Source organism: Agrobacterium sp. DKPNP3 (genome assembly GCF_052686535.1).
The window spans coordinates 1-55,138 of record NZ_JBQYSN010000020.1; the positions used below are offsets into that span (position 1 = coordinate 1).

The following is a 55,138-nucleotide window of genomic DNA, read 5'->3' on the forward strand; positions in this document are numbered from 1 at the left end:
CCCCGGTCGCGGGCAGCGCACCTTCTGCTGCTGCGCCGCTGACCTCGAGCGTCCAGGTCACCGCCGTCGAATTCGAAGGATCGAAGATTTTCGTGGCCGGCTCCGCGCCCGCCGGTTCGACGGTTCGCGCGCTCGTCGATGAGACGGAAATCGGCAAGACCGCGACAGAAACGTCGGGGCATTTCGTCATCGAAGGCAATGTGGAGCTGGCTGTCGGCAGCCATATCGTCACCGTCGAAGAGCTGAATGCGGATGGCACCGCCAAGGTGCGTGTGCGCGTTCCCTTCGAGCGGCCGCAGACCGACCAGGCGACCGTTGCGATGCAGGCTCCCTCCGCCTCGCCAGCGGCCACGACATCAGCGGCACCATCGGAAAACCAGAGCACGGCGAGCGACCGCGCCGCTTTCGAAAAGCTGCGCGACGATGTTGCCAAGGCTTTTAGCATTCTCTCCAATCTATACCGGGATCAGGCGACGCCCGCGCTTGATCAGGCGATCGCAGGCCGCTCGGCAGTCGTGATCGCGCTGAAATCGCTCTCCGAGTTCCGCACGGCGGCTGCAACCGAGCCTGCCTTCACGGCCTTTGTTGGCGATATCGCGGCCAAGGCGCGTCAGGTGCAAGCGACGGTCGAGGCATGGCCGAACGATGTCGCAGCCATCGGCAAGGGCATCGCCGCGCTCGCAAGCCGCCTTGCCGAACTGCACATTACCGCGCCCGCCGCTCCTGCTCCGCAGGCACCTGCCGGCCCGCAGACCTTCGAACAGGCACCGCTCGCCGAAAGCCAGAACAGTGTCATCATCCGCCGGGGCGACACGCTATGGCAGATTTCCCGTCGCGTTTACGGACAGGGCGTGCGTTACACGACGATCTACCTCGCTAACGAGGACCAGATCAAAAACCCTGACCTGATCGAGCCCGGCCAGATTTTCGGCGTGCCGAAAGAGGCGCTGCCGAATGCGGAAGAACTCCACCGCAAGCGGCTGAAGAGCGGCTCCTGACCATTGACGCGTTGCAGTAAGCCCGCAACGACCCTATCTGTGACACGCGCGGCGGCTTGAGCAAAGCCGCCGTCCTGCTGTCGGCTTCCGGCAGTGACCGGAGAGAATGATGGCCAAGACCAAAAAAACGATTTCAGCGGATTCCAGCAATCCGACCCAGACCCTTATCAATCTCTGGCCCTATATGTGGCCCGAGGGTCGGTGGGACCTGAAGATGCGGGTCATCTGGGCAACGATATTTCTGGTCGTTGCCAAGCTGGTGCTGATCGCCGTTCCCTATTTTTTCAAATGGGCGACCGATGCACTGAATGGCAAGCTCGATATGGCGGGACTGGTTCCGGCCTTCCTGCTCGGCGCTGTGGCGCTCGTCATTGCCTATAATCTGACGCGGCTGATCCAGATTGGCCTGAACCAGCTGCGCGATTCGCTTTTTGCCAGCGTCGGCCAGCATGCCGTGCGTCAACTCGCCTACAGAACATTCGTTCACATGCACCGGCTTTCGCTGCGTTTCCATCTGGAACGCAAGACCGGCGGGCTGTCGCGGATTATCGAGCGTGGCACCAAGGGCATCGAGACCATCGTCCGTTTCACCATCCTCAACACCGCGCCGACCTTCATCGAATTCCTGCTGACGGCCATCATTTTCTGGGCCTCCTACGGCTTCTCCTATGTGCTCGTCACCGTCGTCACGGTGTGGGCCTATATCTGGTTCACCGTGCGGGCCAGCAACTGGCGTATCGGCATCCGCCGCGCCATGAACGACAGCGATACCGACGCCAACACCAAGGCGATCGACTCGCTTCTGAATTTCGAAACGGTCAAATATTTCGGCAATGAGGAGATGGAGGCGCGACGTTTCGATGTCGCCATGGAGCGATACGAAAAATCGGCGATCTCCATCTGGACGTCGCTCGGCTGGCTGAACTTCGGCCAGGGCGTGATCTTCGGCATCGGCTCCACGATCATGATGGTCATGTCGGCGCTGGCCGTCCAGCGGGGCGAACAGACCATCGGCGATTTCGTCTTTGTCAATGCATTGCTTCTGCAGCTTTCGGTGCCGCTCAATTTCATCGGTTTCGTCTACCGCGAAATCCGCCAGGGGCTGACGGATATCGAGCAGATGTTCGATCTCCTGGAGGTGGAAGCTGAAGTGACAGACAGTCCGGATGCAAAACCGCTTGCGGCTGGCCCGGGCGCCATCTCCTTCCGTGACGTGCATTTCGCCTATGACCCGGAGCGTCCGATCCTGAAGGGCATCTCTTTCGATGTGCCAGCGGGCAAGACGGTGGCGATCGTCGGTCCTTCGGGTGCGGGAAAATCCACGATCTCGCGGCTGCTCTATCGCTTCTACGACATTCAGGAAGGCTCCATTACCGTCGACGGGCAGGACATTCGCGACGTGACGCAAAAGAGCCTTCGCTCGGTTATCGGCATGGTGCCGCAGGACACGGTGCTGTTCAACGACACGCTGGCCTACAATATCCGCTATGGCCGCCCCTCCGCCACCGACGAAGATCTGAAAGCGGCAGCGGATGCGGCGCAGATCAGCGCCTTCATCGGCAAGCTGCCGGAGGGTTACGCGACGATGGTCGGCGAACGCGGCCTGAAGCTATCCGGCGGCGAAAAGCAGCGGGTGGCAATTGCACGAACGATCCTCAAAGCGCCGCCGATCCTCATTCTCGATGAGGCGACGTCGGCCCTCGATACGCATACCGAGCAGGAAATCCAGAGCGCCCTCGACATCGTCTCGAAGAACCGGACGACGCTCGTCATCGCCCACCGCCTTTCCACGGTCATCCACGCAGACGAAATCATCGTGCTGAAGGACGGTCTGATCGCCGAACGGGGCACACACGCCTCACTGATGGCTCAGAACGGTCTCTATGCCTCGATGTGGAGCCGCCAGCGCGAGGCAATCCGGGCGGAGGAGATGCTGCGCCATGTGCGCGAAACCGACGATCTCGGCGTCATCGATCGTGGCGAGCCCGCGCATTGAGGCGCATAACCCCTGGTAACCGGGGCTCATGGCCCCCGGCCCATTGCCGGGCGGCCCTTTTGGCTGTAACCAGCTAGGCAAAATTTGTCGCAATGCCGTGTGGATCGTGTCGTATCACGATCACATATAAAGGCGACAGAGGAAAACCGGAGCAAGGAATCTCATGAATCTGTTCGACACCATTCGCAACACCATCGTACCGATCCACAAGGAAGGTTATGTCTTCGTGGCGGCCTTCTTCGTCGCTTCGCTGGTGCTCGGCTGGATCGCCGAACCGCTTTTCTGGGTCGGCCTCGTTCTGACGGCCTGGTGTGCGTACTTCTTCCGTGACCCCGAGCGCGTGACGCCGCAGGATGACGATCTCATCATCAGCCCTGCCGATGGCCGGGTATCTGCCGTGCAGAGCGTTGTTCCGCCGCTGGAACTGGAACTCGGCAAGGAACCGCTGGTGCGCATCTCGGTGTTCATGAACGTGTTCAACTGCCATGTGAACCGTTCGCCTGTGCGCGGTCGCATCGTCAATATTGCTTACCGTCCCGGCCTCTTCCTCAACGCTGAAGTCGACAAGGCGTCCGAGGACAATGAGCGCAACGGTCTGGTCATCGAGACCTCGCATGGCAAGGTCGGCGTGGTGCAGATTGCCGGCATGGTCGCCCGCCGTATCGTGTGCTGGGTGAAGCCGAATGAACCAGTTGATGCCGGAGAGCGTTTCGGCCTTATCCGCTTCGGTTCGCGCCTCGACATCTTCCTTCCCGCTGGTTTCGAGCCGCGCGTATCGGTCGGCCAGACGGCAATTGCCGGTGAAACCGTGCTTGCCGAATTCGGCTCGGCCAAGGGTCCGGTCCTCAGCCGCCGCGGCTGAGGGTAAACAGGAAGGGCATGCGCATGGAAACGTCGATTTCGGAGACGCAGCAGAACGGAAAAGCCGATGGCCGCAGCGACAGCGGCCGTGGCCCGCGACTGCGCGAAATTCCCTTTCGTCTTCTGGTTCCCAATCTCATCACCGTTCTGGCGATCTGTGCGGGCCTGAGCGGCGTGCGCCTTGCTTTCGAGGGGCGTTTCGAACTCGCCGTCGGCATGGTGCTGCTCGCGGCTTTCCTCGATGGCGTCGACGGCCGTGTCGCCCGCATGATGAAGGCGACATCCAAATTCGGCGAGCAGATGGATTCGCTTGCCGATATCGTGAATTTCGGCGTCGCCCCTGCCCTCGTCGTCTACGCTTATCTGCTTGATCAGGCGCGTTCCATCGGCTGGATCGCCGCGCTCATCTATGTCATTGCCGCCGGCCTGCGTCTGGCACGTTTCAACGTCATGATCGAGCGCCCGGTGAAAGCCCCCTGGCAAAATGAGTTCTTTGTCGGCGTGCCGGCGCCTATGGGCGCAATGCTGGTGCTTCTCCCGGTCTATCTTGGCTTTCTCGGCGTCGAGCCGGACAAGCCTTTCGCTTACGTCGCCGCCGCCTATACGGTGCTGATCGGTTACCTTCTCATCAGCCGACTTCCGGTCTGGTCTGGCAAATCCGGCACCAGCCGCATCCGTCGCGACCTGGTGCTGCCGATGATCCTCGTCGTCGTTCTTTATGTCGCGATGCTCATGAGCTTCACATGGGAAGTTCTGGTGCTGACGGTTGCTGCCTACCTGGTCTTCATCCCCATCAGTGCCCGCCTCTGGCACCGCCGCTACGGCACTCTGACGATCGAGGAAGACGGCCATGATGATTCCAACGGTGGTAACGGTCTCGACCGCAGCATTTAAAACCGAAGGTTGATTTCTCTCCAGCCAAGCCGGCGGAGGGTGTGACGCAAAATGTCGCAGCCGGGAAAGCCGGCTTCGTTTTTCTTCGCCTCGAATCCGTCAAGATTAGCCGCGAAAGAAATGGCTCACACGCATCGCAGAGGCGTTTGGCGTGAACCGTGGAGAGAGACATGACGAACGAGACGAAGGCACAGCCGCAGGTGAAGCCGGACCTCAAAAGCCACTACCGCCCGCTCGGGCTGAAGGCCGTTGCGGCCGCCGCCCTGATGCTGAAGCGCAAGCCTGCCGCTAAAACCGCCTGAAAAAACCTGCTTTTTTTGAAGCCGGCAGGCATCGGGATTTTTCAGCGGAGAATGGATCCTGACGTACAATCAGCAGTGACGCGGCGCCTTTAGGGCGCCGTTTTATTTTTCGCGCTCCAAAGTAGTGAAGATAACCGCCATTCATAGAATTGGCCAGATTTTGTAACGAAGACGCAAGGAAAATGCAGTACAAAACCCGCCTTCGACAAGAAGGCTATACGCGCACAGGCGTGTAGATTAGGGATACAAAAACTTTTCCATTCCGAATTTTCCCAAATAAACATAAGTCGAGCCCCGAATTCGCGGAGACGCGGATGACGGAAATTCGGCGATGGGAAAGCCGGGGGACAGGCCAGGGGGGGCTTGGGGACGGCCATGCAGGACAAAATCCTTCTGATTGAAGATTCCGTTGCTCTTTCCATGCTGCTGAAGACGCGGCTTTCGGAGGAAACGGAAGCCGCGATTTTCCATTGCGACAGCATGGCGGCGGCCGATGCGCTGATGCAGGCCCATGATTTCACGCTGGCGCTGACGGGCCTCAATCTGCCCGACGCGCCCAAGGGGGAAATTCTGGCCCTTCTATCCGAGCGCAAGGTGCCGGCGATCGTTTTCACCGCCACCGTGGACGACGAGGCGCGCAAGCGCTACGCCGAAAAGAAAATCATCGATTATATTGTCAAGGACGGTCATCGCACCGTCGATGCTGTCGTGCGAACCGTCCAGCGTATTTTGAACAACAAGCTCTTTTCGGTTCTTGTCGTCGATGATGTGCGTGCGGCACGCTCCGGTCTCGTCGAAATTCTCGAGCGACAGAATTTCAGGGTTAGCGAGGCCCATTCGGGCAAGCAGGCGCTGGAAATCCTGGCGCAGGATCCGACGATCCAGCTCGTCATCACCGATTATCATATGCCCGACATGGACGGCTACGAACTGACGCGCCGCATCTGCGACAGCCGCTCGTCCGAGGATTTGCGGGTGATCGGTATCTCTTCCTCCACGGACCGGCTGCTTTCGGCGAGCTTCCTCAAGGCAGGCGCATCTGATTTCGTCTACCGCCCCTTCGTGCCCGAAGAACTGCAATGTCGCATCGATAACAATATCGAGACCTTGAAGCAGCTGAAGCGGCTGCGCGAGCTGGCAGAACGCGACCACCTCACCGGGCTGCCAAACCGTCGCTCCTTCTTTGAGCGGACGCGGGCGCTGATGGAGGTCATCAATGAAACTCACGAATGTGGCGCCGTCGCCATTCTCGATATCGACCACTTCAAGAAGATCAACGACACGCTGGGACACGATGCCGGCGACAGGGCGCTGAAAAAGCTGGCCGAACTTCTGCATACCATGTGCGACGAGCAACAGCACATCGCCGCCCGGCTTGGCGGCGAGGAATTTGCCGTGTTCCTGCGCGGGCTGGATGCGCATGCCGCCTATCAGTTCTGCGAGGAGCTGCGGGAACAGGTGGAAAAGAACGGCCGGCAACTGAGCGGCAGCAGCCTGGCGCTGACCATCTCCCTCGGCGTGGTGGAGATCGAAAAGGGCGAACCCTTCGACAACCAGCTCAACGCCGCCGACCAGTTGCTCTACCTCGCCAAGGCAAATGGCCGTAACCGCGTCTATTCCGACATGATGATCACCGAGGGACTGCAGAAGATCGGGCGGAACGGCTGATTGTCTCTGAAGTCTTCTATGGGACCGAGCAAGTGCCACTTGTTTCTTCTCCCCGCCGGGAGAAGTCCGCGGCAGCGGGATGAGGGGGCAAGCTCTCCGCATATCTCTACCGTAGCCCCCTCATCTGACCCTTCGGGCCATCTTCTCCCCGATGGGGAGAAGAAAGAGGCGGCTCGCTCAGCCCTCGTCATTGGCCTCGCGAAACACCTCAAAACAACGACATCTGGCCCTCGTCCTTTGCCGGTTTGATCTTTGGCAGCGGCACGCTTTCCGGCACTGGCAGCAGGAGGTCCGCCCCGATATTTGCGACCTTGTTGACCTTGTCCGACACGGGAATCATCTCGAAAAAATCCTCCTGCACCGGCCGCATCAGGTCCGCGACGTCACGTGGCTCCTGGGTCTTGCAGTCCAGCCAGCGGCTGAAATCCTCGGGCGCTATGACCACGGGCATCCGATCGTGAATACGGCCGATCGTCGCATTGGCGGCGGTGGTTAGGATGGCGCCTGTATCGACCTCCGAACCATCGGCGGAGGACCAGGTTTCCATGAGGCCGGCGAAGGCGACGATGCCGCCTTTCTTCGGGCGGATGAAATAGGGCTGCGGTTTGCCGCCCTCCTCCTTCGGCGGACGTCGCCATTCGTAAAAGCCTGTTGCCGGCACGAGCACGCGGCGATGGCGCATGGCGGCACGAAAAGACGCCTTGCCGATCGCCGTTTCCGAACGGGCGTTGATCAGCAGCGGAAAATCCTTGGGGTCCTTGATCCAGCCCGGCAGAAAGCCCCAGCGCACCAGCACGGCGCGGCGGTTGGGCAGGTTGCTGCCGCGCTCCTGCCGCTCGCCCTCCATGACGATCAGGATAGGCTGCGTCGGCGCGATGTTGTAACGGGCGGGAAATTCTTCGACGCTGATGAGATCGAGAAAGTCGGCGATCTCCTCAGGCGTTGCTTCCAGTACAAAACGTCCGCACATGGTTTTGTCCTCAGCCTCTTGGTCCAAACAGGATGATGGCGGTGCCAGCAAGGCAGACAGCCCCGCCGGCAATATCCCACCTGTCCGGCGCATGCCCTTCCACGCCCCACAGCCAGAACAGCGAGGCAGCAATGTAGATTCCGCCATAGGCGGCATAGGCCCGGCCGGCCGCCTCGGTCGGCACCAGCGTCAGAAGCCAAGCGAAAGCGGCCAGCGCCACCATGCCGGGCAACACTATCCAACCGGTTTTGCCGAGTTTCAGCCATGCCCAGAAGGAAAAGCAGCCGGCGATTTCGGCAAGAGCCGCCAGAACGTAGATAAAATAGACCTTCATTCCACCGTCTTTTGCATGCACAAGACTATAACGATTGGCGCTAATACCGGAATCGATTTTTCGAGCCATGATACCACTATAGACAGGCCGGAAACGGCCAAAACAAGCGAAACCATTCATGACCTTTCGTATCAAGCCCCGCGCCGCCTCCTCCGCCATTGTCAGGGATGGAGACCGGCTGCTTCTGGTGCGGCGCATCAACCCGCCCTCGAAAGACATGTTCGCCTTTCCAGGTGGGCGGGCCGAAGAGGGGGAAACCCCGGCCGAGACGGCCCTGCGCGAACTGCACGAGGAGACCGGCATCGTGGCGCGCCGGCCGCAGCTTTTCGCGACCTATGACCTCCCGTCGCGTGATGGTGAAGGCAGGCTGACGAGCCATTTTTTTCTGTCCGTCTTTACCGTGGAAACGGATGCCGATCCGCTGGTCACGGTCGGCGATGACGCGGCTGATGCCGGATGGTATACGCTCGCCGAAATCCGCCTTCTGCCGGCGCCGGAAAGCGTCGTCGAATGTGCGGAGCGGCTGCTTGCGTGATTGCCAGCCAACCAGAATCGCGATTATCTAGGCGTATAGGCACGCCGGATGGTCGCGAGCCAACAGTTCACGAGTATGTGTGGGGCAGAATAGAATTTTGATGCGGTCAACCATTTTCCTGTCCCTTTTCTTGACCATGCTTGTTATCGGGCAAGGAAAGGTTGCGCAGGCGCAGCCCTCCAAGGCCGTTTCTCCGCCACCCGCGGTGGAGGCAGCGCCGCCCAAGCCTGCGCCCTATGACGACAAGCTGGCACGGCTGTCTGAAATATTGGGGGCGGTGCAATATTTGCGAACCCTGTGCCCTTCCTCAGGACCGGAGGACTGGCGCAAGTCGATGAGCGACCTGCTGGCTGCGGACACGGCCAGCGAACCCGAACGACGCCAGCGCATGACGGCCGCATTCAACCGTGGATATCGCTCTTTTGCGGCCATCCACACCAGTTGCACCCGCGCCGCCATCATGGCAGAAGAGAGCTACCGTAACGAAGGGGCAACACTCGCGCAGGAAATCGCGTCCAGGTTCGGAAATTAAAGGTTTATTAACCTCTTTTCGCCGCAGCCCGTGCCGTTTTGATAAAAGGCTGCTAGTGTTGTTAACAGGGTGGTAAGGACTTGCCCGCCCTGTCGAGGATGAAAAATGCAGACAAGCCGTAACGAAATCGACGATATGATCGTGCATGAAAAAATGCAGGTCGCTCTGGAACACCAGAACGAGGCATGGGCCGACGGCATGGCTGACGGCATCGAGCCGGAGATTATCGCCGATGCCGCGATTGCTCTGGCCATGCGTGAAACCATCCGGATTCACGGTGAGGCGGGCGCTGAGGCAATGCTGGAATCGCTGCGCCAGCGCATGCTCCAGGGCGAATTTTCGCCGCAGCGGATCATACAGTAAAGCCGGGGTCTATCATGTCTTGCCTGAGCAGGAGCCTGTTGCGCTCTTCCGCCCTGCTGTCCATCGTGCTTGCCCTGACCGCCGGGCCACTTGGCCTGCCGCGCAGTGCCTACGCCCTCTCGGAGCTGAAACCGGCGCAGAAGAACGAAAGCGAACCTCAAAAGCAGGGGGGTGAACAGTCGCAGCAGGCACAGCCTGCCGAACCTGACGAAGTTGAGGGCGATTCGGACGGCATTCCCCTGCCCGACCCGTTGGTCGACCGTTCCGCCGGGCAAACAAACCCGCAAACCTCCAAGCCCGCCGATAACGGCCCTGAAATGTCCGTTGTGATCGAGCACGACATTTCCAAGGCGCCCGAGGCGGTTCGCAAGCTGCGCCAGCAGATTATCGATGCGGCGTCTTCGGGCGACATCGAAAAGCTTCGGCCCTTTATCGCCGCCGGGCAGAAGGAATTCCGCATCGACGGCAATGACGCTGAAGACCCGATTGCGGCGTTGAAGAGCTATTCCGGCGATCCCGATGGCCTGGAGGTGCTGGCGATCATCATCGACCTGTTGTCGACCGGTTATGCGCATGTGGATGCGGGTACGCCCGACGAAGCCTATGTTTTCCCTTATTTTGCCGGGAAGGCGCTGAATACGCTGACGGCGCCTGAGAAAGTCGAGCTTCTGCGCATCATCACGGCTGGCGATCTCGCTGACATGCAGGAATATGGCAATTACAGCTTCTATCGCATCGGCATTTCGCCTGACGGCAAGTGGAAGTTTTTCACCGCGGGTGATTGATCGCATCGCAGTGCTTGCCGTTATCGGCCAAAAATCCTAACTGTGCGGAATGAGCGTCCGGCATCGGCATCTGTGCTCTTGGGCACATTTGCTCTTGCAAAGGACGCATTGTCTCGACGAACCAGGGTGACGCCATGCCTTCCGCCTTTCTTGCCGACCGCCGCCTGATCCGGGTTTCCGGCACTGGCTCCGAGGAATTTTTGAACAACCTCATCACGGCCGACGTCGAATCGCTGCCAAAAGGCGAGGCCCGTGCAGCAGCGCTTCTGACACCGCAGGGCAAGATCCTGTTCGATTTCCTGATCTGGCGCGACGGACCCGATTTTCTGCTCGAAACGGAATCTGCCCAGCAGGACGCATTGCTGCGCCGCCTCACCATGTACAAGTTGCGCGCAGCGGTCGATCTGAAGGCCGAGACAACCGAAGGCGTGAGCGTTTTCTGGGGTGATCCCACCCCGGAGGCCGGTGTCGCGGATGGTCGTTTTGCCAAGGCGGGCATCAATCTTCACCGCGTGCCGGGTGCATCGGCATCCGGCGACGTTGCGGCTTACGATGCACTGCGCGTTGACCACGGCATCGCCGAATCCGGTGCTGACTACAGCCTGCAGGATGCTTTCCCTCATGATGTGCTGATGGATGTAAACGACGGCGTTTCCTTCAAGAAGGGCTGCTTTGTCGGCCAGGAAGTCGTCTCCCGCATGAAGCACCGGGGCACGGCACGACGCCGCGTCGTCACCGTTTCCGCCGCCGACGCGCTTCCCGCCACAGGAACGGAAATCATCGCGGACGGAAAGCCGGTCGGCGCGCTTGGGACCGTCTGTGGCAACAAGGCGCTGGCCATCGTGCGGATTGACCGCGTGGCCGATGCGCAAGCATCCGGAACCCCGCTTTTGGCAGAGACAACGCCGGTCAAGGTGGCGCTGCCGGCGTGGAGCGGCCTCTCCTTTCCAGCGGTTGATCCGGCGGCGCGGGCGGAGGACTGAGCGTGCCGCCCGTCAAAAGCCCACGCGCCTGGCAGCGGATGCTGTCCGGTCGCCGGCTCGATCTGCTCGATCCCTCGCCGCTCGATGTCGAAATCACGGATATCGCCCATGGCCTGGCGCGCGTTGCCCGCTGGAACGGCCAGACGCGTGGTGACCATGCATTTTCCGTCGCCCAGCATTGCCTTATCGTCGAGACGATTTTCTGCAAGATGTGCATCGGCGCGACACCCGATGAGATGCAGATGGCCCTCCTCCATGACGCGCCGGAATACGTCATCGGTGATATGATCTCGCCGTTCAAATCCGTGGTCGGCGGCGGATACAAGACTGTGGAAAAACGGCTGGAAGCGGCGGTGCATCTGCGTTTCGGCCTGCCGCCGCATGCTCCGCGCGAACTGAAGGACCGCATCAAGAAGGCCGATACAGTCGCAGCTTTCTTCGAGGCGACCGAGCTTGCCGGTTTTTCCGTCGCCGAGGCGCAAAAATTCTTCGGCCTGCCGCGCGGCATCACCCGCGATATGTTCGACATCACGCCACTTCCCTCGACCGAAGCGCAAAGGCTGTTCGTCGAACGGTTCGAAGCGATCGAGGCGCTGCGATCGGCAAAGACAAACGGTTCCAAATGACAGCCATAATCGTATCCCCACTCGGACGTATTGCCGAAATGGCGGTCAGGCATAGAGCGCGCGAAATGGTGACGCTGATTGCCAAGGAGCAAAGCTTTCACCGGCCGGCCGTCATTGCGGCAGAACGGCACCTGACACTTGCCATGAACGACATCGCCTTCAAGGGTACTGCTGATCTGATCGCGCCTGATGACGCTCATGTCCTGCAACTGATCGATTTTGCCCGTCAATGGGACCAGTCGGCACCGCTGCTTATTCATTGCTGGATGGGCGTTTCGCGCTCGCCCGCCGCTGCCGTTGTCGCCGCCCTCAGTCTTTACCCCGATCAGGACGACACGGACCTTGCGCTACGTTTGCGCGCCGTCTCGCCTTATGCGACGCCGAACGCCCGCATCATCGCCATCGGCGACCGGCTGCTTCAGCGAGAAGGTCGGCTGGTTGCGGCCATCAAGAAAATCGGCCGTGGCGCCGACGCCGATGGTAACGTGCCCTTCGTGCTGCCGCTCCGCTAGAGTTTTCTGGCAATCAAGAGGCCACGCTTCTGCGGGATCCAGACATTTATGGCGGAACCCACCCGCCAGCCAGTCGTTACCAAACATGAACAGCGGAAAATAACGGGATAATTTATGGAACAACAGGCAACGGATATTTTCGTCGCGTCGCAGGCGGCCGTCCGACAGGCGAGCGCACTCGCGGTGCAATATTCCTTCTCGGTCATCGGCGCCTTGCTGCTTTTGATCATCGGTTGGCTGGCCGCCACCTTTCTTCAGCGCTGGGCTTTTCAGGGTCTGTCGCGCATTCGCGGTTTCGATGCCACGCTTGCCGGCTTTTTTGCGGGTGCCATTCGTTACGTCGTGCTCATTCTGGTCATCGTCATGGTGCTCGGCCAATTTGGCGTGCAGACGGCGTCCATCCTCGCCGCTCTTGGTGCTGCCGGTCTGGCGATCGGTCTGGCGCTTCAGGGCACGCTGCAAAACATCGCGGCTGGCATCATGCTGCTCGTGCTACGCCCCTTTCGGGTGGGCGAATATATCGAGACCAGCACCGTAACGGGCACAATCATTGAAATCGGACTGTTTGCGACAGAGCTCAAGACAAGCGACGGGCTCTATCGCCTCGCGCCGAACTCCACGCTCTGGAACGTGCCGATCACCAATTACAGCCGCTTCCCCTCGCGCCGACACGAACTGAGCCTGACGGTCAAGAACGATCAGGATCTGGCGGAAGCACAGGATATGCTTATGAATGTCGTGCGGTCGGAAAGCCGTGTCCTGCTGGACCCCGCTCCCGTCACCTTCGTTGATTCGGTAAGCGCCGACAGCGCCACCGTGAAATTGCGCTACTGGGTTCGCAGTGACAGCTACTTCGCAACGACGCGCGATGTGACGAAGGCGATGAAGCTGGCATTTGACGAACGCAAGGCCGAGGTGAGCGCCCAGCCCGCCTAGAGCGCCTCCGGTAAAAGCCGGGTTGACACAGCACCTTCGACATCAAAAAGCGCGGTAGCCGAAATTGGCCACCGCGCTTTTTCATGCCCGTCATCACGAACTCGGGCTTGCATCCCTTCCGCGCCGCCTTTATAGACCGTCATGTAATGTTATTACGTAACTTTCATGACCGATAGAGAGGGCCGCAAACAATGCAGAAAACACTCACCCGCGTCAGCGCCGCCGCACTGGCTTCCATGTTGATGGCAGCAACCACGATGGCCGCCGGTGGCGACAAATCCGCAGCCCACAACCATGGACACGACCATGGGCACCAGATGACAGAAGCGGAAAAAAAGATTTACCAGGGCTATTTCGAGGATGCACAGGTCAAGCCCCGTCCGCTGACGGACTGGGAAGGTGACTGGCAGTCGGTTTATCCTTATCTGCTCAACGGCTCGCTGGACGGCGTCATGGCCGAAAAGGCTGCTCACGGCGACAAGACCGCCGCAGAATACCGCGCCTATTACGAAATCGGCTACAAGACCGATGTGAACCGAATCGTCATCACGCCCGATAGCGTTACTTTCTATAAGGAAGGAAAACCGACCAAGGGCACGTATGTCAGCGATGGCCAGGAGATTTTGACCTACAAGAAGGGCAATCGCGGTGTTCGTTATATTTTCAAGAAAACCGCCGGCGATGAGGCCGCGCCGCAGTTTATTCAGTTTAGCGACCACACGATCGAACCGAAGAAGGCCGGCCATTACCATCTCTATTGGGGCAACGACCGCAAGGCGCTTCTGGACGAAGTCACCAATTGGCCAACTTACTACCCGTTCATGATGGATGGTGCGGATATCGTGAAAGAAATGGCGGCGCATTAAGCGTCGCGAAATTCCGTTTCCGCAGCGCGGTGGATGGCGCAAACGGTTATGGCTTGTCGCCTTCTCCCGACGGGGAGAAGGTCGCGGCAGCGGGCTGAAGGGTGCGAGCTCTCGCCCTGTCGTGGGCTTTAACCCCATTTAGTCCTTCGGGGCCTCTGCTCCCGGGCGGAGAAAAGAAGGGCTCACTGCCCCATGGTCGAGCGATGGGCCCAGCCGGTCATGCGCTTCTCCAGCCAGGCCATGACCGCATACATGGCGATGCCTTCGACCGCGAGCATAAGCAGGCCGGCGAAGACGAGCGGCACGTTGAACTGGCTTTGCGCCGAACTCATCATGTTGCCGAGGCCGTAATTCGAAGCGACGGTTTCCGACACCACCGACCCAACGAAGGCAAGCGTGATCGCGATTTTCAGCGAGCCGAAAAAGTAAGGCATCGACCGGGGAATGCCGACCTTCAGCATGATGTCCATCTTCTTTGCGCCAAGCGCGCGCAGCACGTCTTCCGTTTCGGGTTCGATGGTGGCAAGGCCGGTCGCGACGTTGACGACGATCGGGAAGAAGGAGATCAGGAAAGCGGTCAGAACCGCTGGCACCGTGCCGATGCCGAACCAGATGACGAGGATGGGAACCAGTGCCACCTTGGGGATGGCATTGAAGCCGATCATCAGCGGATAAAGCCCGGCATAGATGGTTTTTGACCAGCCGATGAACAGGCCGATGGCAAGACCGGCGGCAACCGCAATGGCAAAACCCAGCGTGGTCGTATAAAGCGTCTGAAGCGAGTTCTTCCAGATCGGCGACCAATATTGCACGATCGCCTGCCCCACCCTTACCGGCGAGGGCAGAATGGTGGGCGGCATCTTCAGCGCATGCACGAGCAGTTCCCATACGACAAACAGCGCCAGCGTATAAAGCCAGGGCGCCGCCTTCACCCAGTTGACCCGGGCGATCAGCGGCTTTGGCGGCTCGGCCGCGACAGTGCTTTCCACGATCACGCTCATGCCGCCACCCTCGCCTGCGCGATTTCGCCATGCAGTTCCTGCACCATGTCGTTAAAACCCTTGTCGTACATGATATCGAGCTGGCGCGGCCGGGCAAACGGCACGCGGTGTTCGGCAAGCACGCGACCGGGTCTTGCGCTCATCACGAAAATCTTGTCCGCCAGGAAGGTCGCCTCGCGAAGATCATGAGTCACCAGGATGATCGTGACCCGCTGCGCGGCGTGCAGATCGCGGATCACGCACCACAGCTCTTCACGGGTGAAGGCATCGAGCGCGCCGAAAGGTTCATCCAGCATCAGCAGTTCGGGTTCGTGGATCAGCGCACGGCAGAGGTTGGCGCGCTGTTGCATACCGCCGGAAAGCTGCCAAGGATATTTCGACCCGAAGCCTTTCAGGCCGACGATTTCGAGCAGGCGCTCGGCCTTCGCGACATAGTCCGCTTTATGGGCGCGCAGGCGATGGCGATGTTTTTCCACGATCTCCAGCGGCAACAGGATATTCTCAAGCGTCGTGCGCCAGGGCAGCATGGTCGGGTTCTGGAACGCCATGCCGACGATCGACACCGGCTCCGTGACTTGCCGCCCGGCGACGACGACATTGCCCTTCTGCGGAATATGCAGCCCCGTTACTAGTTTCATCAGGGTCGACTTGCCGCACCCGGACGGGCCAACCACGGCGGCAAATTCCCCCTTGGCGACCTTCAGGTTCAAGCCGGAGACGGCAAGCGTTCCGCCCGACCCGCCATAGCGCATGTCAACGCCGTCTATTTCCACGAGATGTGACATTGCTGTTCCCGTTTTCAGTTTAAATGATGGGCCATGGCCGCCCGAAGCGTCGCCGTTTGTTTCTTCTCCCCGCCGGGGAGAAGGTGGCCCGAAGGGTCGGATGAGGGGGCAAGCGCAGAGATATACGGAGAGCTTCCCCCTCATCCCGCTGCCGCGGACTTCTCCCCGGTGGGGAGAAGAAACCTGCGGCACCCGCTCATTTCACCCATCAGGGCAGCATGCGTGCTTCCTTGGCCGGCAGATAGGTCGCGTCAAACACCTGTTCCGCCTTGACGTTGCCCTTCAGGCCCATCGAGACCTTCAGCGTCTCCAGCGAGGCGGCAAGGCGCGCCGGATCGACACCACCCATGCCATTTTCCACAACGTAGGGCGTCTTGATGTTCATGCTGTTGGCCATGTTCAGGCGTTCGAGTTCGATGGCGCTGTCGAGCGTTTCGTTGCGCTTCAACACCGCCGCAACGCCCTCTTCCGGGGTCTTGACGGAATCGGCGAAACCTTTGGCCAGCGCCTTCAGGAAACCCTTGACGGCCTCGGGGTTTTTCTCAGCGAAATCAGTGTTTACCAGCACCGCATTGCCATAAAGATTCAAGCCGTGCTCAGCCATCAGTATGGTCGCGATATCATCGTCACCGATGCCCTGCTTCTTGAGATTGAGGATAACGGAAAAGGCGAAACCAAAGACGGCATCGACGTCGCCTTTGGCGAGCATCGGCTCACGCACGGGAAACCCAATCGATTCGATCTTGATCTTGCTGTCATCGAGACCGGCGACCTGCTTGAAAGCCGGCCATTGCGCAAAGGCGCCATCGGGCGGCGGCGCGCCGAGCTTCTTGCCTTCCAGCGATTTCGGATCACCGGTGACGCCGAGCGACTTGCGGCCGACAACGGCGAAAGTGGGCCGCTCATAGACCATATAGACGGCCTTGACCTTTTGGCTCGGGTCCTCATCGAGGAACTTGATCACCGAGTTGATATCCCCAAAACCCATCTGATAAGCGCCGGTCGCAACACGCGGGATGGCCTCTACCGAGCCATTGCCGCTATCGATGGTGACATCGAGGCCTTCGGCCTTGAAGTAGCCCTTATCGAGCGCCAGCAGAAAACCGGCGGCCGGGCCCTCGAATTTCCAGTCGAGCGTGAATTTGACCGGTGTTTCCGCGCGCGCCTCGGCAACCGGCAACGAAACACCGGCGGTGACACCGATCACGGTCATGGCCAACGCCTTGGTCAGCAACCTGCGCGATAAATTCATTTGTTCCCCCTGATGGTTTTGTTGAGTTGGTTGCATAAGACCCAATTCCAACGGGCAAGGCAAGACAAAATTGCATACAAAATAGACACAATTGTTTCTGCTTATTTTATGTGCACCAACAGTCACGCCAGACTTAAAAAGGCAGCACCCTGCCCATCGCGCATGCAACGAAGGAAGAACAACATCGTTCACACCGCGAACACAGCGTTCTCATTTGCCGGGGTTGCGGATCAGGGGCAGGTTGCGACAAATAGGGCCAGAAACAGCAGGCGAAACGGCGGGACCGCAATATGACTTCGGCACTGGGCATACACCACATCACCATGATTACCCGCAAAGTACAGGCGAATGTGGACTTTTACGCAGGCTTCCTCGGCCTTCGTCTCGCCAAGCGCACGGCAGGCTTTGAAGATGCCATGCAGCTTCATCTGCTTTATGGCGACGAGATTGCCTCGCCGGGCTCCCTCCTGACATTCCTCGTCTGGGAAGATGGCGGCCAGGGACGTGTCGGTTACGGCCAGACACTGGAAATTTCCGTGGCGATCGATCCGGCTGCAATCGGGTTCTGGCTGACCCGGGCGCTGAAATTTGGCATTCACACGGAAGGTCCTGCGGACGAGTTTGGCGCGCCCGTCATCCGGCTGAAAGACCCGGACGGGATTATTGTCAAGCTGGTCGGCACCCATGCCTTCGCCGACGCAACGCCGCATGTGACGAAAGACATCGCCGCCGAGGACGCCATTCGTCGCATTTATGGTGCGACGGTGCTTAGCGAAGTGCCCGAGGAGACCGTCGCCTTCCTCGAAAAACACTTCGGTTACCGGCAGCAGGGTCAGGCAGGCGCAATCCGGCGGCTCGTCTCCGACAGCGGTGACATCATCGATGTGCGGGATGCGACCGGCTTCTGGTCCAGCGCACCGGGCACCGGCACGGTCGATCACATTGCTTTCCGCGCGAAAGACATGGATGACCTCGATACAGTTCTTACCGGCCTGAAATCGCTGAATTCCAGCACCACCAATGCCCATGACCGGAAATATTTTCACTCGCTTTATGTCCGTGAGCCCGGTGGCGTGCTCATTGAGATGGCGACGGACGGCCCCGGCATGACGGTGGATGAACCGCTGGAAACGCTGGGTGAAAAGCTGTTCATCCCGCCGCTCTTCATGAAGGACGAGGCGGATGTGCGCGTTGCCCTGCCGCAATTCGCAATGCCGGGCGAAGAGCGTGTCATCTATCGCGACCTGCCCTTTGTCCATCGGTTCTACACACCCGACGAGGCCGATGGCAGCACGATCATCCTGCTGCACGGCTCGGGCGGCAGCGAAACAAGCCTGATGCCGCTTGCGCACCGCGCGGCACCGGGGGCGACACTTCTAGGCGTCCGCGGTCGCAGCACGGAGGAAGACATCGCCCGCTGGTTCCGACGCTTCCCGGATTTCAGCTTCGACCAGAAAGACATCGTCTCGGAAGCGGAGGCCTTTGCGGCCTTCGTCGAGGGTGCTATCCAATCCTACGGACTCGACCGCTCCAAACTGCGCTTTATCGGCCATTCCAACGGCGCCAATTTTTACGCGGCCTTTGCGGCGCTTTATCCCGAATTTGCCGGCGACGCCCTGCTCTTCCGCCCGATGCCGGTTCTCGAAACATGGCCACAGAGCGATCTTTCCGGTCGCAGCTTCCTGCTTGTAGCGGGAGAACGCGACAAATACCGCGACGGGGCGAACGTGCTGCAGAGCAGGCTTGCGGCGAGTGGCGCAACGGTTGAGGTGAAGACGCTCGAGGACGGGCACGAACTCGGGCTCACCGATATCGAAGTGGCGCGGCGCTGGCTGGTGGATGCTTCCTGATTTGAGCGGCGCATAGGACCGCGCGGCTGTGCCTTGCGTTCTTCTCCCCGCCGGGGAGAAGGTCGCGGCAGCGGGAGGGGGCGAGGTCAGCGATGGACCGAGAGCTTACCCCCTCATCCGCCCCTTTGGGACATCTTCTCCCCGGTGGGGAGAAGAAACAAGCGGCTCGCTTGTGCCCCAATCAACCGGGCCTTGCATAAATTTCCCAAAACGGCTTTAAAAACAGCTTCGTAATTGGAGAGTCCGTTTGGAAATCCCGCTGTTTATCCTCGCCCTCATCGCGGCCTTCGTCTACACGCTGGTCGCGAGCATCCGCAATTCAAGCCGCATCAAGTCACTGGAGCGCGAGGTTCACAGCCTCAAGAGGATGATGGCTGCGGGCGTGGCGGCCCCTGATGTGGCGCAGGCGGAGACCGCGGAAATCACCGAAAACGCCGCGCCAACGGCGCAGTCGGAAGGCGAAACGCCGCCGGAAGCGACAGCCATCCGGGACGAAGACACTTTCGAGCGCTCAGACGCCAGCGCGGCTGCGACGGATCAGGAGTCGGCGCGCGATGATGCTCAGGCTGAGCCGATCGCCAATACCGTTTCCCTGCCGGTTGCGGAAGATGCCTCAACCCCTGCGGCGAAGGAAAGCTTCGAAAGCCTGCTCGGTGCACGCTGGGCGGTCTGGGCCGGCGGGCTGGCGCTGGCGCTCGGCGGTATCTTCCTTGTGAAATATTCCATCGAGGCAGGGCTGCTCAGCCCCGCCGTGCGGCTGAGCCTTGCCGCCATCTTCGGCCTCTTCCTCGGCCTTGCCGGTGAGGCGATCCGCCGCAAGGCGATGCCGGGCATTGCCACCACCTATTCCAACGCCATGATTCCCGGCGTTCTTACCGCAGCGGGAGCCTTGACGCTGTTCGGCGTGGTTTACGCGGCCTATGGCATTTATGGCTACATCGGGTCGGGAACGGCCTTCATCCTGCTCGGGCTCGTCGCGTTCGCCACCATCGGCCTTTCGCTGCTGCATGGGCAGGCATTGGCAGGCCTCGGCCTTCTCGGCTCAATGCTGACGCCTGCGCTGGTCTCCAGCGAAACACCCAATATCTGGGCGCTGTTCGTGTTCCTGACGATCTCATGGCTGGCAACCGCCGCGGCCGCACGCCGGCAGCGCTGGACCGTGGTTCCCTCGCTTGCCAATGCCGGCCTTGGCCTCTGGGCGCTCGGCTATATCGGCTTTTCCAGCACGATCAATGCCGAACCACCGACGCTTGCCCTGCTGGCCATGCTGGCCGGGACGATCTTCCTCTGGCCCGGAAGGTTGCTCGACACCCCGCCCGTGCAAACATCCGAAACGGCAGTTCCCGAACGGCGTGCGGTTCGTATCATCAGGCTTTTGCTGCGCCCGTCGCTCGCCCTCAATCTCACAGTATCCATGGCCGTGATCCTGCCGGCTGTCAGTTTCATCTTTGCCGGGGGAAGCCTCGACACCCATCCGGCCTTCGTCGTTTCCGCCCTCATTGCAGCCCTTGCCGCCCTAGGGGCCGCCCGCCACTATGCGGTCTGGCCTGCACTCGTCGCCGCACTCGGCGCGCAGACGGCGGTATCGCTGATGTCGCGACAGGGCCTTGATTTTATCGGTCTCGTCAACGGCACGGCGATCTCGCTTCCGCCCGTGTCGGTGGCCTACACGGCCAACATCGCCATGGCACTCGGCCTCGGCGCCGTCCTGGTCCTGTGCGCCTTCTCTTTCCTGAAGCGCAAGGGCGCAGAAGATTCGGACTTCGCCCAGCTGTGGGCCGGTATAGCAGCCCTTTTCCCCGTCTGGCTCGCCACGACGAGCTTCGTCGAATATGGCAATCTCGGCCGTGACTGGCTGCACGCCGCCTATGGCCTCGGCCTTGGACTGGTGTTGCTTGCGGGCGCCGAGTGGCTGCACCGGCAGAACAACGAGGCCTATCGCAAACCACTGAACATTCTCGTGCTCGGCTCCTTCGCCGCCTTCGCGCTTTGCCTTCACACGCTGACCGAAGGGCTCGCGACGACCGTGATGCTCTCCGTCATCGGTTTCGTTTATGTGCTCGCGACACGTTACCGCAACTGGGATGTGCTGCCCTGGGTGATGGCCGTCGCGAGCGTTGCCGTTCTTGGCCGCATCGCCTGGGAACCCACCATCGTCGGGCCGCAAAATCTTGGGCTCACGCCGGTCTTCAACGCGTTGCTGCCGGGTTACGGTATTCCCGCCCTGCTCGCCGTCGCCTCGGCATGGCTGCTGCGCGACTGGCCAGGCGTTCGTGCCAAGAATTTCCTGCAGGCAATTGCGAGCGTCATGGGGCTTCTGGCCGTCGCCATCCTCATCCGCCACGCCATGAATGGCGGCACGCTCGATAACAGCGTGCCGACGCTCGGCGAACAGTCGATCTACACGCTGCTGACCATCGGCTTCTCCGGTGTCCTGATGACGCTGGATCTGAAAAGCCCCAGCCCGGTCTTCCGTTACGGCTCGATGATTGCCGGCGTGATTGCCGTCATCAATGTGCTGACGATGCACTTCTTCACGCTCAACCCCTATTTCACCGGCGAGAATACCGGCCGCATCCCGTTCCTCAACCTGCTGCTGATCGGTTACCTTCTGCCGGCGCTCGCCTATGGCGGCCTTGCCTATTATGCGCGCGGAAAACGTCCGCCGCCCTATGTCAGCATGCTGGCGGTGGCGGGCGCAGCGCTCGGCTTCGCCTGGGCAACGCTTTCGGTTCGCCGCTTCTGGCAGGGCGAGAACATTGCCGACTGGAAGGGTTTTATGCAGGGCGAGACCTACAGCTATTCGGTGGTCTGGCTGCTGATCGGGGTGCTGCTGCTGGTGCTCGGCTCGCGCTTTAATGCGCGCAGCCTGCGTCTGGCATCGGCTGCCTTCGTGCTGATCTCGGTCGCGAAGGCGTTCCTGATCGATATGAGCAACCTCGAAGGTGTGCTGCGGGCGCTCTCCTTCATCGGGCTCGGCGCGGTGCTGATCGGCATCGGTCTGTTCTACCAGAAAATCCTCACCCGGAAGCCGCAGGCATGATCGCGGCGGAGGCTTTCGCGCCCCATGCGGCGCTTGCGCAGGACCTGATACCGCATGCCGCCGATGCGGGCGACGGCTCGCATGATCTTGCCCATATTCACCGCGTCTTCCGCAACGCCATGCGCATCCATGCCGGTGAAGGCGGGGACGGCACCGTGCTGGCGGCAAGCGTGCTGCTGCATGATTGCGTGGCGGTGGAGAAGAACTCGCCGTTGCGGGCGCAGGCATCGCGGCTGGCGGCCGAAAAAGCGGCAGGCATTCTGGCCGGTCTCGGCTGGCAGCAGAAAGATATCGACGCCGCCGCGCACGCCATCATCACCCACAGCTTTTCCGCCAATATCGAGCCGCAGACACTGGAGGCAAAAATCCTTCAGGATGCCGACCGGCTGGATGCCATTGGCATGATCGGCGCCGCGCGCTGCTTTTACATTGCCGGGCGCATGGGATCAGCGCTTTACGATCCAGTTGATCCGCTGGCGAAGGAACGGCCGCTTGACGACCGCGCCTTTGCCATCGACCACTTCGAGACCAAGCTATTCAAGCTGGCCGATGGTTTTCGCACAGAGACCGGCCGCCAAATGGCCAAGGCCCGTCACGAGCGGCTGAAGCAGGTGCTGGACCTGTTTCTAGACGAGATTTGAGGAGACCCGAGATGCGTGTGACCGAACTCAACATCTATCCGCTGAAAAGCGCGCGCGGCATTTTCCTCTCGGACAGCACCGTGTCGGCCGAGGGCCTGCCAGGCGACCGTCGGGCCATGCTTGTGGACCCATCGGGCCATTTCATTACCCAGCGTGAATTGCCCGCCATCGCCACGGTTGTGGCGCGGCATGAGGACGACGGTATGGTCCTTGCGCGCGACCAGCACGGCGAGATCGTCGCAAGGCCGTCCGGCCAGCGCATGGATGTGGCGGTGTGGAAATCGATCGTCAGCGCCAATATTGCCAATGACGAGACCAACGATAGGCTTTCGGCCTGGCTCGGACGCGAGGTGAAGCTTGTATTCTTCGATGATGCCTCGAAACGCATTGCGAGCCTGGAATGGACGGGCAATGAAACGCCCGTCACCTTTGCGGATGGTTACCAGATCCTCGTCACCACCACCGCCTCGCTTGCCGCGCTGAACGACAATATGCGCGGCAATGGCGAGGAGGCCGTGGGCATGGAGCGTTTCCGGCCCAATATCGTGCTTGAGACGGAGGAAGCATGGGCTGAGGATCGCTGGGCGGCCATCGAGATCGGCGGCATTCGCTTCGATCTCGTCAAGCCCTGCGCCCGCTGCATCATGACCACGCAGGACCAGATGACCGGCTCCCGCGATGTGCCCTCGCCCATGAAGGCTATGGGCCGCATCCGCATGTCCGCCGACCGGCGGGTGCCCGGCCCGCTCTTCGGCTGGAACGTGACGCCGCGCGGCGAAGGTCGGCTGTCTGTTGGCGATGTCGCCAGGGTCATAGAAGAGCGCCCCGAAGGTTGGGCGCTCAAGCGGCGTTAGGCGGAAGCGCGCCGAGGCCCTAAGGCTTCTGCGCGCTGGCGACCAAAAAGATCGGACGACGGTCTTCGTGCTTCAGTTCCTCTCGCTGCGCGATCAGCGTCGGATCAGGTTTTGGTTCAGCCAGCCGCTTCAAAGCGAAACCGGCGGCCAAAAGCTCGTTCAATATCCCTGACACCGTGCGATGATATTTGACGACGCCATCTGCCATCCAGTTGGAGTGGCGCACGCCTACGTCCTGATAGTGGTCGAGCGGCCAGTGCAGAATTTCGCCATTGTCGTCATAGAACCAGTCTTGCTTTTCCAGCGCCGTAAAGACGGGATGTTCGATGGAAAATATGAAACTCCCGCCGGATTTCAGAACCGCAAACACCTTCGCGAATACAAGGTCGAGATCGCGAACGTAATGGAGGGCGAGCGAGCTCAACACGACATCGAAACTGTCGCGCGGAAAATCGATGTCTTCAATCGCGGTGCGGCGGTATTCGATACCGGGGCCGCCATTGATCTCGGCGGCGCGGCGCAGCATGTTTTCGGAGAGATCGACGCCCACGACGTGACGGGCGCCCTGCTCTGCGGCAAAGCGGCAATGCCAGCCGAAACCGCAACCGAGATCGAGGATGGATTTGCCTTTCAGCTCAGGCAGCATGGCGCGAAGTTCGTGCCATTCGCCCGCCTGACGCAGGCCTTCGACGGAACGCGGCATGGCGCTGTAGCGCTCGAAAAACACGGGATCGTCATAGATATTCTGCTTCATCGTCACCTCTCTTGCCGCGTGTCCATCAATATCCTGAATAATGGCCGTCAAGAAAAGTTGCTAGTGAGGCAGGCTGACAGAGGATAATATTCGGCCCATCATAAGGGAATCCGCGGCAAGCCATGCACCTTCTTGAGGTGAGGCGCTGCGATTGGGGGAATATTCATGTCGCCAGCCACACGCCAGACCATGCCCTGGCTCATTATCACTGCCGGATCGCTGATCGCCGTCATGACCTTCGGACCGCGTTCGGCCATGGGTTTCTTCCAGCTCCCGATGCTTGCCGATACAGGTTGGGATCGCTCCACCTTCGGTCTCGCCATGGCGCTGCAGAACCTCTTCTGGGGCCTTGGCCAGCCCTTTTTCGGCGCGATCGCCGACAAATACGGCACGGGCCGCGTGCTCGTGCTTTCCGGCGTGCTTTATGCGGCGGGCCTCATCTGCATGTCCTTCGGCACCTCACCCTTCTGGCTGCATTTCGGCGGCGGCGTGCTGGTCGGGCTCGGCATTGCCGCTGGCTCTTTCAGCGTCATTCTTTCCGCCTTTGCGCGTCACGTCACGCCGCAGCAACGGTCCTTCGCCTTTGGTATCGGCACGGCAGCCGGATCCGCCGGCATGTTTCTGTTCGCGCCCATCAGCCAGGGGCTGATTTCCACCTATGGCTGGTCGGACAGTCTCGTCTGGCTCGCAGCCATGATGATGCTCGTGCCGTTGCTCGCCTTTTTCATGCGCGGCAATTCCTCCTCAGGCAGCCAGTCGCAGGCGCAGTTCCAACAGACGGCGGGCGAAGCGCTGAAGGAGGCCCTGGGCCATAAGAGCTATCTGCTGCTTACCACCGGTTTCTTCGTCTGCGGTTTCCAGGTGGCTTTCATCACCGCCCATTTCCCAGCCTATCTCGGCGATATCGGTATCGAACCGCGCTATGCCGTCATCGCGATGGCGCTGATCGGTTTCTTCAACATCATCGGCTCGCTCGCCGCTGGCGTCATCGCCCAGCGATATTCGAAACCCTATCTGCTGGCCTATATCTATATTGCCCGCTCCGTCGTGGTCACGGCGTTCCTGTTGCTGCCGCAATCGCCGCTTTCGGTTATTCTGTTCGCATCCATCATGGGTATTCTTTGGCTTTCCACTGTGCCACCAACGAATGCGCTGGTCGCAATCATGTTCGGCACCCGTCATCTCGGTATGCTGGGCGGCGTCGTTTTCCTGACCCATCAACTCGGCTCATTCCTCGGCGTCTGGCTGGGCGGCTTTCTTTACGACCGGTTCGGAAGCTACGATATCGTCTGGTGGCTGGGCGTTGGCATGGGTGTGTTTGCCGCCATCGTTCACTGGCCCATCCAGGAGCGCCCGGCCCCCCGGCCAGCAATCGCCTGAAGTACCTCAAGCAAAACTGTGTCAACGGTTTTGCATCGGGAGGGCGTCAGACAAAGAGATAGAATCCCGATGACCACGGGATCGCTGGAAATGCTCTCGTCAGAGAGCCTTATCGAGGGCGCTCGTAATACCCCTGCCCTCAGCGCCCTTACCTGGCATCGCCCGGCCTTCCAGGGCCTTCAACGCCGCCTGCACGAAACCGTCGCGGGCGGCGTTTTCGTTGAGACCACGCGGATCGTAGACATGGCGATTGAGGAAATGCGCCGTCAATCGGAAAGCCGCTGCCAGGCTTTCAGGATCGGCAGCCTTTGACTGGCCTTCGCTCAGGAAAGCCGGAAGCGACAACATCCGCTCCGCATAGGGAGCACCCGCCGTGCGGCAAACGGCCCGGCCGGTTTTCGGCGATACATAGATGAGGTCGGTCCGCAGGCCCGTTGCCGCACATTCCGTCAGATCAAGTCCGAAACCCAGATCGTTCAATACCGCCAGTTCGAAACGCACGAAGAGTTCGCCGGCATCGACGGGGTCGTGCAGATTGTCGAGGATGATATCGAGCGCCTGATAAAGATGCGGATGAGGATCGCGCTCGGGCAGAAGCCGCAGGAGCGCCCCCATGGCCTGCACGCCATACACCGCGGTTGCCGTCTCCATCAGCTGTGCTGCGCGCAATTGCAGCGGCTCGATGCGGAATTCACCCAGATGGTCGTGAAGGCGGGCGCGCCAGAGCACATCAACCCTGTTGCCGGCCTGGAGCACCGGCTGCATGCTACGGGAGCGGCCGGAGCGGACGAGGCCCAAATGGCGGCCGCGCGAGGGGGTCATCACCTCGGCGATGACACTCGTCTCGCCATGGCGCTTGACGCCGAGAATGATTGCCTCTTCCTGCCACTGCATGAAACGCGTCCGAATTTCGATCAAGGGTTTGATTCAAGCCAATCATACCCGATCTGGCGTCGAAACGTTATTCTTTTACGGACTTCTCGCGCGCACCGACGAGGTCGAGGACAAAATCGATCACGTCGTTTTCGCCAAAGGGCTTGCCGAGCAAGGGGGCCTCAACGAGATCATCCGGAAAACCGGTCGTGTCGCCGTAACCGCTGACAAAACCGAAGGGAATGCCCTGACTGCCAAGCCTGCGGGCGAAATCATAGCTCTTGCCGTCTGAAAGGCTGACGTCGAGCAACACGCAATCGGCGCCATTGTCTTCGACTGCCTGTTTGGCCTGAGCAAGCGTGGTCGCGATGACGACGGTTTCCACGCCCATGGACTGGAGAACCGCTTCAACATCGAGCGCCACCAGATATTCATCCTCAACGATGATAACCCGTTGTGGCACCATAGTTTCTTCATCCCAATGACGAGACCGCCTGGCCGTGCGCCGCGGTCTCCAACAATGATTCTCCCGTGAGATATCGCCTCAGCAGTCGCAAATTGCGACCTGACCGTCATTTAAAAAAGACATGTCGTACAACAATCAGATGAACGGGCGTGGCCGCTTTTCGTCGTTTTCCCAGCCGGCAACGTGGCTCAAACCCGCATCGTCCAGCACCAAGCAGCCTTTGTCCGTCCAGCGGATGAGATCGCGATCAACCAGCTTTCTCAGCGTCTTGTTGGTGTGCACGATGGAAAGGCCGAGCGTATCGGCGACATGCTGCTGCGTCACGGGAATGGGGGTCTCACCCGGAAGCAGGTTGGCGGCCTTTGCCTTTCGGTACAGGAAGGCGATGAGATAGGCGGCGCGCTCAATGGCGGTGCGACGCCCGATGCTCAGCAGGTGGTTGTCGAGCATGCGTTCTTCGCTCGCCGCAATCCATGTGAGGTCAAAGGCAAGTGTCGGGTGATCGGTGAAGAGATTGTTGAGCCGCGAACGCTCGAAGACGCAGAGCGTGACCGGCGACAGCGCTTCGACGGAATGCTCCATCTCGCCCATCACCGTTCCCTGCAGACCGACGAGATCACCCGGCATGACGTAATTGAGGATTTGTCGGCGACCGTCTTCCAGGGTCTTGTAGCGGAAGGCCCAGCCTTCAAGGACCGTATAAAGATGGGCGCTGTGGGAGCCTTCCATCAGGATGACGGAGCCACTTTCCACGGCGAGCTCCCCGGTCTTGAAACGGGAGACGAAATCCAGCTCCGGTGGGGAAAAATCCCGGAAATGCGGCAAGTCGCGCAGCGGACATTGCTGACAGGGCGTGGTCGAAATGCCGTTCGGTCTCTTTGGCGACATGAATATCCATCATGAAAAAGGTTGCGCCCAATTGTTTTTGGAACAACCCGTTCCAGGGATATTCAGTTCCCACCAGGGAATGAAGATATTCTCAAAGCTTTCCGCCCCGCTTCGGCACCAATGACCGAAACGAGGCAGCAACGCGGATCAGCCGCGCGGGAATTCCAGGCCCATCTCGCGGAAACGCTCGGGATCGTCGCCCCAGTTCTCGCGCACTTTCACGAACAGGAAGAGGTGAACCGGCTGCTCGAGAATTTCAGACAGCTCCTTGCGCGAGGCGGTGGAGATAGCCTTGATCGCGTCGCCGTTCTTGCCAAGCGCGATCTTCTTCTGGCTGTCGCGCTCGACATAGATCACCTGCTCGATGCGCACCGAGCCGTCCTTGCGCTCTTCCCACTTCTCCGTCTCGACATGCGAAGCGTAGGGCAGCTCCTGATGCAGGCGCAGAAAGAGCTTTTCGCGGGTGATTTCGGCGGCGAGCTGGCGCATCGGCAGGTCGGAAATCTGATCTTCCGGATAATACCATGGCCCTTCCGGCAACCCGGTGGCGAGATAGTTCATCAGGTCTTCACAGCCCGAGCCGTTGGTCGCCGAGATCATGAAGGTGCGGTCGAAGGCAACCGTCTCGTTGGCCGCGGCAGCAAGCTTGAGAAGATCTTCGCGCTTCACCTGGTCGATCTTGTTGAGGCAGAGGATTTTTTTCTGAGGAACATCCTTCAACCCTTCGAGAATTGCCTCCGCATCGCCCTTCAGCCCGCGTTCGCTATCGATCAGCAGCAGGATGAGATCGGCATCCTTCGCGCCGCCCCAGGCGGAGGTGACCATGGCGCGGTCCAGCCGGCGGCGCGGCTTGAAGATACCGGGCGTGTCCATGAACACGATCTGGGCGTTGTCGTGAATGGCGATGCCGCGCATGACCGCACGCGTCGTCTGCACCTTGTGGCTAACGATCGAGACCTTGGCGCCCACAAGCCGGTTGACCAGCGTCGACTTGCCGGCATTGGTTGGACCAATAAGGGCAACGAAGCCGGAGCGGGTCGGAAGGGCATTGTCTTCGCCCGTCGGGGCGGGGTTTTCGTGATCGGTCATGGTATCCATTCAAGGTCAGAGGTATTCAACATGCGGCCAGAGGGCTCGCCATGCGCTTGATAGTCAGCTGCCGTCGCCGGCCCGCCCAGTTTCAGGTGAGGCTTTTCTGCCAGACGCCTTCGCGTTCCAGCAATCTGGTTGCCGCCACCTGCTCGGCCGCGCGCTTGGAGCGCTCGACGCCAGTTTCCGGCTTCACGCCGGGGATTTCAACAGTCACCGTAAAGCGGGGATCGTGATCCGGTCCGGAGCGATCGTCAACCCGGTAGGAGGGTGTGACCGCAAACTTTGCGTGCGCCCATTCCTGCAGTTCGGTCTTGGCATCACGCCGCCCGGCATCCACGCTTGTGGCGCGGCCCTGCCAGTATTTCAGGATGAACTTGCGCGACGCATCCAGCCCGCCATCCAGATAGATGGTCGCGATCAGGCTTTCCACGACATCGGCGCGGACGTTGAGCATTGCCTTGCCGGTGAGTTTTTTGACATCGGATCCGGTGCGGATGAAATTATGAAGGCCCATCTCGTCCGCGATCGACGCGCAGGATTCGGCACTGACCAGCTGGTTCAGCCGCACCGACAATTCGCCCTCGGTGGCGTTGCGGAAAAGAGAGAACAGCAGTTCGGCAACACAGAGACCGAGAACGCGATCGCCCAGGAACTCCAGCCGCTCATAATTCCCGGCAGAGGCAGAGCGGGCACTGGCATGGGTCAGGGCCCGGTCCAGCCGGGCCTTTTCCTTAAATTCATATCCGATCAACGCTTCCAGACGGGAAATCTCGTCCGTGGAAAGCGGCTTGGTCTTGCTCATCCCACAACCTTGAACAGGCGGTCCCAACGCATGTTGGCCGGCCATTCCCAAATGCGGCTGAATGGCGTGTCGTTGCCCAGCGAGAAGAAGATGACGCTGGCGCGGCCGATCAGGTTTTCTTCCGGTACGAAACCGACGTCGAAACGGCTGTCGAGCGAATTGTCGCGGTTGTCGCCCATCATGAAATAATGGCCTTCAGGAACCACGAATTCGCGGGTGTTGTCACCGCGGGAATCGGGGGACTGGTCAAGCGTGTCGTAGGTGACGCCGTTGTCGAGCGTTTCGCGGAACACAGGGACGTTGGTGCCGGGATCGGCGCGGTAATCGGACGTGAAGGTGCCATCGGGCTGCTTCGGCACCGGCTGGCCGTTGATGAATAGCACGCCGTTCGTCACCTGCACGCGGTCACCGGGTAAGCCGACCAGGCGCTTGATGTAATCCACTTCAGGATTGGGTGGCAGGCGGAAGACCACGACATCGCCGCGCTTCGGCTTGCTGAATTCGAGGATGCGGCCGGAGAAAAGGTTTGGCGAAAAAGGCAGCGAATATTTCGAATAGCCGTAGGAGAACTTGTTGACGAACAGATAGTCCCCCACCAGCAGCGTCGGCATCATCGAACCCGAGGGGATCGTGAAGGGCTGAAACAGCACGGTGCGGATGACCATGGCCAGCAGCAGCGCCTGAATGATGACCTTGACGTTCTCCCAGAGGGCGTTCTGCTTCTTTTCAGCTTTTTCCGACACTTATAGACCTGCCTGATTGTTTCCCGGCTCCTTCGATCTCAGAAGCTCCCGGGCCGTTGCTTATCGCGCCTTGGGCGGGTGATGCTGTGTCACGCGGCCGCCAACGCTTTCATATTTCTGCGACTTCTCTAGAACCTTTCCAGCCCGAAGGGAAGCGCTTCTGTCACACGCCCGAAAATAGAGCGCCATTATGGCGGGGAGCGCCTCAGTCGTTCACGGGAAGCGCCTCGATAATCACGAATGCCTGAGCGTAAGGAAAGTCGTCCGTGATGGTCAGATGGATGCTGGCGCGGTGGCCGGCAGGCAGCATCGCGGCCAGCCTTTCCCCTGCCCCGTTGGTCAGGATCATCGTCGGCTTGCCGCCCGGCAGGTTGACAACGCCCATGTCCCTCCAGAAGACACCGTTGGCAAGCCCGGTGCCGAGCGCCTTGGAGCAGGCTTCCTTGGCGGCAAAACGCTTGGCGTAGGAGGCCGCGCGGTTCTTCCGGCCATCGGATTTGGCGCGCTCGATATCAGTGAAACAGCGATGGGTGAAACGCTCGCCGAAGCGCTCGATCGATTTTTCGACGCGGCGGATATCGATCAGGTCGCTGCCTAATCCAATGATCATTTCAACATCTCCAGGGAAGCATTTTTATTGGCGGCGCGCAGCGCGAGATTTTCCACTTTGCGCCGCTGGAAACCGCTGACGAGGCCGTGGACGGCGACGTAGGCCACAATGGCGCTGATGGCGGCGGGAAGTATCGCGCCGACTGTCATGGGTTCCAGCACCGGCGTCCAGATCTGCCGGAATTCGAGGTGGCTGAACAGCGCGACAAAATCCACATGCCCGGCGCTCTCTGCCGACTTTCGCCCGAGAATGACATGACCGAGCTCCCAGGTGGATGCCCAGATGAACGGAAATGTCAGTGGATTGGCGAACGTCGTGCCGAGCGCGGCGGCCACGAGGTTGACGCGCAGCAGGAAGCCGAGCGCCATGGCGATGATGATGTGTACGCCGAGAAACGGTGTCCAGGCAACGGCAATGCCGATGGCGACGCCGGCCGCAATCGAATGCGGTGAAGCGGAAAGCCTCAGCAGGCGCAGCTTCATATAGCGCAGGGAACGGGAAAAGCCCGTTCGCGGCCAGAATAGGTCGCGAATCTTCTCTGAAAAACCAACGGGTTCACGGCGGCGAAACGGCATGAGGGCAGTCTATTTCATCGCCCCGGCCGCGCCAAGAGCATCGTAGACGACGCACGGATTTCTTTTGCAGGTACATTCTCCGCGTCCGTCATTCCGGCCATGAGCCGGTATCCAGCCGACGTGCGTCTGCGCGGCGAGAAGACTCCTTCCAGCCCAAGGACTTTGGGCTGGCTGGATGCCGGATCAAGTCTGGCATGACGGGACGCGGAATGTCACGAATACAGTGAATATCGAGCCTTCGATATCAGTCCCCATTTAATGTCGTCTATTGCGACGGGGAACTGAACCGGGATTTTTTGCGGCGTATTGGTCAACCAGTTTGGGACAACCGCCTGTAGCGCGCATTCACACAGTTTTGCAGGATACAGGGCGAGCGTGCCAACAGCGATGCCCCTCCGAGTCTCATACGCATGGCAAGTAGCTGCCATGCGCTGAGCGCATTACCGGCGGAACAGGCCGCGGTCGATTTCGCGCTGGCGGAACTCGAGGTCTACATTCGATACCGAGGCGCTCAGATATTCGAATTCGCGTTCCTGCGTGGTCTTGCCGCGAACGGCGCGGGCGATCTTGCGAAGCGGAGTAAACATGATTTTCGGTCCTTTCGGTTTGGAACTGGCGTTTCTCATCGGTGTAAATCCACCGGCTCGCCGCGTTTCCGTCTCTTCAATTTCTGAGGAGAAGATAGTTGAAACCCGCGTTAACCACCAGAGACAGGAAAAGGCCGCTGCCATGCATTTAACGCATAGCAACGGCCTTTTGCCTCTTGCGAAGGATCAAAAATGCCTCAATCGAAGGCACGCGTCACTGTTGACACGCAGTCTAGATCTTTCAACTGCGACAGAAGCTGGTTCAGCTGCCGGAGATCCCAGACCTCCACATCCAGCGCCAGCTCGGAGAAGTCAGTACCGATGCGGACCATGTTGAGGCCGCGGATGTTGACGTCGAGCGTCGCGATCGACTGCGCGACCGAGGCGAGCGTGCCCGGTTCGTTGAGCGCATTGATCATCACCCGCGCCATGAAGCGCGACTTGTTCGCCTCATCAAGGTCCCAGCGCACATCGATCCAACGTTCCGGCTCGTCATCGAAGCGTTGCAGCGCCGGCGCCTGGATCGGATAGATGGTGATGCCCTTGCCTTTTTCCATGATACCGACGATGCGGTCCCCCGGAACGGCGCCAGCAGCACTGAAGTGCACGTCGAGATTGCCGGAGAGGCCGCGGATCGGCAAAGGATCGGGCCCATCCAGCATTTCAGCCGCACCGTCATCTTCCAGCACCGAGCGCGACTTGCCGGGAATCTTGAAGACCATGCCGGAGGCGCTGCGCATGTTGAACCAGCCGTCGTCGCCGGTCATCTTCACGGTCACGCGCTCATCCTGATAATCCGGGAAGACCGCACGCAGCACATCGAGCGAGGAGACTTCGCCGCGGCCGACGGCTGCGATGGCGTCTTCGACATCCTTCTGCGCCAGACGATGCAGCACCGGCTTCAGGGCGTCGCGCGAGAAGGTCTTGCCGGCACGCTCGAAGGTGCGCTCCAGAATACGATAGCCGAGGCCGGAGTACTGCTTGCGGATCGCCATGCGGGTGGCGCGGCGGATGGCCGAACGCGCCTTGCCCGTCACCACCACCTCTTCCCAAGCGGCGGGCGGCACCTGCACGCCCGAGCGGATGATTTCGACTTCGTCACCGTTGTTGAGTCGCGTGACAAGCGGCATGATCCGGCCGTTGATCTTGGCGCCGACAGTGGTGTCGCCGATATTGGTGTGAACTGCATAGGCGAAATCGATCGGGGTCGCGCCGCGCGGCAGCGCGATCAGCTTGCCCTTGGGCGTAAAGCAGAAGACCTGATCCTGGAAAAGTTCGAGCTTGGTATGCTCCAGGAATTCTTCCGGGCTGTCGCCCTCTGCGAGCGATTCGATGGTGTGGCGCAGCCAGGAATAGGCGTTCGATTCCTTGGAGAGGAGATCGCCCTCTCCGCTCTCGCCATCCTTGTAGAGCGCATGGGCGGCGATGCCGAATTCGGCAATCTCATGCATGCGCTTTGTGCGGATCTGCAGCTCGATACGCTGACGCGAGGGACCGACAATCGTGGTGTGGATAGAGCGATAGTCGTTCTGCTTCGGTGTCGAGATGTAGTCCTTGAACCGGCCGGGCACCACGCGCCAGCGGGTGTGAACGACGCCCAGCGCCCGGTAACACGAGGGTATATCGTCAACGAGGATGCGGAACCCGTAAACATCGGACAGTTGCTCGAAGGAAAGCGACTTCGACTGCATCTTTCGAAACACCGAGTACGGCTTCTTCTGCCGGCCCTTGACGCCAGCACCGATCAGGCCATTGGCTACAAGAAGTTCGCGCAGCTCGTCCTCGATTTTCTTGATCAGGCCTTCGTTGCGCGTTTCCAGTTCCTGCAGCCGTTTCGTCACCGTCCCGTAGGCTTCCGGGTTCAGATAGCGAAAGGACAGGTCCTCAAGCTCGTCGCGCATGTCCTGCATGCCCATGCGGCCAGCGAGCGGCGCATAGATTTCCATCGTCTCTTCGGAAATGCGGCTACGCTTGTCCGCCGGCATGTATTCCATGGTGCGCATATTGTGCAGGCGGTCGGCCAGCTTCACCAGGAGAACACGAACGTCATCGGAAATGGCAAGCAGCAGCTTGCGCAGGTTCTCTGCCTGCTTGGCCTTGCGGGTGACGAGATCGAGCTTCTTGAGCTTGGTCAGGCCTTCGACCAGCCTCCCAATATCCTCACCGAAAAGCTCGTCGATTTCGGCGCGGGTGGCGGTCGTATCCTCGATCGTGTCGTGCAGCAGGGCAACTGCAATCGTGGACTCGTCAAGGTGCATTTCAGTGAGGATCGCGGCAACTTCCAGCGGATGCGAGATGTAGGGGTCGCCATTGGCCCGCTTTTGCTGACCATGTTTCTGCATCGCGTAAACATAGGCCTTGTTCAGCAGGGCCTCATTCGCATCCGGTTTATATTTTTGAACCCGTTCAACGAGTTCGTATTGCCGCATCATGCAATATTCCACAAAAAGAAAGCGCGCCAACCTAGGGGTCGGCGCACAATGCTGCATCAATAGGGATCAGATTATGACGGCAACTATTGACAGACGGTAACCACCGCCTGCCAAAGGCATCATAAAACCGGATCAATAATCGTCATTTTTTTCCGGCGGCACAAGGCCTTCGATACCGGCCAGCAGTTCTTCTTCAGACATCTGGTCGAACGTAACGGTTTCCGGCTGGTCGTCGTCTTCGCTGTCGGCAGATGCGGCTGCAAGCGTGACCGGATCGGGCTCGGGCTCGTCCACTTCCACATGCTTCTGCAGCGAGTGGATGAGATCTTCCTTCAGATCGTCAGGCGACAAAGTCTCGTCAGCGATTTCGCGCAGGGCGACGACGGGGTTCTTGTCGTTGTCGCGGTCGATCGTGATCGAGGAGCCCTGCGAAATCTGGCGTGCACGGTGGCTGGCCAGAAGCACCAGTTCGAAACGGTTGTCTACTTTATCAATGCAATCTTCAACTGTGACGCGGGCCATTGCCTGTCCTTTATGGGTCGTAATGTCGTGGATCAGAGCGCCGTGCAGATGGAGCGATGCACCGGCTATGCCCTAACCTATTGAATCTGCGCCTCGAGCCTGTTCAAAAAACACCGATGGTTTTTTGTGACGACGCTTTCCAGCCTCCGATACAGCCATTGGCCGCGGAATTCAAGTTTTTCCTGTATTTGGCGTCTGCTGGCACCTTATCCCCCATGTTTGGCGCCTGTTGGACAGAATGTCCAGAAGAATTGTCTTGGAATAAGGGGGAAGGTAGCTTACTTAAAACGCAACGGCGGCACGCAAAGCGCGTTGATGCGACATGTTTTTTGGCGTTACCGACCGGATATAAAAGCCAGATAATGGCCTTTCCAAAAAAAGGAATTGAATGGAATGTTCGATCCACGGGAAAAAATTGCGCTCTTTATAGATGGAGCCAATCTTTATGCTGCATCGAAAAGCCTGGGATTCGATATCGACTACCGCAAGCTTCTGAAGGCGTTTCAAAAGCGTGGATATCTTCTGCGCGCCTATTATTACACTGCCTTGATCGAGGATCAGGAGTATTCCTCGATCCGCCCGCTGATCGACTGGCTAGACTATAATGGTTACAAGGTCGTGACGAAGCCGGCGAAGGAATTCACCGACGCGCTGGGTCGCCGCAAGATCAAGGGCAACATGGACATCGAATTGGCAGTCGATGCGATGGAACAGTCCGAAACCGTCGACCATCTGGTGCTGTTCTCCGGCGACGGCGATTTCACCACGCTGGTGGACGCGCTGCAGCGCAAGGGCCGAAAGGTATCCGTGGTTTCGACCATGGCCACGCAGCCAGCCATGATCGCCGACGATCTGCGTCGCCAGGCTGACCACTTTATCGATCTGATGACGCTGAAGGCCGAAATCGGCCGCGACCCGGCCGAGCGCCCGGTCCGTCACGCGGAAGGCCCGGAAACGGTCTGACGCCGGCTTGAAAGCCGCTTTTCATAAAAACGCGTCCGTTGAGAAACGGGCGCGTTTTTGTTTGAGCCGCGACCGGCAAGGTAAAAAATCCCTTCAGAATTAACAAAGATCAATTACCGACAGTTGAAATTATATCTTGGTTAATTTTAGACGTGTCTAAATCACGCAAAGGCACCAAACACATGATTTGGGGTGCCACAGCAGGATGACGAGACATGACAGGCCAAGCAAAAGTTGACAGACAACTTGATGAAAGACTGAATTTCCTGGGGCTTGGCCATGTCGAGCGGCAAAACCTCTCCGACATGAAGGCCGTCATCACCGGCTCGCTTGATGCCTCTCTCGATCGCTTTTACGTGAAAGCTCGTTCCGTCCCTGACACGGCGAAGTTCTTTTCCAGCGACGCGCATGTGCAGCATGCCAAGGGCATGCAGCTGAAGCACTGGGAAAGAATTGCATCCGGCACCTTCAACGACGATTACACCAATGCCGTTACCGCCATTGGTCGCACCCATGCGAGACTGGGACTGGAGCCGCGCTGGTATATCGGCGGTTATGCGCTGATGCTCGACGGCATCGTCAAGGCAGTGATCGACTCGGAGCTCAAAGGCTTTTTCGTGGAGAAGAAGGCCCGAAAGGTCAAGGATGCCCTGTCCGCCACCATCAAGGCCGCATTGCTCGACATGGATTACTCCATTTCCGTTTACCTTGACGTGCTGGCGGCTGGACGCCAGAAGGTCGAGGCTGAGCAGGCGCAGATGAAGAAGGAGCAGGATCATGTTCTGGCACTGCTGAACAACGCCCTCGACAAGCTGGCCAATGGCGATCTCACCGCGAACATCAGCGAAAAGACAGCCCCGCAATTCGAAGGGCTGATCGCTAATTTCAACGCGGCAGCCGGCAATCTTTCCGAGGCGTTTTCGCAGATCGTCGACGAGGCCAACAAGATTTCCGGCAATACCCGCGAGCTGACCTCGGCCACCGACGACATGGCGCGCCGCACGGAGCAGCAGGCGGCCGCACTGGAGGAAACCGCCGCAGCCGTTGAGCAGATCACCACCATCTCCAAGCTTTCCGCGCAGCGCTCCGAAGAAGCAAAGGCCATCGTCGAAAGCTCTGCCATTGAGGCTGCACGCTCGCGAGATGTGGTAACCGATGCCGTCAAGGCCATGGGCGCGATCGAGGAATCCTCGCAGAAGATTACCCAGATCATTTCGGTGATCGACGAAATCTCGTTCCAGACCAACCTTCTGGCGTTGAACGCAGGCGTGGAAGCGGCCCGCGCAGGTGAGGCCGGCAAGGGATTTGCCGTGGTTGCACAGGAGGTGCGCGAACTCGCGCAACGCTCAGCCACCGCCGCCAAGGAAATCAAGACCCTCATCGCCAAATCCTCCGACGATGTGATGCAGGGCGTGTCGCTCGTCAACAAGACAGGCGAGTCGCTCAACACGATCGGCAACAAGGTTGACCATATTCAGGAACATATCGTGTCGCTGACAAAAGCGGCGCAGGAACAGGCCGTCGGCATCCAGGAAATCAACGCCGCCATCAACAGCATGGACAATCTGACCCAGAAAAATGCCGCCATGGTGGAAGAGACCAATGCGGCGACGCATAATCTCAGCGATGTCAGCGCCAATCTGGCGGCGCTCGTCAGCCGGTTCAGCGTTTCGGCAACGCGGGCACATGTGGAGCGGGCCTATCGGGCCGCTTGAGCGAGTGCAAGACTGGATTCACCCGGTCATCCCGGCCTGAGCCGGGATCCATCCAGCCCAAGTCCTTGGGCTGAAGGGACTCTTCTCACAGCGCAGACGCGCTGCAACTGGATGCCGGATCAAGTCCGGCGTAACGCAGGAGCATGCTGCGAGAGGCGGCACGCCTTGCCAAACTCGCCGAGACTTAGGCCGCCCCACCCTTCAGCAACCGCGATTTCTGCCGGTTCCAATCGCGTTCCTTCTCGGTCTCGCGCTTGTCGTGCAACTTCTTGCCCTTGGCGAGCGCCAGTTCCAGCTTTGCGCGGCCCTTGTCGTTGAAGTAGATCTTCAAGGGCACCAGCGTCATGCCTTCGCGATTGATGCCGGCGCGCAGGCGGTTGATTTCGCGCTTGTTCAGCAGCAATTTCCGGCGGCGGCGGGGCTCATGGTTGAAGCGGTTGGCCTGCAGATATTCCGGCAGATGGGAATTGATGAGCCAGATTTCATCGCCCTCGTCCGAGGCATAGGATTCGGCAATATTCGCCTTGCCTTCGCGCAGCGACTTGACCTCGGTGCCGGTCAGCACCAGTCCTGCCTCATAGGTGTCGACGATTTCGTAGTTGAAACGGGCCTTGCGGTTTTCCGCAACGATCTTGTTCACCACGCGCTGGCTGCCTCTGGGGGCCATGATGTTTCAATCCCTTGTTTTTCTTATTGCGCCCGGGGCGGAATGCCGGGCGCGGTTCTCGAGATGTCGTTGTTGTTTTCGAGCCTATCTTTGTCCCAAAACCGGTGGCCACGTTTGGGAGACATGCACTATCTAGTATCCCTGCCGCAAAAAGAAAAGGCGCGCCGGACGGCTTCTGCTGCGAAGCGGACCATGGCGCACCCTCAGGCTTTTCAAACCCGGCTCAGTTCATCAGGCCGGCATGCTTCAGCGCCGCGTCGATCGCCGCTTCCGTCGCCGGTTCCAGCGTGCTCATCAGAGGCGAACGCACCCGGCGATTGCCGCCGCGGGTCTTCGAAAGCGCGTATTTCGTGCCGCAGACACCCGGCTCCATGAAGATGGCCTTGTGCAGAGGCATCAGGCGATCCTGGTAATCAAGCGCCTTGGCATAGTCCCCTGCCAGCATCGCCGCCTGGAATTCCGAACACAGACGCGGCGCGACATTGGCAGTGACCGAAATGCAGCCGACGCCGCCGTGGGCGTTAAATCCGAGCGCCGTGCCATCCTCGCCAGAGAGCTGGATGAACTCCTTGCCGCAGGAAATTCGCTGCTCGGAGACGCGGTCGAGCTTGCCGGTCGCGTCCTTCACGCCGACGATGTTCTTATGCGCCTTGACCAGCGCGCCCATCGTTTCCGGCGACATATCGACCACGGAACGCGGCGGGATGTTGTAAATCACGATCGGCAGCTTCACCGCTTCGGCGACGGCCGAGAAATGCGCAAACAGGCCCTTCTGGGTCGGCTTGTTGTAATAGGGCGTCACCACCAGCAGCGCATCCGCGCCAGCTTCCTGCGCATGCAGGGCAAGCTCGATTGCCTCATCCGTATTGTTGGAGCCAGCGCCCGCAATAACCGGAACCCGTTTCGCCGCTACCTCAATGCACAGCTCAACGACACGTTTGTGCTCGTCATGGGAGAGGGTTGGAGATTCCCCCGTTGTGCCAACAGGCACAAGTCCGTTGCTGCCTTCGGCGATCTGCCATTCCACATGGGCGGCAAATGCCTGTTCGTCCACAGCGCCATTGTCCGTGAACGGGGTAATGAGGGCGGGAATTGATCCCTTGAACATGCAAAGCTCCTGGCGCCGAGCCGGTTCATGCTTCGGCCGCATTCGATGGTTAAAACCGGCTCACATTAGAGCCAGCCCTTGACGCCGACAAGCGCTAAGGCAGCGTATTTTGCCCTAAAATGTCGGAAGTGTGACAGGCTTTCGACCCCGACCGGCGCATGGGAATAGCTGCGGCTAAAAAGGGACGCCGCTCGCGGGCCGGTGAATAAAAGTTGATTGAATTGCAAGGCGGAAATTAAGATTTCATTAAGCCTGAAATCCCAAGATTCCCAGGCGGGACATCAGCCGTATCCGGCAATTCCGCTGCAATGAGGCAATATCACAGGAAAGTCGACAGATCCGTCACACGATGAAGAGCGGCATGAAGAAGACAGTCTGGGGATTGATGGCGGCGGGGCTTGCCGCAACCGTATGGAACGCACTGGCCGGACCGCTGCCGGAAGGTACGGCGCCGCTTCCCTATGTCAAGCCGAATGCGCCGACCGTGCCGGCCTTCATGCCCGCCTCCCCCGAGGTCACCGGCGCGATACCCCGGCTCAACCGCCCGGATGACACCAGCCAGTTGAAGGCCGGGCTAGACGCGCTTTCCAGCCGGGATGCTGCGCGCGCGATTGCGCTCCGGAACGCCATGCCGACGGGCAGTCTTGATCGCCATATCCTGACCTGGGCAATTGCCGTTTCCGGCCAGCGGGATGTATCCTCCGCCGAGATTGCCACGGCCCAGCGAGACCTTATTGGCTGGCCCGGTGCTGCGACCCTGCGCGCCAATTCCGAAAAAGCGCTCTACCGTGAATACCCGCCCGCCTCTCAGGTGCTTGCGGCCTTCGGCAACAGCCGGCCGGAAACTGCCGAGGGGAGCGTGGCGCTTGCCAAGGCGCTTGCTGCGACTGGCAAAATCTCCGAATCTCAGGCCCTCATCCGCCAGCTTTGGGTGACCGAGGGCATGGACAAGGACATGGAAGACCGTGTGCTTGCCACGTTTCCCACCTATCTGACGCCCGCCGACCACAAGGCGCGCATGGACTATCTGATGTATCGCAGCCGGATCAGCCAGGCGAAGCGTTTCGGCGACCTCGGCAAGGCGCAGTCGCTCTACAACGCCTGGGCCGCCGTCCTGCAGCGATCCGCGAATGCCACGGCCTTGCTGGGCAAAGTCGACACCTCCTGGCGCAATGACCCTACCTATCTCTTCGCGCGCATCGAGAACCTGCGCAACCAGCAGAAATACCCTGAAGCTGCCGTGCTTTTACGCCAGGCACCGAAGGACACGGCAAAACTCGTCAATCCCGGTGAATGGTGGAACGAGCGACGTATCATTGCGCGTGGCGTCGCCGATCTCGGTGATTTTGCTGAAGCGTACCGCATTGTCGCCAACCATTCCGCCACCTCCCCCGTCGATATTGCCGATGCGGAGTTCCATGCCGGTTGGTATGCGCTGAGAGCGTTGCGCGATCCGGCGGCGGCCTCGCGCCACTTCAATGCGCTGCTGCAGACCTCGAACCGGCCGCTCTCCGCATCACGCGCCTACTATTGGCTCGGACGGACGGCGGAAGCGGGCGGACCCGGCAATGCGCGGGACTTCTTCACCAAAGCGGCGGCTCATCCCGGCACATTTTATGGCCAGCTGGCTGCGGCGCGGATAGGCACGAAGACGCTCAACGTCACCTATCCAAGCCCAAGCAACGGCGACCGAGAACGCTTTGCCGGCCGCGAAGCCGTGCGCGCCATCGACCGCCTTGAGGCCGCCGGCTACGCCTGGCGGGCCGACAGCCTGTATCGCTCGCTTGCCGAGCAGCTCGACAGCCCCGGCGAGCTTGCGATTCTCGCCGCACGAGCCGAAGGCAACGGCAATCATCAGGTTTCGCTACAGATCGGCAAGACCGCCTTCAGCCGCGGCATCGATGCGGCCGCCCTTGCCTATCCGCTGGGCGTCATTCCCGCCAGCGCCAATATTGCCGCCTCCGGCAAGGCGCTTGCCTATGCCATTGCGCGCCAGGAAAGCGCCTTCAACCCTGCTGCCGTCTCCCCCGCAAATGCGCGCGGCCTGCTGCAACTGCTGCCCGGCACCGCCAAGGGCGTGGCCGGCCGCCACGGCTTGCCCTACACCCCCGCCATGTTGACGAGCGATGCCGGCTACAACGCCACGCTCGGCGCCCATTATCTCGGCGAACAGATCGATAGCTTCGGCGGATCCTACATCCTCACCTTCATCGCCTATAATGCAGGTCCGAAGCGCGTGCCGGAATGGATCGCCCGCTACGGCGACCCGCGCGGCAAGCCGATCGACGATGTGGTCGACTGGATCGAGCGCATCCCCTTCCCCGAAACGCGCAACTATGTGCAGCGTGTGATGGAGAATTACCAGGTCTATAAGACAAGGCTTGGCCAGCAATCCGACATCGTCGATGACCTGCGCCATGGGCGGGCGGGATAAAGCACGTCCCATTTAGACGGATCAGCAGACGCGCTTGATCTCCCTGTGTTGACACGGTCTCGAGCCACAAAAAACACGACGCACTTCTATCGGAAAGCTCTCTTTAGTCGCCTAACGCTCATCTCCGGAGACGGTCAAGCATCGGCTCGACGCAGCTTTGGGCTTTTGCGTGGAAACCGCTTCTCATCGCCGAGGGCATCAAACGAAAAACCCCGGCATTTCTGCCGGGGTTTCCATCACTGACAAAGTCAGATTAGATTAGAAGTCGCGCTGAAGACGGACGAAACCGGTGACCTGATCGTCCTGGCCATCTTCGTCGTAGTAGTTCGCCGTGATCTTCGTGCTCAGACCTTCGGTGATCTTGTAGTCGATCGTTGCGCCAGCGGTCCAGGCATCGCGATTAGACCAGTCGTTGGAAACGATCAGCGAAGATCCACCAACCGTAACCTTGTCGCCAACGTTGCCCAGATACTGTACTGCCGGGGTGATCGTCAAGCGATCGGTGGCCTTGATGGCGTATTCCGCCGCAACCGTCCACTCGGAAAGAGCGTAGTAAGCGTTGGGGCCAGATGCCCAAACACCAGCAAGGCCGAGGGTGCCAGGTCCGAGGTCCGCAAATACCATTGCGCGGATGGCGCCTTCTTCCTGATCGACGTCGTAAGAACCGATCAACTGAAGCGTAGCAGCGCCGAACTTTCCACCGACGCCAGCGGTGATGCCAACGTTGTTGTCAACTTCCTGCGACAGTGTGAAGCCGCCGCCAACAACGGGATTGATGGTGACGAACTGCGAATCGGTGCCCTGAAGCTCGTCAACCGAGATACCTGCCCAGAAAGAACCGGTGTCGTAGGTGTAACGAATGGAATTGAAGAGGGTGTTCGAGGAGAGCAGGTCGGTCTCGCCAGAGAGATCGTCGTCCCACCAGCTGTAGAACTTACCAACGCGGAGGCCGCCGAGCTCGATGAATGCCTGACGAGCTTCAACGCCGGAAGAAGACGAAGAGCCGCTTTCTGCATCAGCGCGGAATTCGATGAAACCACGCAGAGCGCCGAGTTCGGTGTCGGTGCGGGTATCAACGTTGAACTGGGCGCGCGTGAACGAGTTCCAGTCAGACGTCCCCATCTGATCACGGCCGAAGCTCGTCTGGAAACGGACGTAACCGCTGAACTTCAGGCAGGTTTCGGTGCCGGGGATGTAGAAGAAGCCCGTGCCGAACGCGTCGCAAACGCGAACATATTCCAGGGGCTCAGGCTCAGCAGCGACGATAGCGTCGGCAGCGTGAGCGCCAGATACTGCTGCGAGAGCTGCAGCGGAGCCGATAAGAAGGCTCTTGATGTTCATGATTGACCTCCAGTCAAACGCCAAATTGCGTAAGCAGCGGGTGGGAAGCGCATGTTCAATGCGTGCTGCCTATGGATTCGATTAGAGCCAAAACGCCGCTACAGGGCAATCTCAATCGTGACAAAAGGAAGACAGTAAGGTGTCCTTAGTTTTTGTTTGTTGCGAAATTGATACAATTCGAAAGCAGGAAGGCAATTTCCTAAAACTTCGTTAATTCGATAGATTCTACAAGGGCTTAGCTGTTCCGTATAAATATGGAGATAAATTGCTTCCTTTGCTTTTGGTGGGTGTCGGAAACTTTTCTGTTTAGCGCGAAGCCGGACGGTCATGGCCAGCGGGCATCGAATCGACATGTTTTCGACCTGCCGCGCGGATAATGACGACTGAAGTTTCAGGGCGTCGGATGAGCGCCGCCCCTCCCCCCCAAAGATACCGCGCTCTTTCGGTCGTCACAATTTTCATAAAAAAACCCCGGCATTGCTGCCGGGGCTTTCCATCACTGACAATGTCAGATCAGATTAGAACGAACGCTGAAGGCGAACGAAGCCGTTCCAGGAAGAGGAACGCTCGTCTTCGTCGTAGTAGTTAACTGCAACCTTCGTGGAGAGACCCTGCGTGATCTTGTAGTCAACGGTCAGGCCAGCCTGCCAAGCGTCACGGTTGGACCAGTCGTTGGTGAGGATTGCAATGCCGGTCGGAGCGAATACGCCAGCAGTGGTCGTGCCGATAACGGCGCGCTCAGCAACGTTACCGAAGTACTGACCGCCGGGGGTGATGGTCAGCTTGTCAGTTGCCTTGATTGCGTATTCAGCAGCAACTGCCCACTCAGATTCTGCGTAGTAAGCGTTTGCGCCGGAAGCCCAAACACCAGCCAGGCCGAGCGTGCCCGGACCGAGGTCAGCAGTTGCGATCAGGCGAACAGCGCCTTCTTCCATGTCGGTGTCGTAGGAACCGATCAGCTGCAGCGAAGCTGCGCCGAGCTTAGCGCCCATGCCGAGGGTTACGCCAACGTTATTGTCAACTTCGTCCTGAACAGTGAAGGCAGGACCAACTGCCGGAGTAACGAGACGACGGAACTGGCCGTCAGTGCCCTGCAGTTCGTCAACCGAAACGCCTGCCCAGAACGAGCCAGCGTCGTAGGTGTAACGGATGGAGTTGAAGAGAGCGTTCGTGGAGAGAACGTCAGCTTCACCAGAAAGACCATCGTCCCACCAGCTGTAGAACTTACCGACCTTCAGGCCGCCGAGTTCGATGAAAGCCTGGTCAACGAATACGGAAGACTGCGAGGAAGAACCCGAGTCAGCATTGCCGCGGAAGCCGATGAAGCCACGCAGAGCGCCGAGTTCGGTGTCCGTGCGGGTGTCGATTTCGAACTGGGCACGCGTGAACGAGTTCCAGTCAGACGTACGGTTGTTGGTGTTAACGCCAAAGCCCGTGCCGCGGTTGATGTCGGTCTGGAAACGAACGTAACCGCCGAACTTCAGGCAGGTTTCGGTGCCGGGGATGTAGAAGAAGCCGGTGCCGAAAGCGTCGCAAACGCGAACGTATTCCAGGGGCTCAGGCTCAGCAGCGACGATTGCGTCGGCAGCGTGAGCGCCGGAAACTGCTGCGAGAGCTGCAGCGGAGCCGATGAGAAGGCTCTTGATGTTCATGGTTGACCTCCAGTCAAAGTTTTTAAATGGGTCTGGGTACTTTCGCCGAAGGACAGCATTCCCTGCCCCATTCCCGTGTTCTTAGAAGCCAAACGATCCACCGCCTCGCTTCTGGTGGTGAAAATACAAAACGTTTCGCCGCTTGCAATCGCCAACATCCGATAAAGCGCATTTACGTATATGCTTCATTTCGGCTTGTTGCGGAAACAACACACAACGGCCACCAGGGCGGTCATTACGTTTACGATACGTTAAGAAATTGCTTGAGAATCCGTTAGTTAGCGCGGTTAACGGCAAGTTGACGGATATACGGGGCAGCAGCAGACACCCGGCGGCGTCGGGGTTAGGCAAGGATCCTGTACCGTTTTTCTCCTCAGGAGGGGCGCGATCTGATAGGCCCGCGTCGGGCGCTCAAGCGCGGCACGAATCTCAGCGCGATGATTCGTATGACTATTTTGAGCAGCGATTCCCGCAGGTCTGCCTTGAAAAGCCTTTCGGTCCGAATCGCGCGCCCGCACCGGAGAGGCATGAACGGGGTTATCCGCCCTGATCGATCGCGTGCGGCGATGGCTGCTGCTCGACTGTGCCATTACCGGTCATGGTATAGGCAATGACAGCTATGAGGATGGCGGCGGCGAGCAGGGATAAGACGATGCGCATGGCGTAATTCCTTCCGCTGGAAGGCAGCCAAACAAAGCTCGCGGTCTAAAGTTCGCGGCAGTATATAATGGGATAAAACGGAACGGTCGCGATGCAGGATGGCGGAGAGGATGGGATTCGAACCCACGATACGCTTTTGACGTATACTCCCTTAGCAGGGGAGCGCCTTCGACCACTCGGCCACCTCTCCGGTGCGGCCTGATTATTGCGTAAAAAAAATGATTGCAAGGCTTTTTCGCCAAGAACCCGAAAAACCTTTGAGCCGGCCGCGACGTGTACCAAACTTTGCGCACAATTCGGGAACTTCTTTAAGGCCGATACGTTTTCGCCACGGTAACAAAAGAGGTGTTCAAATGGCTCAGACCAAACTGAATGTTGTCGAAGACACGATTGAAAACCAGATTGCCGAGCTTCGCTCGCAGATCGCTTCGCTCTCCAAATCCGTTTCCGCCCGCGCCGAAGGCGTGAGTGAAGATGCGTCGGAATTTCTGGATGAAGCCCGCGGTCGCGTTCGCAAGGCGGCATCCAACGTGAAGGCCCAGGGCCAGAACGTCGTGGAAGCCGTCAAGGAAAACCCCGGCACGGCAACCTCGCTGCTGACGATCGTCGGCGCACTCGGTTTTGCCATCGGTTATGCGGTCGGCACAAGCACGCAGCAGAATACGTCCAGCAGCCTTTATCGCTGGCGCTGATTGTTGATAACATAAAAGACAAGGCAAGGCGGTCAACCCGCCTTGCCTTTGTCATTTCAGACACCGTCGATTGAGAACTAGGGGGCAAACATGCATTTCAGCGACGATATTGAATCCGCCTTGTCGGATTATGCCAGGGATCACGGCATCGACAGGGACGAGGCCATCCAGCGCATCATTCGCGCCGCTCTCATCAATGGTGGTTACCTTGCTTCCGGCGAGCAGGGCATCCCGCCGGAAAAGCTGAACGCCAGCAACGACGACTAGATCAGTATCCGGATCGGGAGGGTGCGGGCGTCGCTCCGCCCTTGTAGCGGGCCGATAGAGCCCGAAGGGTGTTGGAAAACGCCGTCACATCCGCGCCGACCGCCACGAAGGACGCGCCAAGCTCGAGGTAACGGCGATTATAGGCCTCATTGAAGGTGAGGATGCCGGCGGCCTTGCCTGCCTTGACGATCTTGGTGATCGCCGCCTCGATAACCTTCTGCACTTCCGGCTCGTCAAAGCGGCCAAGATAGCCCATATCGGACGCGAGATCAGCCGGACCGATGAAGACGCCGTCCACACCCTCTACAGCCAGAATATGATCGAGATCGTCGATCGCAGCCCGCGTTTCGGCCTGCACCAGCAGGCACACGCTGTCTGAAGCGGTGTCGGCGTAATCGGTGATGGTATTGAACGCCGAGGCGCGGGCGACAGCAGCACCCATGCCGCGAATGCCCCGCGGCGGGTAATGCATGGCGCTGACAAGGCCCCTCGCCTGCTCCGCCGAATCGACCATCGGCACGAGCAGCGTGCGGGCGCCGGCATCCAGCAGCTGCTTGATCATCCAGCTTTCGCCTACAGGCACCCGCACGACAGGCTCGGCAGGAGACGTCGCAAGCGCCCGCAACTGCTCGATGATGCTGCGCAGGTCATTCGGTCCATGTTCACCATCGATCACCAGCCAGTCGAACCCCGCCGTCCCAGCGATTTCCGCCGTAATAGCCTCGCCCATATCGAGCCAGAGGCCGATTTGCGGCTTGCCCGCATGGATGGCGGTTTTGAAACGGTTTTCGGCAGCGGGCATGATTTCCTCAGGAGAGCAGCAATTTCAGATCGGCGGACGGGTCCACCAGGATGGCACGATCCGGCTCCGCACCGGTATCGAGAAGCTTTTTGCCGGCAACATAGGCCTTGGCGTCGTTGACGGCATCGACAGCGACGAACCGGCCATCGCGGAAGTACCAGACGGACCAGCTGCCCTCCCGGGCACCCTGCCTCAGCACCGTTTCGTCGTAACCGAGATTGAAGCCGGCAATTTGCAGCTTCGTGTCATATTGATCGGACCAGAACCAGGGCTTGGGATCATAGGCCGCATCAGTGCCGGCCAGAACAGCGGCGGCGGCCTCGGCCTGGTCGACGGCATTCTGCACCGATTCGAGACGCACGTTCTGGCCACGCCAGGGCAGCAGAGCGCAATCGCCGACCGCGTGGATAGCGCTATCGGAGGTCCGGGTGTAATCGTCCACGACAATGCCATTGCCGACCTCCAGACCCGATTCGCGGGCAAGGCGATCGTTCGGCGTCACACCGATGCCGACGATGACGAAATCCACATCAAGCACAGAACCATCGGAAAGCTCGGCAGCGGCCACGCGGCCATCCATGCCCACAAGGCGCACAAGGCCGGTTTTTTCGCGGATCGATACGCCCTGCGCCTGGTGAATGCCGCGCATGATATCGGCGGTATCCTTCGCCGCGACGCGCTGGAGAATACGGTCAGCCATCTCGATCAGCGTTACCTCTAGGCCGAGTTTGCGGGCGACGGCGGCCGCTTCGAGACCGATATAACCGCCGCCGATCACCAGCAGCCGGCGGCCCGGCTTCATCTCTTCCATCAGCCGGTCGGCATCGCGCTTGTCGCGGACGGTCAAGACGCCTTCGAGATCGCCACCAATGCTGGCAGGCAAGAGACGGGGCGATGCGCCGGTTGCCAGCACCAACCTGTCGTAGGAAAGCGTGCTGCCATCCTGCATGCGCACTGTGCTGCCGGCGCGGTCGATCTCTTCCACCCAGGTGGACAGCCGGATTTCGACGTTATTTTCGGAATACCATCCTTCCGGCCGGAACATCAGCCGGTCAAAGCTCATCTCGCCCAGAAGGTATTTTTTGGAAAGCGGCGGCCGCTGATAGGGATAGGCGTCCTCGGAGCCGATGATGGTGATCGGTCGCTCGTCCTTCAGCGACCGAAGCTTCGACGCCAGCGCGAAAGCGGCCTGCCCCGCCCCGACGATTACCAGCCTTCCCGTCACAGTCCACTCCTCGAACAATCACGAACCACCCGCTTCAAGGAGCCGTCGCGAAGCCATATTGCAGGATGAGGCGTAACGCCAAGTACGGCTACAGTCAACCGCGCACGATCGAGATCAGCCCGGTGCAAGCGTGGCGCATTATCAACACGTGCTGCAACCGGATGGGCCCCGGCGCATTTTTAATATCTCCAAGTTGGCTTGCTATATGAGGCTGGTCGAGTTCGGGACAGACTGAAGAGAATTGCGCTTGTTTTCTTCATGCCCTGGCAAGGAAGCGGCGTTAAAATTGTCACGAGAGAGGCAATCCGGGAGGTTGTCATGGCTTTGCATATGGATATCAGTCAGAACGTCCCTCAGGACGAGATGTACGAGAAATTTCAGATTGACCGTCCCGGCAAGATTACCTTCATCGGGCATCACCTCAGCGCCAGCGAAACGCTTCGCTGCCTGGTGCGGACCATTTCCCTCTACGGCGCGGAAATCGAAGTCAGCCCGCATCTGGAGATGCCGACCAACTTCTATCTGGAAATCCTCGGTATCCGCGACGAGATCGGCTGCACATTGATCCGGCGTGAGGAGGAAAAGGTCACGATCGGCTTCAACATGCTGATCGATGCCGAGTTCCTGCACCATGTCCGCCGGCTCAGCTTCGAGACCAGCGCGTGAGCGCCTGATGCGACTCCAATGATTTTTCTCTCACTGGTCAGGGAGGGAAAAACTGTTCCAAAACAGCCATTCAAGAACCGGCCGCGCCTTGCGTCCGGTTTTTTTGCACCTATTGTGAGCCGGGTTTTAACACAGGTACCGGAACTCTGAAGCCAATGTCAGCCTTTTCTCGCCTCACGCCACTTGCCACCTCGCTTCCCTCTACCGTCCCTTTCGTTGGTCCCGAGGCCATCGAGCGGAACCGGGGGTTGAAGGTGGAGGCGCGGATCGGCGCCAATGAAAGCGGCTTTGGTCCTGCCCCTTCCGTGCTGTTGGCCATGCGGGATGCCGCAGCCGACACCTGGATGTACAGCGATCCTGAAAATTTTCAGTTGAAGGAAGCGCTTGCCATTCACCACGGCGTCGCCCGCGGCAACATTGCCATCGGCGGCGGGGTCGATGGCTTGCTTGGGGAAATCGCCCGTTTGATCGTCGGCCCGGGCACGCCTGTTGTAACCTCACTTGGGGGCTATCCGACTTTCAATTATCACGTGAACGGCTTTGGCGGAAAGCTCGTCACCACGCCCTATGTGGATGATCACGAGAACCTCGACGGGCTTCTCGATCTGGTTCACAAGGAAGATGCCCCGCTCGTCTATTTCGCCAATCCCGACAACCCGATGGGCAGCTGGTGGGATGCAAGCGACGTGATTGCTTTTGCGCGAGCGCTGCCGGAAACCTGCCTTCTCATTCTGGATGAGGCCTATTGCGAGACGGCGCCCGCGAGCGCGGTGCCCGCCATCGACGCGCTGATCGGCCAGCCGAACATTTTGCGCATGCGGACTTTCTCGAAAGCCTACGGTCTTGCCGGCGCGCGCGTCGGTTACGCCATCGGTACGCTCGGCAATGTGGAAGCCTTCGACAAGATCCGCAATCACTTCGGCATGGCCCGCATCTCGGTCGCCGGGGCACTCGCAGCCTTGAAGGATCAGGCCTATCTGCACGAGGTGGTTGGCAGAATCGCCGCGGCTCGTGAGCGCATTTCCGCGATCGCTCGTCATAATGGCCTCTCCCCGCTTCCATCGGCCACCAATTTCGTCACGATCGATTGCCACCGCGACGGCACCTTTGCCCGCGCCATCGTGGACGGACTGATGGACCACGGCGTCTTCATCCGCATGCCGGGCGTCGCCCCGCTCAACCGCTGCATCCGCGTCAGCGTCGGCCCGGACGACAAGCTCGACCTGTTCGAACAGGCGCTACCGAAGGTTCTGAAGGCGCTGGGGTGATATTGAGTGCCGTCATTCCGGCCTTGATCCGGAATCCATCGCGATCAAATCCTTGCTCGCGAAAGACCCTTTTACGCCGCAGACGCGGCGTGGCTGGATGCCGGATCAGGTCCGGCATGACGGAAGAAGGAAGCGATTCGAAAACCGCATCCGTCATGACTGCCGTAGCGGTTTCATCCTCATCACAGGGGGATGCGAATGCGATTCAACATCCTCCCGCAAATCCCTGCCCGCGAATCATTTTTCGGCATCGGACACAGCCGGACATAAGAAAACCGCGCCGGCCTTGTTCCTGCCGGTCGCGGTTTGATGTGTCAGCGCAAAAGCCTCTTTTCAAAGCCCTCGCCGCGTTCCCCTTCGGGTTTACTTTCGTTTGCACCGGCCGCAGGGACTGGAGGGAACCCGGCCGGAAATCTGAAAATCGTGTCAGGGATAAGTCAGTGCATCGTCATCCAGTCGCGGGCGGCGCGCAGTGCTTCGGCCAGTTCCGCCTTCGTCATGTTGCGGGCAAGGTCCGCACGCAGGGAAGCGGCTCTTTCCGATCCGCGGATCGCCGCGATGTTGAGCCACTTATGCGCTGCGACCAGATCGACCTTGCAGCCTCGGCCGGTCGCATAGACCAGGCCAAGATTGCAAAGAGTGTCGGCGCGGGTTTCGCCACCGGCAGCCATTTCGATATCGCTGATGTCAAAGCGTGCCATTGTTTTAATCCCTGTCTTCTCGCCTGTTTCGCCAAATGCCTTCTTATTGAGGCTGCCGTTTCGACCTGCCGTCTTTTGCGGTTTTCCGGTCGTTGCGGCCGGCAGGTTTTCCCTGCGCTTTTGATGAGTTCACTATGCCACCAGCCCTTCAACGGCCGCTTAAAAGGCATGATTAATGGGCCGCAAACAAACTGCAAACGATTGGTAAAATTGGGGTTTTGTTAAATATCACAGGCTGCGGAAATTAAGGACTTTGCGGCGATTTTTACGAAAGATTTACGATTGGATTTAAACCTTTTCTTCACCACGATCAAAACAACGACATCCAGTTGCCCTCTTCCATTTGCCGGAAACCGCTGCGAACGCCGGGACGAAGCGACAGATTTCTGTTTCCTTTTACGTGAACGTCAAATACTATCCGCCCAGCCCGCGGAGGATGAGGCGGGCAAGGAACAGCGCGACGTGACGGGAGGAGTCTTTATGAAGCGTGTGATGATCATTGCCGCTGCCCTGCTGATGGGAAGCAATCTTGCCTCGGCTGCAGAAGCCATCGAAGGCAACTGGAAAACGGCCAGCGGTGAGACGGCGGCGATAGGGCCATGCGGCAGCGCCTTTTGCGTGACGGTGAAGACCGGCAAACATGCCGGCAAGCAGATCGGCAAGCTTTCCGGCAAGGGGAACAGCTATTCGGGTGAAATCACCGATCCCGCCAACGACAAGACTTATAGCGGCTCCGCCACCGTTTCCGGCAGCTCGCTGAGCATGAAGGGCTGCGTACTGAAGGTTCTTTGCAAATCGCAGACTTGGACGCGGCTGTAATAACACGGCGGCGGGCGGGCTCCTGTCCTCCCGCCGCGGACCGCGTCGCCCGCCGGCGACATGCGGTGAACGATTCCCAGGCCCCCGCATTCGGCCGCATCGAAGCCATATATGTGCTCTTTCATAGTGGCGCCCCCCACCAATGAGAGCGACGCATGCCCCCTGCACTTTCGACCATTCTGATCGCCGGCACTTCCCATGTCGGGAAAAGCACACTCGCGGGACAATTGAGCGAGAGGCTGGGTTGGGAGGCAATCTCCACGGACAGCCTGGCGCGACATCCGGGGAGACCGTGGCCCGGCATTCCGAGCGCGGTTGACGAGTTTTACCGTCAGCTATCGGCAGATTCGATCCACTGGTTTCTCAAGGTTCATCACCAGAACATCTGGCCGATGATCCGCACGTTGATCGACAGCAGGTTAGACGCGGGCACACCGACGATCCTCGAAGGTGCGGCACTTCGCCCTGAGTTCATCGCGCCCCTGCTCGGGGGCGCGGTTACCGGCGTTTTCCTTCATGCCGGCAATGACTTTCTCCTTCAGCGAATGCGTGCTGAGGCGCGATACGATGAGGCCGCTCCCAGAGACCGGCAGATCATGAAAGCGTTCATGGAGCGATCGCTCAGGGAAAACACCGAAATGCTTTCCTCGGCGCTGGACCATCATGTACCGGTTTTCGATGTCAGCAAACCTCAGGGCATCGAGACCCTCGTGGCTCATCTTGCCGCGCTGGTTTTTCCGGGCTGAGAGACGCAGCTTCCCGCGCTCAGCGCTCGATTATGGCACCAATTTGTCCCCCCATCGGCCGTTAACATCCCTGAACCCGATATGAACCGCGGCCTCAGGGTCCGTTCAGTCCCGATATGGCAAAACTTTGTCCATGAACTCGAATGAAGGGGAATGGACATGACAAAGCTTATCAGCCGACTGGCAATCTTTGCGTTTCTCATGGCGATCTTCGCCATGTCCTTCGCCTCGCTCGTCGTCAATCCGAACCGCAGTTTCCAGCGGGTCAATGCCGGTGCCGCCATTGCCTGCCAGCACAACCCGGTTCAGGGGGCAAATTGCCCCGTCGTCCTGTGAGGAACGGCCAATGACAAAGAACTTTTCCAACGGCCTTTTTTCCGCGCTGAGACTGGCGCTGGTGGCCTCGCTTTTTCTGGGTCCCGTGGCTGGACTTGCCGCTTACAAGGCCGATCCCCGTCCGGCTTCAAAAGGCGCCGGTTTCGTTCTGCTGATGAGCCTGCAGCGCGGCGCGCTCGGCTGAATTTTCCGTCGGCGCCTGCGCCGCCAGCATATTCCGTTTCTTTTCGGTTTCTTCGTATTTCTGTCGCTTGCCTGTCGAAATTGGCCTCCTATAATGGGCCATGACAATAGAAAAACCCACGATTCCGCCCCTCACCTTCATCAGCCCCGAGCCTTTCGCGCCGCAGACATTCACGGACCCGAAAGAGGCCGTCGCTGCTTTGGCAGCGCTTTATGAGCGCAATACGAAGTTTCTGATCGATTCATTCACGGCGCTTGCCAAGGGTGCGCCGATCACCGGCCGATATCGCGCCTGCTATCCGCAAGTCAGCATCGAAACCGCGACATTTGGGCATGTCGATTCTCGCCTGTCCTATGGTCATGTGACAGCGCCGGGCGTCTACACGACGACCGTCACCCGACCGGAACTGTTCCGCCATTATCTCAAGGAGCAGCTGGGGCTTTTGATCAAGAACCACGGCGTTCCGGTCACGGTGTCGGAATCGGCCACGCCCATTCCGTTGCATTTCGCGTTTGGCGAAGGCGCCTATGTCGAGGCGGCGGCGGCATCGTCGTTGTCGGATGTGCCGCTGCGCGATCTCTTCGATACGCCCGACCTCAACAATACCGACGATCTCATTGCCAATGGCGAATATGATCAGGTGCCAGGCGAACCCGCGCCGCTCGCGCCCTTCACCGCGCAGCGCATCGATTATTCACTCGCACGCCTCAGCCACTATACGGCCACCAGCGCCAGCCATTTCCAGAACTTCGTGCTGTTCACCAACTACCAGTTCTATATCGACGAATTCGCCGCCTGGGCCCGGCAGATGATGAAGAACGGTGGCGAGGGTTACACGGCCTTTGTGGAGCCGGGCAACATCATCACCCATGCGGGCTCCGACAAGCCGGAGACGGATGCTGTGCTCGCCCGCCTGCCGCAGATGCCCGCCTATCACCTGAAGAAAAAGGGCCATGCCGGCATTACGCTCGTCAATATCGGCGTCGGCCCCTCCAACGCCAAGACGATCACCGACCACATCGCCGTGCTGCGTCCGCATGCCTGGCTGATGGTCGGCCATTGCGCCGGACTGCGCAACAGCCAGCGGTTGGGCGACTATGTTCTGGCGCATGCTTATGTGCGCGAGGATCACGTGCTGGACGACGACCTGCCGGTCTGGGTGCCCATCCCGGCTCTCGCCGAAGTGCAGCTGGCGCTGGAAGGCGCCGTCGCGGAAGTGACGGGTTACGAGGGTTTCGAGCTGAAGCGCATCATGCGCACCGGCACTGTCGCCACCATCGACAACCGCAACTGGGAGCTTCGCGATCAGGCCGGCCCGGTCAAGCGCCTGTCGCAGTCGCGCGCCATTGCGCTCGATATGGAATCGGCCACGATCGCCGCCAACGGCTTCCGCTTCCGCGTGCCCTACGGCACCCTGCTCTGCGTCTCCGACAAGCCGCTGCATGGTGAATTGAAGCTGCCCGGCATGGCTACGGAGTTCTACCGCACGCAGGTCGCCCAGCATCTCCAGATCGGCATCCGCGCCGTGCAAAAGCTCGCCGCCATGCCGACGGAAACGCTGCATTCGCGAAAGCTCAGAAG

The 55,138-nt window shown here is 59.6% G+C and carries 56 protein-coding genes, 1 tRNA gene and 1 pseudogene (1 of these 58 cut by a window edge); 32 read left to right on the top strand and 26 right to left on the bottom strand.

Going from position 1 to position 55,138, the window contains the following annotated elements; translation table 11 throughout:
- The 6 genes and pseudogenes from ACUTJJ_RS08150 to ACUTJJ_RS08175 form a co-directional block, all read left to right on the top strand.
- Positions 1 to 998 (top strand): LysM peptidoglycan-binding domain-containing protein (locus tag ACUTJJ_RS08150; RefSeq protein WP_445541847.1); only part of this gene is annotated, 998 nt, incomplete at its 5' end.
- Between the two features lie 109 nt (positions 999 to 1,107).
- Positions 1,108 to 2,994, top strand: a complete 1,887-nt coding sequence (locus ACUTJJ_RS08155; protein WP_209089007.1) for an ABCB family ABC transporter ATP-binding protein/permease — start codon at positions 1,108 to 1,110, stop codon at positions 2,992 to 2,994.
- A 151-nt stretch (positions 2,995 to 3,145) separates the two neighbouring features.
- Positions 3,146 to 3,856 (top strand): annotated as a pseudogene (locus ACUTJJ_RS08160) (phosphatidylserine decarboxylase); the annotation flags it as partial.
- Positions 3,857 to 3,879: 23 nt separating this feature from the next.
- Complete coding sequence (gene pssA, locus ACUTJJ_RS08165; RefSeq protein ID WP_063951120.1) at positions 3,880 to 4,749, top strand: CDP-diacylglycerol--serine O-phosphatidyltransferase; 870 nt, start codon at positions 3,880 to 3,882, stop codon at positions 4,747 to 4,749.
- A 170-nt stretch (positions 4,750 to 4,919) separates the two neighbouring features.
- On the top strand, positions 4,920 to 5,051 hold the full coding sequence (locus ACUTJJ_RS08170) for a hypothetical protein (RefSeq protein ID WP_256366749.1): 132 nt from the start codon (positions 4,920 to 4,922) through the stop codon (positions 5,049 to 5,051).
- Positions 5,052 to 5,426: 375 nt separating this feature from the next.
- Positions 5,427 to 6,719: a GGDEF domain-containing response regulator gene (locus ACUTJJ_RS08175; protein WP_063951044.1), complete on the top strand. Its 1,293-nt coding sequence runs from the start codon at positions 5,427 to 5,429 to the stop codon at positions 6,717 to 6,719.
- Between the two features lie 208 nt (positions 6,720 to 6,927).
- Here the strand turns inward: ACUTJJ_RS08175 and ACUTJJ_RS08180 are convergent, their stop codons facing one another.
- Positions 6,928 to 7,689: an SOS response-associated peptidase gene (locus ACUTJJ_RS08180; protein ID WP_445541848.1), complete on the bottom strand. Its 762-nt coding sequence runs from the start codon at positions 7,687 to 7,689 to the stop codon at positions 6,928 to 6,930.
- 10 nt (positions 7,690 to 7,699) lie between these two features.
- Positions 7,700 to 8,023 carry a YnfA family protein gene (locus ACUTJJ_RS08185; RefSeq protein ID WP_445541849.1) on the bottom strand — a complete coding sequence of 108 codons (324 nt, stop codon included), beginning with the start codon at positions 8,021 to 8,023 and terminating at the stop codon, positions 7,700 to 7,702.
- Between the two features lie 118 nt (positions 8,024 to 8,141).
- Between ACUTJJ_RS08185 and ACUTJJ_RS08190 the strand changes: the two genes are divergently transcribed.
- The 9 genes from ACUTJJ_RS08190 (at position 8,142) to ACUTJJ_RS08230 (ending at position 14,161) form a co-directional block, all read left to right on the top strand.
- Complete coding sequence (locus ACUTJJ_RS08190; protein WP_445541850.1) at positions 8,142 to 8,558, top strand: NUDIX hydrolase; 417 nt, start codon at positions 8,142 to 8,144, stop codon at positions 8,556 to 8,558.
- Between the two features lie 97 nt (positions 8,559 to 8,655).
- Positions 8,656 to 9,090 (top strand): TIGR02301 family protein, encoded by a 435-nt coding sequence (locus tag ACUTJJ_RS08195; protein WP_445541851.1) that lies wholly within the window; start codon positions 8,656 to 8,658, stop codon positions 9,088 to 9,090.
- 105 nt (positions 9,091 to 9,195) lie between these two features.
- On the top strand, positions 9,196 to 9,453 hold the full coding sequence (locus ACUTJJ_RS08200) for a hypothetical protein (protein WP_006314521.1): 258 nt from the start codon (positions 9,196 to 9,198) through the stop codon (positions 9,451 to 9,453).
- 14 nt (positions 9,454 to 9,467) lie between these two features.
- Complete coding sequence (locus ACUTJJ_RS08205; RefSeq protein ID WP_445541852.1) at positions 9,468 to 10,238, top strand: hypothetical protein; 771 nt, start codon at positions 9,468 to 9,470, stop codon at positions 10,236 to 10,238.
- A gap of 134 nt (positions 10,239 to 10,372) precedes the next feature.
- Complete coding sequence (ygfZ, locus tag ACUTJJ_RS08210) at positions 10,373 to 11,221, top strand: CAF17-like 4Fe-4S cluster assembly/insertion protein YgfZ (RefSeq protein WP_445541853.1); 849 nt, start codon at positions 10,373 to 10,375, stop codon at positions 11,219 to 11,221.
- Positions 11,222 to 11,223: 2 nt separating this feature from the next.
- Positions 11,224 to 11,847: a hydrolase gene (locus tag ACUTJJ_RS08215; protein WP_445541854.1), complete on the top strand. Its 624-nt coding sequence runs from the start codon at positions 11,224 to 11,226 to the stop codon at positions 11,845 to 11,847.
- On the top strand, positions 11,844 to 12,359 hold the full coding sequence (locus ACUTJJ_RS08220) for a tyrosine phosphatase family protein (RefSeq protein WP_209089032.1): 516 nt from the start codon (positions 11,844 to 11,846) through the stop codon (positions 12,357 to 12,359). The genes ACUTJJ_RS08215 and ACUTJJ_RS08220 overlap by 4 nt, the downstream gene beginning before the upstream one ends.
- 114 nt (positions 12,360 to 12,473) lie before the next feature.
- Complete coding sequence (locus ACUTJJ_RS08225; protein ID WP_144575059.1) at positions 12,474 to 13,295, top strand: mechanosensitive ion channel family protein; 822 nt, start codon at positions 12,474 to 12,476, stop codon at positions 13,293 to 13,295.
- 191 nt (positions 13,296 to 13,486) lie between these two features.
- Positions 13,487 to 14,161, top strand: coding sequence for a ZinT family metal-binding protein (locus ACUTJJ_RS08230; RefSeq protein WP_445541855.1), 675 nt, complete (start codon positions 13,487 to 13,489; stop codon positions 14,159 to 14,161).
- A 182-nt stretch (positions 14,162 to 14,343) separates the two neighbouring features.
- Here the strand turns inward: ACUTJJ_RS08230 and ACUTJJ_RS08235 are convergent, their stop codons facing one another.
- The 3 genes from ACUTJJ_RS08235 to ACUTJJ_RS08245 form a co-directional block, all read right to left on the bottom strand.
- Positions 14,344 to 15,162 carry an ABC transporter permease gene (locus tag ACUTJJ_RS08235; protein WP_063951034.1) on the bottom strand — a complete coding sequence of 273 codons (819 nt, stop codon included), beginning with the start codon at positions 15,160 to 15,162 and terminating at the stop codon, positions 14,344 to 14,346.
- Positions 15,159 to 15,947, bottom strand: a complete 789-nt coding sequence (locus ACUTJJ_RS08240) for an ABC transporter ATP-binding protein (protein WP_186376651.1) — start codon at positions 15,945 to 15,947, stop codon at positions 15,159 to 15,161. Before ACUTJJ_RS08240 ends, ACUTJJ_RS08235 begins: the two co-directional genes overlap by 4 nt.
- Before the next feature lie 208 nt (positions 15,948 to 16,155).
- Positions 16,156 to 17,199 (bottom strand): ABC transporter substrate-binding protein, encoded by a 1,044-nt coding sequence (locus ACUTJJ_RS08245; RefSeq protein ID WP_445541856.1) that lies wholly within the window; start codon positions 17,197 to 17,199, stop codon positions 16,156 to 16,158.
- Positions 17,200 to 17,489: 290 nt separating this feature from the next.
- Here ACUTJJ_RS08245 and ACUTJJ_RS08250 point away from each other — a divergent pair, with 290 nt between their 5' ends.
- The 4 genes from ACUTJJ_RS08250 to ACUTJJ_RS08265 all read left to right on the top strand — a co-directional run bounded on the left by ACUTJJ_RS08250 (position 17,490) and on the right by ACUTJJ_RS08265 (position 23,587).
- The gene (locus ACUTJJ_RS08250) at positions 17,490 to 19,049 is read left to right on the top strand and encodes a VOC family protein (protein WP_445541857.1); all 1,560 of its coding nucleotides are present in this window, start codon (positions 17,490 to 17,492) and stop codon (positions 19,047 to 19,049) included.
- A gap of 247 nt (positions 19,050 to 19,296) precedes the next feature.
- Positions 19,297 to 22,092: a DUF2339 domain-containing protein gene (locus ACUTJJ_RS08255; RefSeq protein WP_445541858.1), complete on the top strand. Its 2,796-nt coding sequence runs from the start codon at positions 19,297 to 19,299 to the stop codon at positions 22,090 to 22,092.
- Positions 22,089 to 22,733 carry an HD domain-containing protein gene (locus tag ACUTJJ_RS08260; protein ID WP_445541859.1) on the top strand — a complete coding sequence of 215 codons (645 nt, stop codon included), beginning with the start codon at positions 22,089 to 22,091 and terminating at the stop codon, positions 22,731 to 22,733. Before ACUTJJ_RS08255 ends, ACUTJJ_RS08260 begins: the two co-directional genes overlap by 4 nt.
- An 11-nt stretch (positions 22,734 to 22,744) precedes the next feature.
- On the top strand, positions 22,745 to 23,587 hold the full coding sequence (locus ACUTJJ_RS08265) for an MOSC domain-containing protein (RefSeq protein WP_445541860.1): 843 nt from the start codon (positions 22,745 to 22,747) through the stop codon (positions 23,585 to 23,587).
- 19 nt (positions 23,588 to 23,606) lie between these two features.
- Here ACUTJJ_RS08265 and ACUTJJ_RS08270 read toward each other — a convergent pair whose 3' ends face one another.
- A complete protein-coding gene (locus ACUTJJ_RS08270) occupies positions 23,607 to 24,341 on the bottom strand; it encodes a class I SAM-dependent methyltransferase (protein ID WP_445541861.1) in 735 nt (244 codons plus the stop codon).
- Positions 24,342 to 24,506: 165 nt separating this feature from the next.
- Between ACUTJJ_RS08270 and ACUTJJ_RS08275 the strand changes: the two genes are divergently transcribed.
- A complete protein-coding gene (locus tag ACUTJJ_RS08275) occupies positions 24,507 to 25,721 on the top strand; it encodes an MFS transporter (protein WP_209089057.1) in 1,215 nt (404 codons plus the stop codon).
- A 99-nt stretch (positions 25,722 to 25,820) separates the two neighbouring features.
- Here the strand turns inward: ACUTJJ_RS08275 and recO are convergent, their stop codons facing one another.
- The 11 genes from recO to rpoZ form a co-directional block, all read right to left on the bottom strand.
- On the bottom strand, positions 25,821 to 26,615 hold the full coding sequence (recO, locus tag ACUTJJ_RS08280; protein ID WP_445541862.1) for a DNA repair protein RecO: 795 nt from the start codon (positions 26,613 to 26,615) through the stop codon (positions 25,821 to 25,823).
- 67 nt (positions 26,616 to 26,682) lie between these two features.
- On the bottom strand, positions 26,683 to 27,060 hold the full coding sequence (locus ACUTJJ_RS08285) for a response regulator (RefSeq protein WP_445541863.1): 378 nt from the start codon (positions 27,058 to 27,060) through the stop codon (positions 26,683 to 26,685).
- Between the two features lie 135 nt (positions 27,061 to 27,195).
- Positions 27,196 to 27,948 (bottom strand): Crp/Fnr family transcriptional regulator, encoded by a 753-nt coding sequence (locus tag ACUTJJ_RS08290; protein ID WP_063951024.1) that lies wholly within the window; start codon positions 27,946 to 27,948, stop codon positions 27,196 to 27,198.
- 147 nt (positions 27,949 to 28,095) lie between these two features.
- Positions 28,096 to 29,046 carry a GTPase Era gene (gene era, locus ACUTJJ_RS08295; RefSeq protein WP_445541864.1) on the bottom strand — a complete coding sequence of 317 codons (951 nt, stop codon included), beginning with the start codon at positions 29,044 to 29,046 and terminating at the stop codon, positions 28,096 to 28,098.
- 82 nt (positions 29,047 to 29,128) lie between these two features.
- Positions 29,129 to 29,842 carry a ribonuclease III gene (gene rnc, locus ACUTJJ_RS08300; RefSeq protein ID WP_063951022.1) on the bottom strand — a complete coding sequence of 238 codons (714 nt, stop codon included), beginning with the start codon at positions 29,840 to 29,842 and terminating at the stop codon, positions 29,129 to 29,131.
- Positions 29,839 to 30,585 (bottom strand): signal peptidase I, encoded by a 747-nt coding sequence (lepB, locus tag ACUTJJ_RS08305; RefSeq protein WP_006311536.1) that lies wholly within the window; start codon positions 30,583 to 30,585, stop codon positions 29,839 to 29,841. Before lepB ends, rnc begins: the two co-directional genes overlap by 4 nt.
- A gap of 205 nt (positions 30,586 to 30,790) precedes the next feature.
- Positions 30,791 to 31,195: a holo-ACP synthase gene (acpS, locus tag ACUTJJ_RS08310; protein ID WP_144575087.1), complete on the bottom strand. Its 405-nt coding sequence runs from the start codon at positions 31,193 to 31,195 to the stop codon at positions 30,791 to 30,793.
- Complete coding sequence (locus tag ACUTJJ_RS08315; protein WP_144575090.1) at positions 31,192 to 31,770, bottom strand: DUF2062 domain-containing protein; 579 nt, start codon at positions 31,768 to 31,770, stop codon at positions 31,192 to 31,194. The genes acpS and ACUTJJ_RS08315 overlap by 4 nt, the downstream gene beginning before the upstream one ends.
- Positions 31,771 to 32,210: 440 nt before the next feature.
- Entirely contained in the window at positions 32,211 to 32,357 is a 147-nt protein-coding gene (locus ACUTJJ_RS08320) for a DUF3563 domain-containing protein (RefSeq protein WP_162180472.1), read from the bottom strand.
- Between the two features lie 197 nt (positions 32,358 to 32,554).
- Complete coding sequence (locus tag ACUTJJ_RS08325) at positions 32,555 to 34,789, bottom strand: RelA/SpoT family protein (protein ID WP_063951018.1); 2,235 nt, start codon at positions 34,787 to 34,789, stop codon at positions 32,555 to 32,557.
- A gap of 132 nt (positions 34,790 to 34,921) precedes the next feature.
- Positions 34,922 to 35,311 (bottom strand): DNA-directed RNA polymerase subunit omega, encoded by a 390-nt coding sequence (gene rpoZ / locus ACUTJJ_RS08330; RefSeq protein WP_063951017.1) that lies wholly within the window; start codon positions 35,309 to 35,311, stop codon positions 34,922 to 34,924.
- Positions 35,312 to 35,704: 393 nt separating this feature from the next.
- On the opposite strand from rpoZ, the gene ACUTJJ_RS08335 reads away from it, so the two are divergent.
- Entirely contained in the window at positions 35,705 to 36,274 is a 570-nt protein-coding gene (locus ACUTJJ_RS08335) for a LabA-like NYN domain-containing protein (protein WP_063951016.1), read from the top strand.
- Between the two features lie 215 nt (positions 36,275 to 36,489).
- Positions 36,490 to 37,989: a methyl-accepting chemotaxis protein gene (locus ACUTJJ_RS08340; RefSeq protein WP_445541865.1), complete on the top strand. Its 1,500-nt coding sequence runs from the start codon at positions 36,490 to 36,492 to the stop codon at positions 37,987 to 37,989.
- Positions 37,990 to 38,173: 184 nt separating this feature from the next.
- Here ACUTJJ_RS08340 and smpB read toward each other — a convergent pair whose 3' ends face one another.
- Positions 38,174 to 38,656: an SsrA-binding protein SmpB gene (smpB, locus tag ACUTJJ_RS08345; RefSeq protein WP_063951014.1), complete on the bottom strand. Its 483-nt coding sequence runs from the start codon at positions 38,654 to 38,656 to the stop codon at positions 38,174 to 38,176.
- Positions 38,657 to 38,879: 223 nt separating this feature from the next.
- A complete protein-coding gene (gene dapA / locus ACUTJJ_RS08350; RefSeq protein ID WP_063951013.1) occupies positions 38,880 to 39,764 on the bottom strand; it encodes a 4-hydroxy-tetrahydrodipicolinate synthase in 885 nt (294 codons plus the stop codon).
- Positions 39,765 to 40,125: 361 nt separating this feature from the next.
- Between dapA and ACUTJJ_RS08355 the strand changes: the two genes are divergently transcribed.
- On the top strand, positions 40,126 to 42,198 hold the full coding sequence (locus ACUTJJ_RS08355) for a lytic transglycosylase domain-containing protein (protein ID WP_445541866.1): 2,073 nt from the start codon (positions 40,126 to 40,128) through the stop codon (positions 42,196 to 42,198).
- A gap of 258 nt (positions 42,199 to 42,456) precedes the next feature.
- On the opposite strand, the gene ACUTJJ_RS08360 is transcribed toward ACUTJJ_RS08355, so the two are convergent.
- The 4 genes from ACUTJJ_RS08360 to ACUTJJ_RS08375 all read right to left on the bottom strand — a co-directional run bounded on the left by ACUTJJ_RS08360 (position 42,457) and on the right by ACUTJJ_RS08375 (position 46,041).
- Positions 42,457 to 43,539, bottom strand: a complete 1,083-nt coding sequence (locus ACUTJJ_RS08360) for a porin (protein WP_445541867.1) — start codon at positions 43,537 to 43,539, stop codon at positions 42,457 to 42,459.
- 518 nt (positions 43,540 to 44,057) lie between these two features.
- Entirely contained in the window at positions 44,058 to 45,191 is a 1,134-nt protein-coding gene (locus ACUTJJ_RS08365; RefSeq protein ID WP_144575106.1) for a porin, read from the bottom strand.
- 537 nt (positions 45,192 to 45,728) lie between these two features.
- Positions 45,729 to 45,851: a hypothetical protein gene (locus ACUTJJ_RS08370; protein WP_256366750.1), complete on the bottom strand. Its 123-nt coding sequence runs from the start codon at positions 45,849 to 45,851 to the stop codon at positions 45,729 to 45,731.
- 99 nt (positions 45,852 to 45,950) lie between these two features.
- Positions 45,951 to 46,041 (bottom strand) — tRNA-Ser (locus tag ACUTJJ_RS08375).
- 163 nt (positions 46,042 to 46,204) lie between these two features.
- On the opposite strand from ACUTJJ_RS08375, the gene ACUTJJ_RS08380 reads away from it, so the two are divergent.
- Positions 46,205 to 46,543, top strand: coding sequence for a hypothetical protein (locus tag ACUTJJ_RS08380; RefSeq protein WP_144575109.1), 339 nt, complete (start codon positions 46,205 to 46,207; stop codon positions 46,541 to 46,543).
- Between the two features lie 90 nt (positions 46,544 to 46,633).
- Positions 46,634 to 46,810 (top strand): hypothetical protein, encoded by a 177-nt coding sequence (locus tag ACUTJJ_RS08385; RefSeq protein WP_296064378.1) that lies wholly within the window; start codon positions 46,634 to 46,636, stop codon positions 46,808 to 46,810.
- A 1-nt stretch (position 46,811) separates the two neighbouring features.
- On the opposite strand, the gene ACUTJJ_RS08390 is transcribed toward ACUTJJ_RS08385, so the two are convergent.
- Positions 46,812 to 47,612 (bottom strand): aldolase/citrate lyase family protein, encoded by an 801-nt coding sequence (locus ACUTJJ_RS08390; protein WP_445541868.1) that lies wholly within the window; start codon positions 47,610 to 47,612, stop codon positions 46,812 to 46,814.
- Between the two features lie 7 nt (positions 47,613 to 47,619).
- The gene (locus ACUTJJ_RS08395; protein ID WP_445541869.1) at positions 47,620 to 48,837 is read right to left on the bottom strand and encodes an NAD(P)/FAD-dependent oxidoreductase; all 1,218 of its coding nucleotides are present in this window, start codon (positions 48,835 to 48,837) and stop codon (positions 47,620 to 47,622) included.
- A gap of 318 nt (positions 48,838 to 49,155) precedes the next feature.
- On the opposite strand from ACUTJJ_RS08395, the gene ACUTJJ_RS08400 reads away from it, so the two are divergent.
- Positions 49,156 to 49,503 (top strand): hypothetical protein, encoded by a 348-nt coding sequence (locus ACUTJJ_RS08400; RefSeq protein WP_144575115.1) that lies wholly within the window; start codon positions 49,156 to 49,158, stop codon positions 49,501 to 49,503.
- 155 nt (positions 49,504 to 49,658) lie between these two features.
- On the top strand, positions 49,659 to 50,771 hold the full coding sequence (locus tag ACUTJJ_RS08405) for a pyridoxal phosphate-dependent aminotransferase (protein WP_445541870.1): 1,113 nt from the start codon (positions 49,659 to 49,661) through the stop codon (positions 50,769 to 50,771).
- A 437-nt stretch (positions 50,772 to 51,208) separates the two neighbouring features.
- On the opposite strand, the gene ACUTJJ_RS08410 is transcribed toward ACUTJJ_RS08405, so the two are convergent.
- Positions 51,209 to 51,472 (bottom strand): sel1 repeat family protein, encoded by a 264-nt coding sequence (locus ACUTJJ_RS08410; protein ID WP_063951004.1) that lies wholly within the window; start codon positions 51,470 to 51,472, stop codon positions 51,209 to 51,211.
- 480 nt (positions 51,473 to 51,952) lie between these two features.
- Between ACUTJJ_RS08410 and ACUTJJ_RS08415 the strand changes: the two genes are divergently transcribed.
- The 5 genes from ACUTJJ_RS08415 to amn form a co-directional block, all read left to right on the top strand.
- Positions 51,953 to 52,291, top strand: a complete 339-nt coding sequence (locus ACUTJJ_RS08415; RefSeq protein WP_063951003.1) for a DUF2147 domain-containing protein — start codon at positions 51,953 to 51,955, stop codon at positions 52,289 to 52,291.
- Positions 52,292 to 52,446: 155 nt separating this feature from the next.
- Positions 52,447 to 53,037, top strand: coding sequence for an AAA family ATPase (locus tag ACUTJJ_RS08420; protein WP_296064408.1), 591 nt, complete (start codon positions 52,447 to 52,449; stop codon positions 53,035 to 53,037).
- Positions 53,038 to 53,190: 153 nt separating this feature from the next.
- Positions 53,191 to 53,373 (top strand): hypothetical protein, encoded by a 183-nt coding sequence (locus ACUTJJ_RS08425; RefSeq protein WP_209089096.1) that lies wholly within the window; start codon positions 53,191 to 53,193, stop codon positions 53,371 to 53,373.
- A 10-nt stretch (positions 53,374 to 53,383) separates the two neighbouring features.
- Positions 53,384 to 53,557: a hypothetical protein gene (locus tag ACUTJJ_RS08430; RefSeq protein WP_172801649.1), complete on the top strand. Its 174-nt coding sequence runs from the start codon at positions 53,384 to 53,386 to the stop codon at positions 53,555 to 53,557.
- A gap of 100 nt (positions 53,558 to 53,657) precedes the next feature.
- A protein-coding gene (gene amn / locus ACUTJJ_RS08435; RefSeq protein WP_296064422.1) for an AMP nucleosidase crosses the window boundary here: on the top strand, positions 53,658 to 55,138 show its 5' portion. The gene runs 25 nt beyond the window's last position; the window shows 1,481 of its 1,506 coding nt (coding positions 1-1,481); the start codon lies at positions 53,658 to 53,660; its stop codon lies beyond the right edge, outside the window.

What these genes read in the sequence shown, in the direction of transcription:
- ACUTJJ_RS08155 (WP_209089007.1), top strand. Translation starts at nt 1,108, where the DNA reads ATGGCCAAGACCAAAAAAACGATTTCAGCGGATTCCAGCAATCCGACC.
- pssA (WP_063951120.1), top strand. Translation starts at nt 3,880, where the DNA reads ATGGAAACGTCGATTTCGGAGACGCAGCAGAACGGAAAAGCCGATGGC.
- ACUTJJ_RS08170 (WP_256366749.1), top strand. Translation starts at nt 4,920, where the DNA reads ATGACGAACGAGACGAAGGCACAGCCGCAGGTGAAGCCGGACCTCAAA.
- ACUTJJ_RS08175 (WP_063951044.1), top strand. Translation starts at nt 5,427, where the DNA reads ATGCAGGACAAAATCCTTCTGATTGAAGATTCCGTTGCTCTTTCCATG.
- ACUTJJ_RS08180 (WP_445541848.1), bottom strand. Translation starts at nt 7,689, where the DNA reads ATGTGCGGACGTTTTGTACTGGAAGCAACGCCTGAGGAGATCGCCGAC.
- ACUTJJ_RS08185 (WP_445541849.1), bottom strand. Translation starts at nt 8,023, where the DNA reads ATGAAGGTCTATTTTATCTACGTTCTGGCGGCTCTTGCCGAAATCGCC.
- ACUTJJ_RS08190 (WP_445541850.1), top strand. Translation starts at nt 8,142, where the DNA reads ATGACCTTTCGTATCAAGCCCCGCGCCGCCTCCTCCGCCATTGTCAGG.
- ACUTJJ_RS08200 (WP_006314521.1), top strand. Translation starts at nt 9,196, where the DNA reads ATGCAGACAAGCCGTAACGAAATCGACGATATGATCGTGCATGAAAAA.
- ACUTJJ_RS08205 (WP_445541852.1), top strand. Translation starts at nt 9,468, where the DNA reads ATGTCTTGCCTGAGCAGGAGCCTGTTGCGCTCTTCCGCCCTGCTGTCC.
- ygfZ (WP_445541853.1), top strand. Translation starts at nt 10,373, where the DNA reads ATGCCTTCCGCCTTTCTTGCCGACCGCCGCCTGATCCGGGTTTCCGGC.
- ACUTJJ_RS08220 (WP_209089032.1), top strand. Translation starts at nt 11,844, where the DNA reads ATGACAGCCATAATCGTATCCCCACTCGGACGTATTGCCGAAATGGCG.
- ACUTJJ_RS08225 (WP_144575059.1), top strand. Translation starts at nt 12,474, where the DNA reads ATGGAACAACAGGCAACGGATATTTTCGTCGCGTCGCAGGCGGCCGTC.
- ACUTJJ_RS08230 (WP_445541855.1), top strand. Translation starts at nt 13,487, where the DNA reads ATGCAGAAAACACTCACCCGCGTCAGCGCCGCCGCACTGGCTTCCATG.
- ACUTJJ_RS08235 (WP_063951034.1), bottom strand. Translation starts at nt 15,162, where the DNA reads ATGAGCGTGATCGTGGAAAGCACTGTCGCGGCCGAGCCGCCAAAGCCG.
- ACUTJJ_RS08240 (WP_186376651.1), bottom strand. Translation starts at nt 15,947, where the DNA reads ATGTCACATCTCGTGGAAATAGACGGCGTTGACATGCGCTATGGCGGG.
- ACUTJJ_RS08245 (WP_445541856.1), bottom strand. Translation starts at nt 17,199, where the DNA reads ATGAATTTATCGCGCAGGTTGCTGACCAAGGCGTTGGCCATGACCGTG.
- ACUTJJ_RS08250 (WP_445541857.1), top strand. Translation starts at nt 17,490, where the DNA reads ATGACTTCGGCACTGGGCATACACCACATCACCATGATTACCCGCAAA.
- ACUTJJ_RS08260 (WP_445541859.1), top strand. Translation starts at nt 22,089, where the DNA reads ATGATCGCGGCGGAGGCTTTCGCGCCCCATGCGGCGCTTGCGCAGGAC.
- ACUTJJ_RS08265 (WP_445541860.1), top strand. Translation starts at nt 22,745, where the DNA reads ATGCGTGTGACCGAACTCAACATCTATCCGCTGAAAAGCGCGCGCGGC.
- ACUTJJ_RS08270 (WP_445541861.1), bottom strand. Translation starts at nt 24,341, where the DNA reads ATGAAGCAGAATATCTATGACGATCCCGTGTTTTTCGAGCGCTACAGC.
- ACUTJJ_RS08275 (WP_209089057.1), top strand. Translation starts at nt 24,507, where the DNA reads ATGTCGCCAGCCACACGCCAGACCATGCCCTGGCTCATTATCACTGCC.
- recO (WP_445541862.1), bottom strand. Translation starts at nt 26,615, where the DNA reads ATGCAGTGGCAGGAAGAGGCAATCATTCTCGGCGTCAAGCGCCATGGC.
- ACUTJJ_RS08285 (WP_445541863.1), bottom strand. Translation starts at nt 27,060, where the DNA reads ATGGTGCCACAACGGGTTATCATCGTTGAGGATGAATATCTGGTGGCG.
- ACUTJJ_RS08290 (WP_063951024.1), bottom strand. Translation starts at nt 27,948, where the DNA reads ATGTCGCCAAAGAGACCGAACGGCATTTCGACCACGCCCTGTCAGCAA.
- era (WP_445541864.1), bottom strand. Translation starts at nt 29,046, where the DNA reads ATGGATACCATGACCGATCACGAAAACCCCGCCCCGACGGGCGAAGAC.
- rnc (WP_063951022.1), bottom strand. Translation starts at nt 29,842, where the DNA reads ATGAGCAAGACCAAGCCGCTTTCCACGGACGAGATTTCCCGTCTGGAA.
- acpS (WP_144575087.1), bottom strand. Translation starts at nt 31,195, where the DNA reads ATGATCATTGGATTAGGCAGCGACCTGATCGATATCCGCCGCGTCGAA.
- ACUTJJ_RS08315 (WP_144575090.1), bottom strand. Translation starts at nt 31,770, where the DNA reads ATGCCGTTTCGCCGCCGTGAACCCGTTGGTTTTTCAGAGAAGATTCGC.
- ACUTJJ_RS08320 (WP_162180472.1), bottom strand. Translation starts at nt 32,357, where the DNA reads ATGTTTACTCCGCTTCGCAAGATCGCCCGCGCCGTTCGCGGCAAGACC.
- ACUTJJ_RS08325 (WP_063951018.1), bottom strand. Translation starts at nt 34,789, where the DNA reads ATGATGCGGCAATACGAACTCGTTGAACGGGTTCAAAAATATAAACCG.
- rpoZ (WP_063951017.1), bottom strand. Translation starts at nt 35,311, where the DNA reads ATGGCCCGCGTCACAGTTGAAGATTGCATTGATAAAGTAGACAACCGT.
- ACUTJJ_RS08335 (WP_063951016.1), top strand. Translation starts at nt 35,705, where the DNA reads ATGTTCGATCCACGGGAAAAAATTGCGCTCTTTATAGATGGAGCCAAT.
- ACUTJJ_RS08340 (WP_445541865.1), top strand. Translation starts at nt 36,490, where the DNA reads ATGACAGGCCAAGCAAAAGTTGACAGACAACTTGATGAAAGACTGAAT.
- smpB (WP_063951014.1), bottom strand. Translation starts at nt 38,656, where the DNA reads ATGGCCCCCAGAGGCAGCCAGCGCGTGGTGAACAAGATCGTTGCGGAA.
- dapA (WP_063951013.1), bottom strand. Translation starts at nt 39,764, where the DNA reads ATGTTCAAGGGATCAATTCCCGCCCTCATTACCCCGTTCACGGACAAT.
- ACUTJJ_RS08355 (WP_445541866.1), top strand. Translation starts at nt 40,126, where the DNA reads ATGAAGAAGACAGTCTGGGGATTGATGGCGGCGGGGCTTGCCGCAACC.
- ACUTJJ_RS08360 (WP_445541867.1), bottom strand. Translation starts at nt 43,539, where the DNA reads ATGAACATCAAGAGCCTTCTTATCGGCTCCGCTGCAGCTCTCGCAGCA.
- ACUTJJ_RS08365 (WP_144575106.1), bottom strand. Translation starts at nt 45,191, where the DNA reads ATGAACATCAAGAGCCTTCTCATCGGCTCCGCTGCAGCTCTCGCAGCA.
- ACUTJJ_RS08370 (WP_256366750.1), bottom strand. Translation starts at nt 45,851, where the DNA reads ATGCGCATCGTCTTATCCCTGCTCGCCGCCGCCATCCTCATAGCTGTC.
- ACUTJJ_RS08380 (WP_144575109.1), top strand. Translation starts at nt 46,205, where the DNA reads ATGGCTCAGACCAAACTGAATGTTGTCGAAGACACGATTGAAAACCAG.
- ACUTJJ_RS08385 (WP_296064378.1), top strand. Translation starts at nt 46,634, where the DNA reads ATGCATTTCAGCGACGATATTGAATCCGCCTTGTCGGATTATGCCAGG.
- ACUTJJ_RS08390 (WP_445541868.1), bottom strand. Translation starts at nt 47,612, where the DNA reads ATGCCCGCTGCCGAAAACCGTTTCAAAACCGCCATCCATGCGGGCAAG.
- ACUTJJ_RS08400 (WP_144575115.1), top strand. Translation starts at nt 49,156, where the DNA reads ATGGCTTTGCATATGGATATCAGTCAGAACGTCCCTCAGGACGAGATG.
- ACUTJJ_RS08405 (WP_445541870.1), top strand. Translation starts at nt 49,659, where the DNA reads ATGTCAGCCTTTTCTCGCCTCACGCCACTTGCCACCTCGCTTCCCTCT.
- ACUTJJ_RS08410 (WP_063951004.1), bottom strand. Translation starts at nt 51,472, where the DNA reads ATGGCACGCTTTGACATCAGCGATATCGAAATGGCTGCCGGTGGCGAA.
- ACUTJJ_RS08415 (WP_063951003.1), top strand. Translation starts at nt 51,953, where the DNA reads ATGAAGCGTGTGATGATCATTGCCGCTGCCCTGCTGATGGGAAGCAAT.
- ACUTJJ_RS08420 (WP_296064408.1), top strand. Translation starts at nt 52,447, where the DNA reads ATGCCCCCTGCACTTTCGACCATTCTGATCGCCGGCACTTCCCATGTC.
- ACUTJJ_RS08425 (WP_209089096.1), top strand. Translation starts at nt 53,191, where the DNA reads ATGGACATGACAAAGCTTATCAGCCGACTGGCAATCTTTGCGTTTCTC.
- ACUTJJ_RS08430 (WP_172801649.1), top strand. Translation starts at nt 53,384, where the DNA reads ATGACAAAGAACTTTTCCAACGGCCTTTTTTCCGCGCTGAGACTGGCG.